General features: G+C 41.4%; 71 protein-coding genes and 11 pseudogenes (1 of these 82 cut by a window edge). 54 read left to right on the plus strand and 28 right to left on the minus strand.

Features of this window, described 5'->3' with window-relative positions:
• From JCM19055_RS27000 to JCM19055_RS03625, 7 genes and pseudogenes are all read left to right on the plus strand, one after another.
• Positions 1-219: pseudogene (locus JCM19055_RS27000) on the plus strand (GNAT family N-acetyltransferase); the annotation flags it as partial.
• Positions 220-305: 86 nt separating this feature from the next.
• A complete protein-coding gene (locus JCM19055_RS03605; RefSeq protein ID WP_370542993.1) occupies positions 306-611 on the plus strand; it encodes an HNH endonuclease in 306 nt (101 codons plus the stop codon).
• Positions 612-633: 22 nt separating this feature from the next.
• Positions 634-1,026 carry a hypothetical protein gene (locus JCM19055_RS03610; RefSeq protein WP_042358571.1) on the plus strand — a complete coding sequence of 131 codons (393 nt, stop codon included), beginning with the start codon at positions 634-636 and terminating at the stop codon, positions 1,024-1,026.
• A gap of 117 nt (positions 1,027-1,143) precedes the next feature.
• Complete coding sequence (locus JCM19055_RS27005) at positions 1,144-1,317, plus strand: hypothetical protein (RefSeq protein WP_193745095.1); 174 nt, start codon at positions 1,144-1,146, stop codon at positions 1,315-1,317.
• A 79-nt stretch (positions 1,318-1,396) separates the two neighbouring features.
• Positions 1,397-1,543 (plus strand): hypothetical protein, encoded by a 147-nt coding sequence (locus tag JCM19055_RS27010; protein ID WP_193745293.1) that lies wholly within the window; start codon positions 1,397-1,399, stop codon positions 1,541-1,543.
• Positions 1,540-1,956: a pentapeptide repeat-containing protein gene (locus JCM19055_RS03620; protein WP_042358573.1), complete on the plus strand. Its 417-nt coding sequence runs from the start codon at positions 1,540-1,542 to the stop codon at positions 1,954-1,956. The genes JCM19055_RS27010 and JCM19055_RS03620 overlap by 4 nt, the downstream gene beginning before the upstream one ends.
• 18 nt (positions 1,957-1,974) lie before the next feature.
• Complete coding sequence (locus JCM19055_RS03625) at positions 1,975-2,985, plus strand: LLM class flavin-dependent oxidoreductase (protein WP_042358575.1); 1,011 nt, start codon at positions 1,975-1,977, stop codon at positions 2,983-2,985.
• 41 nt (positions 2,986-3,026) lie between these two features.
• Here JCM19055_RS03625 and JCM19055_RS27015 read toward each other — a convergent pair whose 3' ends face one another.
• From JCM19055_RS27015 to JCM19055_RS03635, 3 genes are read right to left on the minus strand one after another with little or no spacing between them, the layout of a single operon-like run.
• The gene (locus tag JCM19055_RS27015) at positions 3,027-3,164 is read right to left on the minus strand and encodes a hypothetical protein (RefSeq protein ID WP_193745295.1); all 138 of its coding nucleotides are present in this window, start codon (positions 3,162-3,164) and stop codon (positions 3,027-3,029) included.
• A 50-nt stretch (positions 3,165-3,214) separates the two neighbouring features.
• The gene (locus JCM19055_RS03630; protein ID WP_042358576.1) at positions 3,215-3,763 is read right to left on the minus strand and encodes a hypothetical protein; all 549 of its coding nucleotides are present in this window, start codon (positions 3,761-3,763) and stop codon (positions 3,215-3,217) included.
• Entirely contained in the window at positions 3,760-3,978 is a 219-nt protein-coding gene (locus JCM19055_RS03635; protein WP_042358578.1) for a hypothetical protein, read from the minus strand. Before JCM19055_RS03635 ends, JCM19055_RS03630 begins: the two co-directional genes overlap by 4 nt.
• 451 nt (positions 3,979-4,429) lie before the next feature.
• Between JCM19055_RS03635 and JCM19055_RS22555 the strand changes: the two genes are divergently transcribed.
• From JCM19055_RS22555 to JCM19055_RS22565, 3 genes are read left to right on the plus strand one after another with little or no spacing between them, the layout of a single operon-like run.
• A complete protein-coding gene (locus tag JCM19055_RS22555) occupies positions 4,430-5,176 on the plus strand; it encodes a M14 family zinc carboxypeptidase (protein WP_052365868.1) in 747 nt (248 codons plus the stop codon).
• Positions 5,095-6,360, plus strand: coding sequence for a hypothetical protein (locus JCM19055_RS22560; RefSeq protein ID WP_152549732.1), 1,266 nt, complete (start codon positions 5,095-5,097; stop codon positions 6,358-6,360). Before JCM19055_RS22555 ends, JCM19055_RS22560 begins: the two co-directional genes overlap by 82 nt.
• Positions 6,344-6,775, plus strand: a complete 432-nt coding sequence (locus JCM19055_RS22565) for a hypothetical protein (RefSeq protein ID WP_052365870.1) — start codon at positions 6,344-6,346, stop codon at positions 6,773-6,775. Before JCM19055_RS22560 ends, JCM19055_RS22565 begins: the two co-directional genes overlap by 17 nt.
• Before the next feature lie 52 nt (positions 6,776-6,827).
• Here JCM19055_RS22565 and JCM19055_RS03645 read toward each other — a convergent pair whose 3' ends face one another.
• Genes JCM19055_RS03645 through JCM19055_RS28345 form a run of 3 tightly spaced genes read right to left on the minus strand, consistent with a single transcriptional unit; the run spans position 6,828 to position 8,063 of the window.
• Positions 6,828-7,433, minus strand: a complete 606-nt coding sequence (locus JCM19055_RS03645; RefSeq protein WP_042358580.1) for a hypothetical protein — start codon at positions 7,431-7,433, stop codon at positions 6,828-6,830.
• Positions 7,426-7,827, minus strand: a complete 402-nt coding sequence (locus tag JCM19055_RS28340; protein WP_265181757.1) for a hypothetical protein — start codon at positions 7,825-7,827, stop codon at positions 7,426-7,428. Before JCM19055_RS28340 ends, JCM19055_RS03645 begins: the two co-directional genes overlap by 8 nt.
• Positions 7,809-8,063 (minus strand): hypothetical protein, encoded by a 255-nt coding sequence (locus JCM19055_RS28345; RefSeq protein ID WP_265181758.1) that lies wholly within the window; start codon positions 8,061-8,063, stop codon positions 7,809-7,811. The genes JCM19055_RS28340 and JCM19055_RS28345 overlap by 19 nt, the downstream gene beginning before the upstream one ends.
• A gap of 146 nt (positions 8,064-8,209) precedes the next feature.
• Between JCM19055_RS28345 and JCM19055_RS28350 the strand changes: the two genes are divergently transcribed.
• From JCM19055_RS28350 to JCM19055_RS27020, 9 genes and pseudogenes are all read left to right on the plus strand, one after another.
• Positions 8,210-8,545 (plus strand): hypothetical protein, encoded by a 336-nt coding sequence (locus JCM19055_RS28350; RefSeq protein WP_265181759.1) that lies wholly within the window; start codon positions 8,210-8,212, stop codon positions 8,543-8,545.
• A 276-nt stretch (positions 8,546-8,821) separates the two neighbouring features.
• A pseudogene (locus tag JCM19055_RS28355) lies at positions 8,822-9,313 on the plus strand (ABC transporter substrate-binding protein); the annotation flags it as partial.
• 63 nt (positions 9,314-9,376) lie between these two features.
• Positions 9,377-10,339 (plus strand): annotated as a pseudogene (locus JCM19055_RS03660) (FecCD family ABC transporter permease).
• Positions 10,336-10,890: an ABC transporter ATP-binding protein gene (locus JCM19055_RS03665; RefSeq protein ID WP_370542974.1), complete on the plus strand. Its 555-nt coding sequence runs from the start codon at positions 10,336-10,338 to the stop codon at positions 10,888-10,890. Before JCM19055_RS03660 ends, JCM19055_RS03665 begins: the two are co-directional and overlap by 4 nt.
• 98 nt (positions 10,891-10,988) lie before the next feature.
• Positions 10,989-11,177, plus strand: a complete 189-nt coding sequence (locus tag JCM19055_RS31180) for a hypothetical protein (RefSeq protein ID WP_370542975.1) — start codon at positions 10,989-10,991, stop codon at positions 11,175-11,177.
• 170 nt (positions 11,178-11,347) lie between these two features.
• Complete coding sequence (locus JCM19055_RS03670; protein ID WP_042358582.1) at positions 11,348-12,571, plus strand: MFS transporter; 1,224 nt, start codon at positions 11,348-11,350, stop codon at positions 12,569-12,571.
• Positions 12,572-12,938: 367 nt separating this feature from the next.
• Positions 12,939-13,052, plus strand: a pseudogene (locus JCM19055_RS31185) (TetR/AcrR family transcriptional regulator); the annotation flags it as partial.
• A gap of 3 nt (positions 13,053-13,055) precedes the next feature.
• A complete protein-coding gene (locus tag JCM19055_RS03675; protein ID WP_042358584.1) occupies positions 13,056-13,706 on the plus strand; it encodes a hypothetical protein in 651 nt (216 codons plus the stop codon).
• Positions 13,707-14,002: 296 nt separating this feature from the next.
• The gene (locus tag JCM19055_RS27020) at positions 14,003-14,266 is read left to right on the plus strand and encodes a hypothetical protein (protein ID WP_265181760.1); all 264 of its coding nucleotides are present in this window, start codon (positions 14,003-14,005) and stop codon (positions 14,264-14,266) included.
• Positions 14,267-14,382: 116 nt separating this feature from the next.
• Here JCM19055_RS27020 and JCM19055_RS03680 read toward each other — a convergent pair whose 3' ends face one another.
• The 3 genes from JCM19055_RS03680 to JCM19055_RS03690 are packed head-to-tail and all read right to left on the minus strand — an operon-like array spanning position 14,383 to position 15,966.
• Positions 14,383-15,141, minus strand: coding sequence for a DUF4097 family beta strand repeat-containing protein (locus JCM19055_RS03680; protein WP_042358585.1), 759 nt, complete (start codon positions 15,139-15,141; stop codon positions 14,383-14,385).
• A complete protein-coding gene (locus tag JCM19055_RS03685; protein ID WP_042358586.1) occupies positions 15,138-15,686 on the minus strand; it encodes an HAAS domain-containing protein in 549 nt (182 codons plus the stop codon). Before JCM19055_RS03685 ends, JCM19055_RS03680 begins: the two co-directional genes overlap by 4 nt.
• Complete coding sequence (locus JCM19055_RS03690; RefSeq protein ID WP_265181761.1) at positions 15,673-15,966, minus strand: PadR family transcriptional regulator; 294 nt, start codon at positions 15,964-15,966, stop codon at positions 15,673-15,675. Before JCM19055_RS03690 ends, JCM19055_RS03685 begins: the two co-directional genes overlap by 14 nt.
• 390 nt (positions 15,967-16,356) lie before the next feature.
• Here JCM19055_RS03690 and ssuE point away from each other — a divergent pair, with 390 nt between their 5' ends.
• From ssuE to JCM19055_RS03705, 3 genes and pseudogenes are all read left to right on the plus strand, one after another.
• Positions 16,357-16,899, plus strand: a complete 543-nt coding sequence (gene ssuE, locus JCM19055_RS03695) for an NADPH-dependent FMN reductase (RefSeq protein ID WP_042358588.1) — start codon at positions 16,357-16,359, stop codon at positions 16,897-16,899.
• Positions 16,900-17,081: 182 nt separating this feature from the next.
• A pseudogene (gene gdhA, locus JCM19055_RS03700) lies at positions 17,082-18,426 on the plus strand (NADP-specific glutamate dehydrogenase).
• Positions 18,427-18,521: 95 nt separating this feature from the next.
• The gene (locus JCM19055_RS03705) at positions 18,522-19,574 is read left to right on the plus strand and encodes a nitronate monooxygenase family protein (protein WP_042358590.1); all 1,053 of its coding nucleotides are present in this window, start codon (positions 18,522-18,524) and stop codon (positions 19,572-19,574) included.
• On the opposite strand, the gene JCM19055_RS03710 is transcribed toward JCM19055_RS03705, so the two are convergent.
• Positions 19,558-20,061, minus strand: coding sequence for a cupin domain-containing protein (locus tag JCM19055_RS03710; protein WP_042358591.1), 504 nt, complete (start codon positions 20,059-20,061; stop codon positions 19,558-19,560). The genes JCM19055_RS03705 and JCM19055_RS03710 overlap by 17 nt on opposite strands.
• A gap of 139 nt (positions 20,062-20,200) precedes the next feature.
• On the opposite strand from JCM19055_RS03710, the gene JCM19055_RS22570 reads away from it, so the two are divergent.
• Positions 20,201-20,404, plus strand: coding sequence for a DinB family protein (locus tag JCM19055_RS22570; RefSeq protein WP_052365871.1), 204 nt, complete (start codon positions 20,201-20,203; stop codon positions 20,402-20,404).
• A gap of 104 nt (positions 20,405-20,508) precedes the next feature.
• Positions 20,509-20,706 carry a hypothetical protein gene (locus JCM19055_RS22575; RefSeq protein WP_052365872.1) on the plus strand — a complete coding sequence of 66 codons (198 nt, stop codon included), beginning with the start codon at positions 20,509-20,511 and terminating at the stop codon, positions 20,704-20,706.
• A gap of 29 nt (positions 20,707-20,735) precedes the next feature.
• Here the strand turns inward: JCM19055_RS22575 and JCM19055_RS03720 are convergent, their stop codons facing one another.
• Positions 20,736-21,521: a DNA-3-methyladenine glycosylase gene (locus JCM19055_RS03720; protein WP_305047329.1), complete on the minus strand. Its 786-nt coding sequence runs from the start codon at positions 21,519-21,521 to the stop codon at positions 20,736-20,738.
• 208 nt (positions 21,522-21,729) lie between these two features.
• Here JCM19055_RS03720 and JCM19055_RS31190 point away from each other — a divergent pair, with 208 nt between their 5' ends.
• A complete protein-coding gene (locus JCM19055_RS31190) occupies positions 21,730-21,912 on the plus strand; it encodes an HAD family hydrolase (RefSeq protein WP_370542976.1) in 183 nt (60 codons plus the stop codon).
• A gap of 32 nt (positions 21,913-21,944) precedes the next feature.
• Positions 21,945-22,346 (plus strand): HAD family hydrolase, encoded by a 402-nt coding sequence (locus tag JCM19055_RS03725; protein ID WP_370542977.1) that lies wholly within the window; start codon positions 21,945-21,947, stop codon positions 22,344-22,346.
• A 27-nt stretch (positions 22,347-22,373) separates the two neighbouring features.
• Here the strand turns inward: JCM19055_RS03725 and JCM19055_RS31195 are convergent, their stop codons facing one another.
• From JCM19055_RS31195 to JCM19055_RS26160, 4 genes are all read right to left on the minus strand, one after another.
• Complete coding sequence (locus JCM19055_RS31195; protein WP_370542978.1) at positions 22,374-22,529, minus strand: DUF1450 domain-containing protein; 156 nt, start codon at positions 22,527-22,529, stop codon at positions 22,374-22,376.
• Between the two features lie 145 nt (positions 22,530-22,674).
• Entirely contained in the window at positions 22,675-22,851 is a 177-nt protein-coding gene (locus JCM19055_RS27025; RefSeq protein ID WP_193745297.1) for a hypothetical protein, read from the minus strand.
• Positions 22,841-23,164, minus strand: a complete 324-nt coding sequence (locus JCM19055_RS03735; protein ID WP_265181762.1) for a hypothetical protein — start codon at positions 23,162-23,164, stop codon at positions 22,841-22,843. The genes JCM19055_RS27025 and JCM19055_RS03735 overlap by 11 nt, the downstream gene beginning before the upstream one ends.
• 310 nt (positions 23,165-23,474) lie before the next feature.
• Positions 23,475-23,618: a lmo0937 family membrane protein gene (locus tag JCM19055_RS26160; protein WP_152549733.1), complete on the minus strand. Its 144-nt coding sequence runs from the start codon at positions 23,616-23,618 to the stop codon at positions 23,475-23,477.
• Between the two features lie 96 nt (positions 23,619-23,714).
• Between JCM19055_RS26160 and JCM19055_RS03740 the strand changes: the two genes are divergently transcribed.
• From JCM19055_RS03740 to JCM19055_RS03755, 5 genes are all read left to right on the plus strand, one after another.
• The gene (locus JCM19055_RS03740) at positions 23,715-23,909 is read left to right on the plus strand and encodes a hypothetical protein (protein WP_042358595.1); all 195 of its coding nucleotides are present in this window, start codon (positions 23,715-23,717) and stop codon (positions 23,907-23,909) included.
• Between the two features lie 116 nt (positions 23,910-24,025).
• A complete protein-coding gene (locus tag JCM19055_RS03745; RefSeq protein WP_042358596.1) occupies positions 24,026-24,382 on the plus strand; it encodes a VOC family protein in 357 nt (118 codons plus the stop codon).
• A gap of 311 nt (positions 24,383-24,693) precedes the next feature.
• Positions 24,694-25,164, plus strand: a complete 471-nt coding sequence (locus JCM19055_RS03750; protein ID WP_042358597.1) for a hypothetical protein — start codon at positions 24,694-24,696, stop codon at positions 25,162-25,164.
• Positions 25,165-25,329: 165 nt separating this feature from the next.
• Complete coding sequence (locus JCM19055_RS27030) at positions 25,330-25,497, plus strand: hypothetical protein (protein ID WP_193745298.1); 168 nt, start codon at positions 25,330-25,332, stop codon at positions 25,495-25,497.
• Between the two features lie 127 nt (positions 25,498-25,624).
• Positions 25,625-26,410, plus strand: coding sequence for a tryptophan-rich sensory protein (locus tag JCM19055_RS03755; protein WP_052365873.1), 786 nt, complete (start codon positions 25,625-25,627; stop codon positions 26,408-26,410).
• On the opposite strand, the gene JCM19055_RS03760 is transcribed toward JCM19055_RS03755, so the two are convergent.
• The gene (locus tag JCM19055_RS03760; protein WP_052365874.1) at positions 26,354-27,055 is read right to left on the minus strand and encodes a 1-acyl-sn-glycerol-3-phosphate acyltransferase; all 702 of its coding nucleotides are present in this window, start codon (positions 27,053-27,055) and stop codon (positions 26,354-26,356) included. The two genes, JCM19055_RS03755 and JCM19055_RS03760, sit on opposite strands and share 57 nt — an antisense overlap.
• A gap of 110 nt (positions 27,056-27,165) precedes the next feature.
• On the opposite strand from JCM19055_RS03760, the gene JCM19055_RS03765 reads away from it, so the two are divergent.
• From JCM19055_RS03765 to JCM19055_RS03805, 11 genes and pseudogenes are all read left to right on the plus strand, one after another.
• The gene (locus JCM19055_RS03765; RefSeq protein WP_042358599.1) at positions 27,166-27,618 is read left to right on the plus strand and encodes a DinB family protein; all 453 of its coding nucleotides are present in this window, start codon (positions 27,166-27,168) and stop codon (positions 27,616-27,618) included.
• A 274-nt stretch (positions 27,619-27,892) separates the two neighbouring features.
• Positions 27,893-28,162: a hypothetical protein gene (locus tag JCM19055_RS03770; RefSeq protein ID WP_042358600.1), complete on the plus strand. Its 270-nt coding sequence runs from the start codon at positions 27,893-27,895 to the stop codon at positions 28,160-28,162.
• 188 nt (positions 28,163-28,350) lie between these two features.
• A complete protein-coding gene (locus tag JCM19055_RS03775) occupies positions 28,351-28,992 on the plus strand; it encodes a DsbA family protein (protein ID WP_042358603.1) in 642 nt (213 codons plus the stop codon).
• A 210-nt stretch (positions 28,993-29,202) separates the two neighbouring features.
• The gene (locus JCM19055_RS03780; RefSeq protein WP_052365875.1) at positions 29,203-29,646 is read left to right on the plus strand and encodes an NUDIX domain-containing protein; all 444 of its coding nucleotides are present in this window, start codon (positions 29,203-29,205) and stop codon (positions 29,644-29,646) included.
• Positions 29,647-30,011: 365 nt separating this feature from the next.
• Positions 30,012-31,246: pseudogene (locus JCM19055_RS03785) on the plus strand (dicarboxylate/amino acid:cation symporter).
• A 157-nt stretch (positions 31,247-31,403) separates the two neighbouring features.
• Positions 31,404-31,943 (plus strand): hypothetical protein, encoded by a 540-nt coding sequence (locus tag JCM19055_RS28360; RefSeq protein ID WP_265181763.1) that lies wholly within the window; start codon positions 31,404-31,406, stop codon positions 31,941-31,943.
• Between the two features lie 16 nt (positions 31,944-31,959).
• Entirely contained in the window at positions 31,960-32,157 is a 198-nt protein-coding gene (locus JCM19055_RS28365) for a hypothetical protein (RefSeq protein ID WP_265181764.1), read from the plus strand.
• Positions 32,130-32,432: a hypothetical protein gene (locus tag JCM19055_RS28370; RefSeq protein ID WP_265181765.1), complete on the plus strand. Its 303-nt coding sequence runs from the start codon at positions 32,130-32,132 to the stop codon at positions 32,430-32,432. Before JCM19055_RS28365 ends, JCM19055_RS28370 begins: the two co-directional genes overlap by 28 nt.
• Entirely contained in the window at positions 32,398-32,769 is a 372-nt protein-coding gene (locus JCM19055_RS28375) for a hypothetical protein (RefSeq protein WP_265181766.1), read from the plus strand. Before JCM19055_RS28370 ends, JCM19055_RS28375 begins: the two co-directional genes overlap by 35 nt.
• Positions 32,770-32,895: 126 nt before the next feature.
• Positions 32,896-34,116 carry an aspartate aminotransferase family protein gene (locus JCM19055_RS03795; RefSeq protein WP_370542994.1) on the plus strand — a complete coding sequence of 407 codons (1,221 nt, stop codon included), beginning with the start codon at positions 32,896-32,898 and terminating at the stop codon, positions 34,114-34,116.
• 773 nt (positions 34,117-34,889) lie between these two features.
• Complete coding sequence (locus tag JCM19055_RS03805) at positions 34,890-35,165, plus strand: hypothetical protein (protein WP_042358606.1); 276 nt, start codon at positions 34,890-34,892, stop codon at positions 35,163-35,165.
• Between the two features lie 8 nt (positions 35,166-35,173).
• On the opposite strand, the gene smpB is transcribed toward JCM19055_RS03805, so the two are convergent.
• The 7 genes and pseudogenes from smpB to JCM19055_RS03840 all read right to left on the minus strand — a co-directional run bounded on the left by smpB (position 35,174) and on the right by JCM19055_RS03840 (position 41,191).
• The gene (smpB, locus tag JCM19055_RS03810) at positions 35,174-35,650 is read right to left on the minus strand and encodes an SsrA-binding protein SmpB (RefSeq protein ID WP_042358608.1); all 477 of its coding nucleotides are present in this window, start codon (positions 35,648-35,650) and stop codon (positions 35,174-35,176) included.
• 126 nt (positions 35,651-35,776) lie between these two features.
• Positions 35,777-36,846, minus strand: a pseudogene (locus JCM19055_RS03815) (branched-chain amino acid aminotransferase).
• A 159-nt stretch (positions 36,847-37,005) separates the two neighbouring features.
• Positions 37,006-37,659, minus strand: a complete 654-nt coding sequence (locus tag JCM19055_RS03820; RefSeq protein WP_152549736.1) for a hypothetical protein — start codon at positions 37,657-37,659, stop codon at positions 37,006-37,008.
• Positions 37,568-38,770, minus strand: a complete 1,203-nt coding sequence (locus JCM19055_RS03825; RefSeq protein WP_042358613.1) for a sodium:solute symporter — start codon at positions 38,768-38,770, stop codon at positions 37,568-37,570. The genes JCM19055_RS03820 and JCM19055_RS03825 overlap by 92 nt, the downstream gene beginning before the upstream one ends.
• A gap of 2 nt (positions 38,771-38,772) precedes the next feature.
• Entirely contained in the window at positions 38,773-39,633 is an 861-nt protein-coding gene (locus tag JCM19055_RS03830) for an alpha/beta fold hydrolase (protein ID WP_042358616.1), read from the minus strand.
• 99 nt (positions 39,634-39,732) lie between these two features.
• Positions 39,733-40,610: pseudogene (htpX, locus tag JCM19055_RS03835) on the minus strand (zinc metalloprotease HtpX).
• Positions 40,611-40,621: 11 nt separating this feature from the next.
• On the minus strand, positions 40,622-41,191 hold the full coding sequence (locus JCM19055_RS03840) for a LemA family protein (RefSeq protein WP_042358619.1): 570 nt from the start codon (positions 41,189-41,191) through the stop codon (positions 40,622-40,624).
• Positions 41,192-41,333: 142 nt separating this feature from the next.
• Between JCM19055_RS03840 and JCM19055_RS03845 the strand changes: the two genes are divergently transcribed.
• Positions 41,334-42,251, plus strand: a complete 918-nt coding sequence (locus JCM19055_RS03845) for an acyl-CoA dehydrogenase family protein (protein WP_370542995.1) — start codon at positions 41,334-41,336, stop codon at positions 42,249-42,251.
• Between the two features lie 25 nt (positions 42,252-42,276).
• The gene (locus tag JCM19055_RS31200; RefSeq protein WP_370542979.1) at positions 42,277-42,492 is read left to right on the plus strand and encodes an acyl-CoA dehydrogenase family protein; all 216 of its coding nucleotides are present in this window, start codon (positions 42,277-42,279) and stop codon (positions 42,490-42,492) included.
• A 46-nt stretch (positions 42,493-42,538) separates the two neighbouring features.
• On the opposite strand, the gene JCM19055_RS27035 is transcribed toward JCM19055_RS31200, so the two are convergent.
• Positions 42,539-42,703, minus strand: a complete 165-nt coding sequence (locus JCM19055_RS27035; protein ID WP_193745299.1) for a hypothetical protein — start codon at positions 42,701-42,703, stop codon at positions 42,539-42,541.
• Positions 42,704-42,837: 134 nt separating this feature from the next.
• On the opposite strand from JCM19055_RS27035, the gene JCM19055_RS03850 reads away from it, so the two are divergent.
• Positions 42,838-43,788 carry an SDR family oxidoreductase gene (locus JCM19055_RS03850; RefSeq protein WP_042358744.1) on the plus strand — a complete coding sequence of 317 codons (951 nt, stop codon included), beginning with the start codon at positions 42,838-42,840 and terminating at the stop codon, positions 43,786-43,788.
• Between the two features lie 32 nt (positions 43,789-43,820).
• Here the strand turns inward: JCM19055_RS03850 and JCM19055_RS03855 are convergent, their stop codons facing one another.
• Positions 43,821-44,036, minus strand: a complete 216-nt coding sequence (locus JCM19055_RS03855) for a hypothetical protein (protein ID WP_042358620.1) — start codon at positions 44,034-44,036, stop codon at positions 43,821-43,823.
• A gap of 140 nt (positions 44,037-44,176) precedes the next feature.
• On the opposite strand from JCM19055_RS03855, the gene JCM19055_RS03860 reads away from it, so the two are divergent.
• Positions 44,177-44,668: a DinB family protein gene (locus JCM19055_RS03860; RefSeq protein WP_042358624.1), complete on the plus strand. Its 492-nt coding sequence runs from the start codon at positions 44,177-44,179 to the stop codon at positions 44,666-44,668.
• Between the two features lie 53 nt (positions 44,669-44,721).
• Positions 44,722-46,771, plus strand: a pseudogene (locus JCM19055_RS03865) (catalase).
• 58 nt (positions 46,772-46,829) lie between these two features.
• Here JCM19055_RS03865 and speB read toward each other — a convergent pair.
• A complete protein-coding gene (gene speB, locus JCM19055_RS03870) occupies positions 46,830-47,774 on the minus strand; it encodes an agmatinase (RefSeq protein ID WP_042358628.1) in 945 nt (314 codons plus the stop codon).
• Positions 47,775-47,851: 77 nt separating this feature from the next.
• Between speB and JCM19055_RS28380 the strand changes: the two genes are divergently transcribed.
• From JCM19055_RS28380 to JCM19055_RS03880, 3 genes are all read left to right on the plus strand, one after another.
• A complete protein-coding gene (locus JCM19055_RS28380) occupies positions 47,852-48,208 on the plus strand; it encodes a PAS domain S-box protein (RefSeq protein WP_265181767.1) in 357 nt (118 codons plus the stop codon).
• Positions 48,205-49,281 (plus strand): sigma-54-dependent Fis family transcriptional regulator, encoded by a 1,077-nt coding sequence (locus JCM19055_RS03875; RefSeq protein ID WP_265181768.1) that lies wholly within the window; start codon positions 48,205-48,207, stop codon positions 49,279-49,281. Before JCM19055_RS28380 ends, JCM19055_RS03875 begins: the two co-directional genes overlap by 4 nt.
• Before the next feature lie 109 nt (positions 49,282-49,390).
• On the plus strand, positions 49,391-50,563 hold the full coding sequence (locus JCM19055_RS03880; RefSeq protein WP_370542980.1) for a YjiH family protein: 1,173 nt from the start codon (positions 49,391-49,393) through the stop codon (positions 50,561-50,563).
• Positions 50,564-50,759: 196 nt separating this feature from the next.
• Here the strand turns inward: JCM19055_RS03880 and JCM19055_RS03885 are convergent, their stop codons facing one another.
• Positions 50,760-51,014: a hypothetical protein gene (locus tag JCM19055_RS03885; RefSeq protein WP_265181804.1), complete on the minus strand. Its 255-nt coding sequence runs from the start codon at positions 51,012-51,014 to the stop codon at positions 50,760-50,762.
• A gap of 189 nt (positions 51,015-51,203) precedes the next feature.
• On the opposite strand from JCM19055_RS03885, the pseudogene JCM19055_RS25120 reads away from it, so the two are divergent.
• From JCM19055_RS25120 to wrbA, 3 genes and pseudogenes are all read left to right on the plus strand, one after another.
• Positions 51,204-51,654 (plus strand): annotated as a pseudogene (locus tag JCM19055_RS25120) (MarR family winged helix-turn-helix transcriptional regulator).
• A 167-nt stretch (positions 51,655-51,821) separates the two neighbouring features.
• Positions 51,822-52,760 carry a ring-cleaving dioxygenase gene (locus tag JCM19055_RS03895; protein ID WP_042358635.1) on the plus strand — a complete coding sequence of 313 codons (939 nt, stop codon included), beginning with the start codon at positions 51,822-51,824 and terminating at the stop codon, positions 52,758-52,760.
• A 34-nt stretch (positions 52,761-52,794) separates the two neighbouring features.
• Positions 52,795-53,465: pseudogene (wrbA, locus tag JCM19055_RS03900) on the plus strand (NAD(P)H:quinone oxidoreductase).
• 51 nt (positions 53,466-53,516) lie between these two features.
• Here the strand turns inward: wrbA and JCM19055_RS03905 are convergent.
• Complete coding sequence (locus JCM19055_RS03905) at positions 53,517-54,422, minus strand: hypothetical protein (protein ID WP_052365876.1); 906 nt, start codon at positions 54,420-54,422, stop codon at positions 53,517-53,519.
• Positions 54,423-54,525: 103 nt separating this feature from the next.
• On the opposite strand from JCM19055_RS03905, the gene JCM19055_RS03910 reads away from it, so the two are divergent.
• Positions 54,526-54,631 carry the beginning of an alpha/beta hydrolase fold domain-containing protein gene (locus JCM19055_RS03910; protein WP_042358637.1) on the plus strand. The gene runs 821 nt beyond the window's last position, so the window shows 106 of its 927 coding nt (coding positions 1-106); it begins with the start codon at positions 54,526-54,528; the stop codon falls past the right edge of the window.

Consider the following 54,631-nt stretch of genomic DNA (forward strand, 5'->3'; position numbering starts at 1 on the left):
TACGAGAAGGTTATTCGATTAGAGGGCTGCACTCGTGTAGACAATATGGCGATGCGAAAAACGTTCCATGCCGCAGGGTTTGTGAAAGAAGCCTATTATAGAAGTGGTTGGGTTGATGAAGATAGGACAGTCTATGATGGTCTCAGTTACGCGAAAACGAGGAGCGATTGGCTTCATGGAACTATAACACCGATTCAAATGGACGACGAACCGTTTTAATTGAGCGTGTCATGGAAGTTTTCATTTTGCAATTCATGCTATAATGCATGTAAATTCGACAATGTTTTGGTAGAAGGAGGACAATGATCTTGAAGACTACTGTAGGAACGTGTGAATTGTGTGGCAGACAGGATGTGAAGCGAACGATTCATCATCTTGTACCTAAAGAAGAGGGTGGTGCATTTGAGCCAACATCCCTTTTATGTATTCCTTGCCATAAACAAATTCATGCTCTCTACACGAACCAAGAAATTGCCCTGCGATTAACGACGGTGGAGTCGCTTCAGCAAGACCCGAAGTTGCAATCATTTATTAAGTGGATTCGTAAGCAACATTCTTCCACAATTCCGAAGACGACAAAGTCGAATGCCAAACGGCAAAAAGGGAAATAAAGCGAAGGGAGGATGTTTTGTTATGGACTTAAATGAATACGAACGAACCGTTTCTTTACGAGTCTCTTTTGCGCTCGTCTTTATCGGACTACTTATTACGTCATCTGTACTCATTTATAATGGTTTTACGATTGTGGACACATTCTTGTATTTAATTGGCCTCCCTTTACTTGGGGCGGGCATTGCCATATTTCTTACGATGACATTTGTCAGTCGAGGACTTAAAGAGCAACGCTTTTTAAAGTACGGCTTTATTATTGGGATCATCGCCCCGATCATCGCGATCATTTATCATATGAATCAAGGTGTAACACTTGCGACATACACGATTGTTCTTGCGATTTGTCTCACGTTAATATGGATTGGGATGTTTGTGCTTTGGCATTTGCATTTAAGGAGAGTTGCTGAATCGTAAAAGATTGGCAAACGCACATTCTAGAATCCATTCATTTGTTTATGATAAACTAGTCCTATGTCTACAAAAAAAGCTTTTTCCTCAATTTCTCGGTAACTTTTTTTTACAATACTTAATGTGTCTGTTTGTCTCGTCGTTTTTGTACTTGCGCTCATTGGCATCGTAACAGGTGTTAATGAGATTAGAGATACGGCAATTGTATTGATGCCGCTCATTCTAGTTACGAGTTTTCTATCTAGACGTAGAAAGCGACTCGAAGAAGAGCAAAGTAAAGACAAAGAAAGCAAGTGAATCGGCGTTAATGATTCACTTGCTTTTTTTGCAGATGTGAATTTCTAGTATAATAGAACGAATAAGGGGGAGTGAATGGATGAAGGAAGAAGATTTTGAAGTTGTTCAACCTAAAGATATTGCTCTCGACGATCAAGTTCGTGTGAAATATTCGAGTGAGAACTTAAAGAATACGGAGTTTGCACACATCTCAAATGTAAACGGAAAGTCTCATCATGCACGTTGACTGGATCAGAGTTTCTTCATTCTGATTTCAAGAACAGTAAGTTTTCTTCGTCTACATTGCATGACACTATTTTTCTTGAGACGAATTTGACTGGTGTGAAGTTTACGAATTCTACGATGAAAAAAGCGTCGTTTGAAGGATGTACGCTCGTAAGTACGACGTTTAAACATTCAACATTAAATGATTGTGATTTTAGTCATGAGACGTTAAAAGGCGTTAAGTTTAGTTATTGTTCACTTAAGAACACGTCATTTTATGGAGCGACGTTGCAAAATGTCAATTTCCAACATTGCAATTTAAGTCGTGTCGATTTTCGAGATGCAATGATTGATCGCGCAACGCAATCATACATGAGAGGGACCAATGCGGACCTTTCGGAAGCAAAGATTGCTTCTAGACGTGACGAGGATTAGAAATGAGGAGACCCATTTATGGATAAGAGCATACAACTATCGTTACTAGATTTAGCAACGATGTACAACGGTGAATCAGCAACAGAGACGCTGAATAATTCCACTGAACTCGCACAACATGTGGAATCATTAGGGTTTACACGGTATTGGTTTGCGGAGCATCACAATTCGAAATATCAAATGAGTACATCACCTGACTTACTTAGTGCACATGTAGCGGCGAAGACGAGCCGTATACGAATCGGTTCAGGGGGGATTATGCTTCCAAATCATAGTCCATTAAAAGTGGCAGAGAACTTCGCATTACTTGAAGCTTTGAACCCAGGTCGAATTGATTTAGGAATTGGACGTGCTCCTGGAACAGATGGGTTAACGGCGCTCGCGCTTAGACGCTCACGTGAAGCAGTCGTGCGCGATGATTTCCCGAGTCAACTTGATGAACTGCTGAGTTACTTTAAAGGGGAGTTTAAAGACGATCACCCATTTGCATCTATATCACACGCTCCTGAACCATTAACACCTGCGCCATTTATGCTCGGTTCAAGTGATGGCGGCATGCGCTTTGCTTCCAACAACGGTCTAGGCTTTGTTTTTGCTGCACATATCTCTCCACAACTTGCCGTACCAATGTTGAGGGCGTATCGTGAGAACTTTAAACCATCGGTGTTTATGGAGCAACCGAAGAGCATTTTAGCGATTATGGTCATTGCTGCAGAAACCGATGAAGAAGCTGAATACTTAGCAGGACCAGCTGAGCTGCAGTGGGTTCGATGGGGAACGGGACAGTTTACGAATCCACCACCAACACTTGAGGAAGCAGCAAATCATACGTATACGATGCAAGAACAACTAGTGAAAGAGGAGAATAAGGGCAAGTTCATTATTGGAAGCATTGAACGAGTCAAAGAAGAGATTCGAACTTTGGCAGATGAAGCGCAAGTGGATGAAGTGATGATTTTAAATATGTTAACAGAGAAAACATCTCGTCATCGTTCTTATGAATTACTTGCTAAAGCCTTTTCACTTTAACAAAAAAAGCAAGCCGTTGAGACCATTCTCAGCGGCTTGTTTTATGCTTTGCGCTGAACGAAGTATTCAGCAATCAATCCGATGCCCGCCCCAATGAGGAGACCGGCTGAGACGTAATCGAGAAACAGTCCAATTCCAAGCCCAATGAGAACCCCACCAGCAATAAGAATGGCAATCACCTCAGGTAATGTGTTTTCTGAATTGTATCATTACTATGAGGGGATTAGATTTAATAGGACTTCTTTTTGCGTCTCTTCTGAGCTTCTTTTTCAGTAATGTAGCGAAAAGTAAGACCAAATAATAACAAAAAGAATGGGAGCCACGTGAGGATTAACCAATCGACAAGAAAAGAAATTCCAAAAACAATCGGTGCTGCAATCATAAAGATGAGTCCTGTTTGTTTTTCAAGTTGCTCTGTGTGGTGAAACGTCTTCAGTCGAAGTAAAAGGTTTGCAACGATAAGAAAGGCAAGTTCCATTAATAAGTAGGTGAAGATCGCAAATGCGATTAAGTTTAATGGAATCGTTAGCCAAAGTGTTTCACTAAGCGATGCACCATAATGAATTAGTCCTGCAGTTAGTGCAGTGACGATTGTCCAAAGAATTGTAGACGTTGGGTGACTTCGATAAGTCTTCCACTCTTTCTTTTGTTGGCCATTTAGTGATGGGTACTGACTCGTTGCAATTAGTCCATTAAGTACATACATGCTAATCATAAATAAAAGGATGACGAAACTAGTGATTACCCATGAACCTTCCATAGGATAGACAGACATCATTGGACGTCACCCCTTTGTGAACGTTTTTTATCAATGCCCTTTTTATTGCGATTGTAATGGTACACACCGAGAAGCAGATAAAGCAGTGTGAGCGTTCCGAAAATCACAATTGGGGGAATTGGATTGGCAAGCAAAAGAATCGATCCGACCATCACAATGAAGGAAAGCGGAGCAGCAAAAGATAAGAAAAACAGATGTTTTGGTCGTTTTTGCATGGAGAAACTCCTTTCTTGTTACATATTCTAGCAAATGTATTAAAAAAGCACCAATTCTAGACGAAAGGCACAATACTTACTTATTGAATTGTAGAAACGTGTAAGAAAATCTCGTTAAATTCGATCAAACGTGATATTTTCTTATAAACTGTAAGAATAGGGAAAAATCTGCACAATGAAAGGGATTTTGATGAGGAAGGAGGATCACTTACGACTATCAGCGTAAAAATCAAACATTTGGGAGGTGAATCTGCTACTAATCAAGGACCTGCAAGAAGTAAGCAGAGAGTAGTAGCAGCGATATGAAACGAGTACATAATTCGATGAAACCGTTACTAATAGCCTTAATATTTTTATTATTCACACCAATTGTAAGTGAGGCTAATGCCTACGAACCGATTCCATACGAGGAAATTCTACCGATCTAGAAGAATACAGTGAAAGTGAACGTATGGAGTTTGAGGTCATTGGGCAAAGCGTTCAAGGCAGGGACTTATATGAAGTTGTGATCTCTCATCCTGGTGTTGATGTTGATGAAGTAAAAGAATTTCGAGAAACGATGCAAGTTGAACCAACAGCGTCGTTACAAACGATTAAAGATGAACCTGACTTTCACGTGCCAATCTTGATTATTGGTGGAATTCATGGAAACGAATTCCCTGGTACTGACGCAGTTTTAGAGCTCATTGAGCGTTTCGCTTTTGAAGAAGATGAGGAGACGCTGGCGATCTTGGACGAGCATGTGCTTGTGTTTAATGTCGTCAACAATCCAGATGGAAGGGAGCTCGGAACAAGACAAAATGCGAATGGGTTTGACTTGAACCGTGACCATGTAACGTTATCGCAACCAGAGACGATGGTGAATATTGACATGATTCGTGATTGGAATCCGATGGTGTTGTTAGACCTTCATGGATTTGTCATCTATGATGATGACAATCCGGGGCTTATTGAACCTACGACACACCCTCACAACCCCAACTATGAACATGACCTCTATTTGAAGTGGGCATTGCCGAATGCTGAGGCGATGGAAGCGGAACTCGTGACAAATCGCGATCAGTATGAAACGGATCGTTACCGCAACATGCAAGGCACCTACATTCATATCGCGATATGGAAGACGGTTGGGATGATTATCCACCGATTTTTACACCGATGTATGCGAATCACCACGGAGTATATGGTCATACGTTAGAGACACCAGATAACAGTTTAGACGGTGTACGTTGGATGGTTGATGCAGTGATGGGATCGCTGAAGTTCTCGAGCGAGAATAAACTCGAAATGACAAAAGATCAACTCGAGATCTTCAAGCGTGGTGTGGAATTTGAACATGTTGATCATCCTGACGGTTATTTTCCGAATGCCTACGTTTTACCTGTAGATGAGCAGAACGCATCTGCAACGATCAAAGGGGTAAATGAGCTATTGCGACACGGGCTCATTGTTGAGAAAACGACAGAAACACTTGAGACGAACGGCCAATCGTATGAAGAAGGTTCTTATGTAGTAAGACTTAATCAAGCAAAACGGAGTTTGGCGAACGTTCTGCTTTGGGACGGCGAAGATATTAGCGATCAAGCAAGCGCTATGTACGATGTATCCGCTTGGAATATTCCTGAACTGTGGGGATTTGAAGCAACACCACTTTATGAGGAAGTAGATGCAACACTTGAACCGGTTACTGAGCTTGTGGAAAGCATAGGTCAATTGATTGGAGATGGACCTTATGTTCTGCAAAATAACGCGGTTGAATCTGTTCAATTCGTTAATGAATTGATTAATGAAGGTGTTGAAGTGATTCGTAGTGAAGAAGGTCATTTTCACATTAATGTTACGCGAAACGAGCAGTTGGAATCATTCGTTGCGGACTCTAATTTATATCTAGAAACGACAGATATTCCTCGTGATGGCTCTATGGTTCACTCGCCTAAAGTTGCCATCTTTAACGATCGAAGTAATCATGGAACGAGGGCAGCGCTCATCAAGATGGGGTATCAAGTGACTGAGATTTCAACAAATGATGTACTTAATCATAAACTAGAAGACTTTGATCTTGTGATTGCGAACGGCGGTCAATTTGACGAGTCAGAAGAATACAAGAAACGTGTTCATGAATTTATCGATGCAGGAGGTCATTACTTTGCCATTGGTCAAAGTGCATCTTCTGTAGCGGTCAATCAGTTGGAGTTAAGTGATGCAACGACACATACAGGTCCAAGAAATAGTAACGGTGTCGTGCACGTAGAGTACACTCCGTCGAGTGTTACCCACGGTTACGATGAAGAAGATCTCGGCTTTGTTTATAATCCGATTTGGTTTTCTGACGTAACAGATGAAGAGGTTGTCGCACGATTTGCAGATGAAGACTTTTTTTAAGGCGGGATTTTGGAAAGATGCAAAGGAAGCTTCTGGTCAACCAATCGTTATTGAAGGAAATAAACCGAATGTAACGATTATGGGCTTAGAACCAGGGTTTAGAGATCACCCAGAGTATTTGTATCGGTTGCTTTCAAACGTCATCTTTACGTCGAGCCAAGTTGAACTCGTTACCCCAGAACGGGCGCTGATGACAATTGAAAACTTAGTCGATGCAGAACAAATTTATTACGCATCAACGATTGATCGTTTGACGGCAGCCGCTGAACGATTGATTGAGGAAGATAATTATGATGCAGCACGAAACTATTGGAACATCGTCATTTGGCAGTGGAACTTAAATTCATTTTCTCGGGAAGCCTATACTGAGCTTCGAGCCGATGCAGAACAATTACTCGCTTACTATGAATCATAGACATAGACCTGCTCCGATGTGGAGCAGGTTTTTTTGACGTAAAGACTAATAACTAAAATCTTCCGTGTGTTAACCAAGGGAAGAACCCATTTAAGAAACGCTCCGTTGCAGGCATAAAATACGAACCAAAATGATAATCAGGATCAAGTGTCGTTACGATCCAAGTTCCGTTTGTACTTGTATTATCGATGTAAAGAACTGCACCACCATCTTCGGTTGTAATCAATTTGTCAGCTTCTTGGCTCGGCCAGAAAACACCGTGCTGATGCCATGTCGCATCTTCCAAGCTAATATAAGTAAACAAATCATGTTCTGGTTGTTGTAAGTGCAAGCCACTCTTAGGGTTTTCTTCGAGCCACCACCAGAAGTTCGTTTCTCGTTCTTCCCAATCTTGATTAGGAATCCATTCCCACGGTTGTGGACCAAAAGCTACGACGATGCCTCCATCCTCGGTAAACTGCTGAATTCTAGCTTTAGCTTGCTTTAACAAGGTTCCGTTTAATTGTGAAGGGACGATTAAAACGTCCACATCTGAAAGCGAAGCATGCTCAAAGTCAGGGAAATAGAAATACTCACTAATAAATTCACGATACTTAGATTCTTTAAATGTTCGATAATGTGAAGCAATTCCGCTGTAGATCACTCCGATTTTACGCATTTGTTTCTTCCCCCTGAATCCGATCATACTCATCATGCACCCATTGCAATAGTTGCGTTGGAATCCGGTTTGTTGATTTGTTTTGAGCGTGGTAGTTGAACAAATCTTTACCTGCATGAACGAAAATGGTTCCGTTTGTGCTTGAGCGATCAATGTAAGTTGTTGGCATTCCACCAGGTAAACGTAAAAGCACTTCGACTTCCTCTTTGTGGGGGTGTGTTCCTCTTGCGAAGAACCCAGCAACGCCTTTATTGAACGTCATCTCTTCTGCGAGTACCCCTTCAAAGATTTCATGTTCACTTTCTTTTGAAATGATGTAATCACGAAAGCTATTTACTGTTTTAGGAACGAATGGAAATGTACCTGGTAACAAATTCAAAAAAAAGATGACCACAAAAAAATCACAATTTTACCATGTTGAAGAAATTCATTGATTCGATCTTGTTGCTGCATCAAAAATTCTTGATCACAAAACTCTTGAATGACAAGGCATTTGTATGGTTCCAAATCGATCGTTGAAAAATCATATTGATCAATCAGATGAAAATTCTCACGTGTAAACGGGTGAGTACGATTACGTAAGCCAAACGCGTGCCCAGGGTCGAGCATAAGCAATGATTGGTCTGTCATAAAGTGTGTACCTCCAATTTTCGTGGTTGACGAATTGTCAAAGTCGATATAAACTACATCTCAGTTAGTGATAACGATTCTCATTATCATTTAAAATGTTATCTTTGTAAAGTAATTCATTATAAATAACTTAGGGAGTGCTACATGTGAAGAAAGAAATAATTGGCTTAAGTTTCGTAAGTATAGCGATTCTTGCCGGCTGTGGTTCTAATACAGAATCGCAAGAAGTTGAGACGACAGCTGAGCAAAAATTAATTGAAGATGAACTCGGGCGAGAAGTTGAAATACCTAATGAGATCGATCAAGTCGTAATGGGAAGCATCCTTCCTTACTTCTCAACATGGTTTGTAGCAACAAACTCAACGGATGAAATTGTCGGTATGCACCCCAACTCTTATAACGCAGCGATAAACTCAATACTTAAAGAGATTTCCCCAGCAGTGCAGATGCAAATACATCGTTTGTTAAAAATGGAGAAGTAAATGTTGAAACGCTCATGCAGCTAAATCCTGACGTCTATTTCGAAAGAGCCAACGAGGAAATGTCAGTTCAAAAAGTCGAAGAGACAGGCATCCCGACCGTTGCCTTGATACAGCGACGAGAACGGATAACCCACTCGATAATTTTGAGCGATGGGTTTCAATTACCGGTGAAATTACGGGCACGAGTGATCGGCCAGATCAAATCATTGAAGAAGGTCGACAGGCACAAGCAGAAGTGATGAGGGACTTGAAGGTGTCTCAGATGAGGAGAAGCCTAGTGTAATGCTATTGCAATATCATAGTGAAAATGAAATATCTGTTGGGGGAGTGAATCACCACGGCAACCGTTGGATCAATGCGACGGGTGGTCAAGATGTTGCTGAAGGCGACATAAATGGCATCAAGGAAGTAAATATGGAGCAGGTATATAACTGGGATCCTGACATTATTTACATAACGAACTTCACAGAAACACAGCCAGAAGATTTGTATGAAAATGTGTTTAGAGGACAGGACTGGAGCGATGTAACAGCCGTCCGAGAACAACAAGTGTACAAAATTCCATTAGGAATTTATCGCTGGATGCCACCAAGTGGTGATGCACCTTTAATGCTGAAGTGGATGGCACAGAAGAATCACCCTGAGCGGTTCGAGTACAGCATAGAAGAAGAGATTAAAACGTATTACGATGAATTTTATGATTATGACATTAGTGATGAGCAAATCTATGATGTTCTAAATCCATCATCAGAGGCAGCAAAATATTAACGTAAGGATGTTCACTAGCGATGAAAGCGACGTTGAAAGGACTATTTTTTTGTACTATTTCCCTTGTTCCTTGGGGTATTGTCACTTAGTATTGGCAGGTTCGAAGTAGATTTTACGGTTCAAGTACAGATTCTTCTCTCGCAGTTTATAGATATTGAGCAGACATGGACCGACATGGAAGAAGCAGCGGTCATCCAATTACGCTTACCTCGAGTCATCCTGGCGATCCTGATTGGTGGAGGTCTATCCATTGCAGGAGCGGCATTTCAAGGGATGTTTGCAAACCCGTTAGTCAGCCCTGACATTCTCGGGGTTTCTGCTGGTGCAGGTTTTGGGGCGGCACTTGGATCTTGTTATTCGGTCACGGATTCTCCACTCAAATTATTGCGTTAATAACAGGGATGTTAGCGATCGGAATTACTTTCCTTGTAGGTGGATTTAAAAAGGAAATGCCGATTTTTATGATGGTCCTTGCGAGGAGTTGTGACGAGTGCGTTATTCCAAGCGTTTATATCATTGATTAAATTTGTCGCAGATCCTGAAGAGAAGCTCCCGTCCATTACGTATTGGTTAATGGGAAACCTCGGTACTGCATCATACTACGACATTTTGATTGGGGCGCCTTTTATTATCGTTGGTATGGTGATCTTACTCGTTTTAAGATGGAGAATTAATATACTCTCTCTATCCGAAGAAGAAGCAAAGTCACTTGGAATCTCTGTAGCGAAGACGAGGTGGCTCGTCATTTTCGCAGCAACGATTATTACCGCTTCAGCAGTGTCTATTGCTGGTATTATCGGCTGGGTTGGGTTAATCATTCCACATATTGCAAGGATGCTTGTCGGAAACAATAATCGCTTCGTACTGCCCGTTTCCATATCAATTGGCGGCTCCTATTTATTAATCATTGATAACTTAGCACGAACGTTAACCCCTGCTGAAATTCCGTTATCAATTCTAACTGCAATCGTTGGGGCACCATTCTTTGCTTATCTTTTAATGCGTACAGGAGGAGGTTGGAAATGAAAATAGAAGTCAACGGCGGGAACTTTTATTACGGAAAAAGGAAGAAAAAGACAGAGCCGTCATTCTTATATCGAAATTCTATTAACCTCAAACTCTGTGAAGGAGAGATTCTGTCCGTATTAGGCCCGAATGGTGCTGGAAAAACGACATTCCTTAAATGCTTAATGGGGCTGAAAGATTGGAAGCAAGGTGAGACGCGCATTGAAGGCAAATCGATTAAAGCTTATTCTTCAAGAGAGCTCTGGAAACTCGTCGGATACGTTCCGCAAGCTTCTAAAATGGCATTCGCTTATTCGGTATTAGAAATGGTTACAATGGGTCGAGCGATGTACATTCGCTCCTATTCACAGCCTTCCGCAAAAGACGAAGCCGCGGCAATGGAAGCATTGGAATCGATTGGAATTGCACATCTTGCATATCAATCGTGCAATTCAATTAGTGGAGGAGAGTTGCAACTTGCTTTAATTGCACGCACGCTCGTTGCAGACCCTAAACTATTAATACTAGATGAACCAGAATCACACTTAGACATCCAAAAACAAAAAAAATAATCTTACAAACGATTAAAAAGCTAGTAAAAGAACAAAACATCACTTGTATTATTAATACACATTACCCTAATCATGCATTCTACTTCGGGGATCAAGTTATGATGGTATCAAAACAACAACCTGTGATTGTCGGTAAAACTGAGGAAATTATGACTGAAGAGAATATGGAAAAGTACTTTAATATTCGCGTGAAGAAAGTTGAGACAGAAGTAGAAGATCGAACGTTTAAATCAATGATTCCTCACTATCTAAGTGAAGCAACGCAAGACTCGCAGTTCAATCTTTAGAATTTGTCTTATTATGAGATGGCTGGTTGATGTTCGGAATGTACCGAGCTTTGACCAGCCTTTTTTTATCTAGGCTGACGTAAATATTCAATGAAACAATGAATCTTAGGTGGTTTAAAACGACTTTCCGTCTTTGTGCTATCATTTGCAGTGAAGGGAAGTGCACCATCATGAATAATCAGGCATACGTGTATAAACGAACACTCATCGTCGTCGTCATTGCACAACTTTTCGGTGGAGCAGGGCTTGCAGCAGGACTTACAGTTGGTGCATTACTTGCACAAAGTATGGTGCAAGGGGAAGCACTTGCAGGTTTACCGGTGGCTCTAATTACGTTAGGGTCAGCACTTGCGGCATTTTTAATTGGACGCATGTCACAACGTCTTGGGCGCCGAGTAGGGTTATCGCTCGGTTTTTTAGCGGGGTTTGTTGGGGCAATCGGGATATTAGTTGCAGCCGTTTTACATAGCATTTGGCTTTTATGGATGATGCTCTTTCTTTACGGGGCAGGTACAGCTTCAAATCTACAAGCACGCTATGCGGGAACGGATTTAGCAACGGATAAACAACGGGCTACTGCGGTGAGCATCGCACTCGTCTCAACAACGTTTGGTGCTGTGCTCGGACCAAACCTTGTTGATGTGATGGGAGACTTTGCTGCTAGCTTAGGAATCCCACCGCTTGCTGGACCATTTATCCTTGCAGCACTAGCGTATGGACTTGCAGGTTTAACGTTGTTTATCTTTTTACGACCTGATCCATTTCTACTCGCTCAATCGTTGCTAGATTCAAAGGAACAACAGAATGAGGTGAATGAAGCAAAACCAATGCAAAAAGGTGTTGTTGTCGGGGCAATGGTAATGATCTTAACGCAGATTATTATGGTTGCGATTATGACGATGACGCCTGTCCATATGGAACATCATGGGCATAGTTTAAGAGAAATCGGACTTGTCATTAGTATCCATGTCGGTGCAATGTATTTGCCATCATTATTTACTGGAATTCTTATAGATCGTCTAGGACGCACGGTGATGGTCGTCAGCTCTGCAATCACGTTACTCGGAGCAGGCTTGCTTGCGGCATTTACGCCTCCAGATTCGTTGTTTGGATTAATTGTGGCACTTGGGTTGTTAGGGCTTGGCTGGAATTTAGGATTGATTAGTGGAACCGCACTACTTGTAGATGGAACACATCCGAGCGTTCGTGCGAAAGTACAAGGCTCTGTCGATGTTTTTGTTGCACTTGCTGGTGCATCAGGAGGAGCAATGAGTGGAATGGTTGCATCGGGGATGAGTTTTTCTTGGTTATCGCTTTTAGGAGGGTTCTTGGCATTGAGCCTCGTACCTATTGTGTTTTGGGCGAAACATTCTCGAGAGGTAGAAGAAGGATAAAGAAACGGAGAGTGATGACTCTCCGTTTTTTCATTGTTAATTAGGCGTCTACGGCAAATCGTCACGTCAATACCCTGATCTTGTAAGCGTCGAACAATATCTTCAATCGTATCTTCCGAACAGTGTTGAGGCTCGTCTATGCAGTTCACATCATTTTCTTGACTGTAGCTTACGTGGTCATTCATCGAACAACACCCCTTATAAATGATGACTGACTGGTCATAAATATAGTTTAGCACAACTTTAGAACGTTGAATGTGTGTTTTAGGTGAAGATTAATCTTTTGAGTGGATGGTCAGTCAATGGTAAGATAATCATGAGGTGTAGTTGATGAATCAGAAAAAGACCGAAATAATAAAAAAAAGCAATTCATCTTTTTGCGACAGAAGGTTTTCATCCGACGTCGATTCAAGACATCTGTACCGTTAGTGGAATCTCGAAAGGAGCATTTTACCTCCATTTTGATTCCAAAGATCAATTACTTGTGGAGATTTATGAATATTATTATGACAGCCTTCACGAACAAGTTCAGCAAGTAAAAGAACAAGCTGAAACTCCTTACGAATCATTTTTGTTACAGCTTGAAGCACATTATGAAACGATTTTTAAGCATCGGGATTTCATTATTATGCAGTTACAAGAACAAGAGTTATCAACAAATCCAGCAATACGAAGTTTTGTTACGGAGATGAAAGAAGTCCGTTACGAATGGATTAAGAAAAACTTCACCCTCCTATATGGAGATGAAATTGAGCCTTATGTGTATGACTTGAGCATTCTCTTAGAAGGTATGAACAAGGCGTATTTACAAACGATTCTTCATTTAGAATTAGAGATTAACCCGAAAGATTTGGCGGTGTGGATTCTCGATCGCTTAAATGATCATAAAGAATCCCTTCTTATAAAACGCGTCCCTCCTTTTATTACACCTGATATTTTGCAAGAAAAGCATGAAGAGAAGCATGACCAAGAACTTGAAGATGTGATTGAAAGTGTCGCCGAAGTTATAAGTGGACTGAAGGCTTCCGAAGAGAAGGTGGCGGAGTGGTTAGAAGCACTTGATGTGCTAAAGGCTGAAGCAAAAAAAAGACGAGCCTCGAGCAATTATTATTCAAGGAATGCTAAAAACACTTGAAGATGCACCAGACTTAGAGTTTTATTGCAAACGACTAGAGCAATTAACCATTCGTTAATTGCCTCTTTTCGTTCGTGACCAGATTGTGATATGATAAATTTATTCAGATTATTTCGACATGAATTGTTTTGTATGCAAAAAGCGCGATTTGCGCAAGTCATATGGTTTCAACAGAACCTTTCGTTTATGCAATGCATCTTATGAGCGTCTGTCATCTTCTTTTTGAGAAAGGAACTTCCGCATGCTGAACCTTGTGGCGCTAATCATTAGCCTATTTGTCTTTTTTTTGCGCTTTTATGATTCATTCTAAGAGGCGGATTACTTTACTGAATAAAGCCTTAATCGGATGGCCAATAAGCCGGCTTGAACGTCATAAAGAAGAAATGTCTAAAGTTGCCAGCTTCTATGTATTTCTTGCAGGCATTTTCGTTTTATTAATACCGATATTTATTCTACTGTTTGGAATCACAATCGGACTGTTATTATTTATTATTACTTGGATCCTACTGTATGCCCAGTTTCGAAGGAAGCTGCAAACGATCGGGCGCCATTACGAGTAAGTGGAACTCATAGTTATGGGTTCTTTTTTTTCAATCAAATACGATTATCAAAAAATCGCCATTATAGGCGATTTTTGTTTCCAGAAGGAAGTTCAGCTTTTGCTACTTAATTTACGTTAGTTGTTATCAACAGAAACAGAGATATTTCCCACCTCAGAGCGCAGATTCAATTGAGGTGCATGACTCTCACTTGCCACATCTTCTAGATCATTGATTTGGGTCAGACCAATAGTAGTTGAAATTGATGGTTGTATTGCACTAGACAGTTCAATAAAGGTTACGTTTACGTTGCCGACTTCAGTCTGTATAGACAAATCTTCATTTAAATCGGGCAAATAAAATTCAAAATTTCCAACTTCTGACTTCGCATCAATCGTATTTGTAATCATTGAAGCATGAACATTCCCAACTTCAGTTGCAATGTACCAGTATTCAGCTTGAACATTATCTAGCTGGATGTCTGCGACACTACTTGTTATCGATATCGATTCGAATAGAACATCGGGAAGAAAGACATCAATGTCGTAATCTGCATTGAAAAATCCAAAAAGTTGGACGCTAGGTTTATGTTTGTGCGTAATATGAAGTGTGTTGTCCTCTAATTGTGTAGAGAGGTCATACTCTGTCTGTTGGATCTTCATAATATTTCCTTCGTAGCCGACAAGAATGTCGTCTTGTTCGTGTGAATGAATGGAGATGGATGCAACGTCTGCATCAATTTTTACATGATCAACGAGAGAAGAATCATACGTTTCATAATGTTCTTCCCAAGTAGAATGAAACGGGCTCGTTCCGAAAAGAAAAAGTGCTATATTTCCAACAATTCCGATTGTAAGTAGACCGACCCCTGAAAACAGAACAATGCGTAAATTCATTCTTGACCACCTCTTACAATGTTTAAGTTAAAGTTCAAATAACGAATGATAAGACCGTAACAAAGCTGAAGCAATTTCCAACTACCAACAGCGAGAATCATTCCAAGACCTACATAACCGATGAGCAAAAAGCCTTGAATCCAAAATGCCGAAGAAAAACCTTCTTGAATCAGTAAAAGTAATGGAGATAAAATCAGTGCGATTGATACGATAGAGAGTGTAATCGGAATGACCATGATTGCTACAAACGGTCCTAAAACAAAGATCAAGTTAAACATACTTAGTGAGATAGCAGCGAACGATGCTCGTAAAATGGTTTTCATTGAAGGATGATTATGAGCAACTTCAAGGTTGTACTGCGCAACAATTTCTTTCGCTACTTTTTCAGGCTTGCCAAGGGATTCAGCAATTTCATCCTCCGTTCGACCGTTAGTTAAACCGATCGTGAAGTGCTCTTCATAATCAGCAATAAACTCTAAACGTTCCTCCTTCGGAAGGTTAGCAAGCTTTGATTCTAAAGACGCCATATAGTCAGTTTTTCTCAATTTGATCGACCTCCTCTTGGATAAATTGATTTACACCGTGTTTCAAATCATTCCAATCATGCAGCAATTTTTCTTTCATTTCTTCACCTTTTTCGGTTATGGCATAATACTTGCGAGGAGGCCCTTCTTTTGATTCCGCAAGGTAAGTTGAAAATAACTCATCTTTCGTCATCCGTCTTAACAGCGGGTATAACCCACCTTCTGAAATGGTGAATTTTTTTGAAATCTCTTCGACGAGTTCATAGCCATACCGATCTTTATTTGAAATAAGAAGTAACACACACAATTCTAGAATTCCTTTTTTTCCATTGTGCGTTCATCCTCGATCACCACCATCGCTTTAATCGGTACTGTTCATTGAACAGTAGTCGATGTATTGAGTATAGAATATAGGTAAAATATCCTGAAGTCAACACAGAGTAACGAATTTTCAAGAGTTTAATGCACGCATTCGTTCAATTATTCATATAATTCATACTTGACAAATAGGTATTATAAGATTAGCATACAAGGTAATAACTTGACGGCTCATGTATGTTAGAGGGCATGAGCGTATGCGACGTATTAGAAAGATAGAAAAATCGCAAAAGGTCTGTAATGAAGCGATCTGAACGTTCATTCGGATGCACGTGCGATTCACAAACTTTATACGAGTGGGAGTGGATGTTGTATGAATCATGTTGTCGTTATTTCAGGAAGTCCAAGTGAACCATCAAAAACGAGTCATGTTTTACATGAAGTTGCTGGTCGGTTAAAAGCAGATTGCTCTGTAGATTTTATCAACGTCCGAGACTTACCTGCGGAGGATTTATTGCATGCAAAATTCGGTTCACCAAGTATTAAAGAAGCATCAGCTTTGGTGGAAAGAGCAGAAGTTATCATTATCGGAAGTCCAATCTATAAAGCGTCAATTACCGGAGGTTTAAAAGCATTTCTCGATCTACTGCCAGAAGGGGCTTTACGAGGGAAAACGGTTTTACCTCTCGCTACGGGTGGGAGCATTGCCCATTATCTTTCCTTAGATTTTTCATTATTACCTGTTTTGCATACGCTTGGCAGCACACACTTGTTAAAGCCCGTCTATGTGTTAAGTAGTGATATTCACATTGAAAATGATCACCTATTCATCCAAGACGTTGATACGGCAGCGAGAGTCGATCAAGCGGTTGAACAAATTTTGCAAGGGTTTCAAAGCTACGAAAAAGTGAATTAGCTCGTTAAAGAAGACACTTCACTATGGAGTGTCTTCTTTTATTTTTATAGTAATTCTATATGGTTTCTTTTTGGAAGCGGAAAAACATATAAGTATAGGTTAAAAGCAGTAGATTGAGCGTTTAATCTGTGAAGGAAGTCGGGAATTGATAAGAATAACCATTATTTTGAAGGGGTGAATGTATGGAAGATGCTAAAAAGTATATCGAAGATGTATTAGAAACGGTTAAAGAACGTGATCCACATGAAGAAGAGTTTTACCAAGCGGTAAAAGAGATCTTTGATTCACTAGCGCCATACTTAGCTGAGCATCCAAAGTATCAACAATTTGGCATTTTAGAAAGGCTCGTTGAGCCTGATCGTTTCATATCATTCCGCGTTCCATGGGTCGATGATCAAGGGAGTGTGCAAGTAAACCGAGGGTATCGGGTTCAATTCAATGCATCCATTGGTCCATACAAAGGCGGGCTTCGTTTTCATCCAACTGTCAATTCGAGTATCGTAAAGTTTCTTGCATTTGAACAGATTTTCAAAAATGCATTAACGGGACAACCAATCGGTGGAGGCAAGGGTGGCGCCGATTTTGACCCGAAAAATAAGTCAAACGCTGAAATCATGCGCTTTACACAAAGCTTTATGACTGAGCTATCTAACATATCGGACCGAACGTCGATGTACCGCTGGAGATATTGGTGTAGGTGGCCGTGAAATCAATTACATGGTTGGGCAATATCGAAAATTAAGAGGTTCATCTGAAGCGGGAGTGTTCACTGGGAAAGGTGTAGATATCGGCGGAAGTTTAACGAGAGCTGAATCAACGGGTTATGGTGTCATTTATTTTGTTGAGAACATGTTGAAAGAGTTTAATGAAAGTTTAACTGGGAAAAAGATTATTGTTTCAGGATCAGGTAAAGTATCCATTTATGCGATGGAAAAAGCGATTGAACTTGGCGCTCGAGTGGTTGCGTGCAGCGATTCTTCAGGCTATATTTACGATGAAAAGGGCATTGACCTTGAAACGGTTAAGCGCTTAAAAGAAGTTGAAGGCAAACGAATTTCTGCGTATGCAGAGGAGCATGATCATTCATCGTTTTACGGTGGGGAGAAAATATGGCAAGTAGCTTGTGACATTGCACTTCCTTGCGCCACTCAAAATGAGCTTGATGAAAATGATGCAAGTACGCTCATTCATAACGGTGTTAGCATTGTCGCTGAAGGTGCAAATATGCCATGTACACTTAAAGCTGTGGAGCAATTTCGAGAAAACCATGTTGGTTTTGCGCCGAGTAAAGCCGCAAACGCTGGTGGGGTGGCGGTGTCTGCCTTAGAGATGGCTCAAAATAGCGCGAGAGTTTCATGGACATTTGAAGAAGTTGATCGTCAGCTAAAAGAAATTATGCAAAATATTTTCGATCAAAGCTTATCGGCGGGAAGGCAATACAAATGTGAGGACAATTTGATTGACGGTGCGAACATTGCTGGTTTTAAACGGGTCGCAGATGCGATGATTGCACAGGGAGTATTGTAAAGACTTGTATTACAATAAATGTACAAGGAGTTACCTAGTGGTAGCTCCTTTTGCATTGTATAATAGAGAAAAGACAGTATTGGAAGGGTGAGTTTATGGGAGAAGCAAACGTATTTAATGTGAAATATCCGATTATTCAAGCAGGTATGGCTGGTGGGGCAACGTCTCCACAACTTGTTGCAGCTGTGTCTAATTATGGAGGGTTAGGAACCATTGGGGGTGGATACATGTCACCCGAGAACTTACGAAAGGCAATTCAAAAAGTGAAAACGTTAACCGATCAGCCATTTGCGGTAAATCTTTTTATTCCTGAGCAATCGTTTACGTCTGAAGAAGTTGCAGTACATAGTAAGAGAGGTATGGAGCTCACACAACCGTTTCGAAATCGCTTCGGTTTAACGACTAAAACGATCGAGAAAGTTCAAGAATCGTTTGAGCAACAATTCGAAGTGGTACTTGAAGAACAAGTACCAGTATTTAGCTTTACGTTTGGGGTTCCAACTGACAATCAAGTGGCTGCGTTGAAGGCTACGGGTATTGTAACGTGTGGGACGGCCACTACGGTAGAGGAAGCCAAACAGATCGAGCAAGTTGGCATTGATGCGGTTGTTGCTCAAGGTAGTGAAGCAGGTGGTCATCGTGGTAGTTTCATACAAAGTGAGTATTTGCCGTTAATTGGAACGATGGCCCTTGTCCCGCAAATTGTTGACCACGTCACGATTCCAGTCATTGCTGCAGGTGGAATTATGGATGAACGCGGGGTTGCTGCATCCTTTGCATTAGGAGCAACAGGTGTGCAGTTGGGAACGGCGTTTTTAACGACGATTGAGAGTGCTGCGCATCCACTCCATAAAGAGCAATTGTTGCAACATAATGAAGCGGATACAGATGTAACGTATGCTTTTTCTGGCAAAGCTGCGAGAGGAATTCGAAACGCCTTTATCGAAGCTCATACTAGCACACGTTTAGAAGAAATCCCGCCTTATCCAATTCAAAATGCAGTGACGCAAGATTTGCGAAAGGCATCTTCAGAAGAGGGAGATTGGAATACGATGTCTTTATGGGCAGGTCAAGGTTTGCGATTAGCTGAACAATTGTCAGTAGAGCAATTGATGCAGCGACTAACTAAAGCTATTCCTCATCAATAGGAAGTGTTTCATAAGCAAGTAAACGAATGATCGCTTCATGGTCAGGGTATTCGCCGATTAACTCATCTTGTGTGAACAATTTAAAGTCTTCATAATCGAAGCCTGGTGCAACAACACAACTAACAAGTGAATAGTCTGATGAAACGGTGGAGCCAAAAATAGTTCCCGCGCGTACGACGGTGCTCAGCTGTTGACCGTGTTCGATTTGCGGACCGACGTTGACTTGCTCATAAGACCCGTCCGGATGTAGCATGTGGACTGTAAGTGGCGCACCGTAATGATAATACCAAACTTCATCACTTTTAAGACGGTGAAAATGAGAAGGGCTTTTTGTAGTTAATAAAAAATAAATGCTCGTATATAATGGTCTACGGTCTCCAGTTTGACTTTTGATCTGCTCATTGGCTTTGAAACTTTCAGTGAAGTATCCACCTTCTTGATGGGGCTGTAGTCCGAGCTGGTCGATCCAATAGTTAGGATGGATCATAGGATGCCTCCTTTGTATGTGTTGAATATCTTAGGCTAAATAACAATGCTTTCAATTGATTTTTTCTTAACATTCACATAAAAATATGCAAGGTTTGAATAAGATAAACCAAACGAAGTCGTAACGGGGGTGAATCGTAATGGATTGTAACCATTTGCAAGACGTGCGTGCAAAGGTTGTCCGTGAAATTACTGGTCTTACAGAGCAACAACTTAATGCGAAACAACGTCATGATGTTTGGAGTATCGGTCAAATCTGTCATCATTTAATTTTGTCCGAAGGAGCGTTTGCTGATGCAATTGAACAAGGACTAAAAAAACGATCAAGAGTCAATGGTACGTGAGAAGCCGATCGAACGTGCCCTGGATCGTTCTGTGAAAACGGATGCTCCCAAAAACATTCTACCAAACGAAGGTCCGTTTCAAGTTAGTCAGATTTTAGAAGGGTTTGAGCATTCAAGGCGCCATTTTTTTACGAGTGATAGAGCGTGTCTCGACAGAAGAAGATTATACACATAAATCAGTCAGGCATCCTAAATTCGGACGGCTGTCGATTAAACAATGGATCGAATTATTACCTTACCACGAAACACGGCATATTGAACAAATTCAAGAGTTGAAAGCTCATCTTTCGATTAATGTGTAAAAGAGCCGTAGTTCGGCTCTTTGTTCATTTTAATTTTGTAACGTTCTCCATAAATAAAACACAGCATACGCTTCAAATCCTTGCCAATGCTTCGCATAACCCATGATTGTTTCCTTTGATGGTTTATCTTTTGAATGTAGCACATGTTTCATCGCATTTTGAAAGCCTACATCGTCAATTGGAAAGGCACGTGCATATCGTAAGCAACGCATTAGCACATAATTTGCAGTCCACGGACCAATGCCACGAATGCTCGTAAGTTGTTTTTCAGCAGATTCTAGTTCAGAGGACAGCAGTGTTTTGGAAAGTGAACCTTCCGCAATGCGTTTTGCAACATGGATTAGGTATTCACTTTTTCTACGGCTCAGCTGTAAAGGTAGTAAGTCATCAACAGAAAGTTCGGCGATTGTAGCTGGGTTTGGGAAAAGAGAGAGTGAATGATTGTTGAAAGGTACGGTATGACCATAGGTCTCAACAAGTCGTTTCTTTAATGTGTAGGCAAAGGTTAAGTTCACTTGTTGACCGATAATCCCCCAAGTGAGTGCCTCAAACAAATCAGGAATTCCGATGAGGCGCAGCCCTCTATAATCATCAATAACATTGGAAAGCAAAGGATCGTCTGTTGCCATCTCATAGAACGAGTATAGTGGATAGTGAAGATCAAGCCATTCAGTCACAAAATCGTGTACGACTTGGGAGTTTCCTTCATATGTATCAATCCGTAACTTGTCTTCATGATTAGAGAGTTGGAAGATGTGGATGTGATCGTCTACTTCAATTGCTCGTGTAATCTTGTTGCCTTCAATGGCATACATCGGTTCAAGAGGAGAGCGCATTAAATAGCCGAGATTCTGTTCAAATGAAAATGAATAGATAAGAACACCTCCAGTATGTAACGTAATGATAGCAAACCGCTCACATATTCGCTTAAATTACCTTCTAGTGTAACAAACATAGAGAGAGAACGACTGTGTTATTGAAAAACAGGTTACGTAAAGTCACTGACGTGAGTGAGGAGGAGTCATGGATAGTATTATATTTGATTTAGATGGAACACTTTGGGATTCTAGCGATGTTGTCGTGAATACGTGGCAATCGAAGCTGTCGTATGATTCACGAATTAAGCAGACGATTACTAAAGAAGACCTTCAAGGTGTAATGGGCTTGCAAATGGAGGAGATTGGGGAACGGTTATTCCTAGTTTAACAAGCGTAGAGCGAGAGACGTTTCTCAAGCAAGTGAGTAACGCAGAAAACGAGGCGTTGCGTCAACAGGGTGGAGAGCTATATGAACATGTGGAGTCTACACTCGAACAATTGGCGTCCCGTTATTCATTGTACATCGTCAGTAATTGTCAAGACGGTTATATTGAAGCATTCTATCATTATCATAACTTAGGAAAGTACTTTCGTGACTATGAGAACCCAGGGAGAACAGGCTTATCTAAAGCTGAGAACATTCAGTTGGTGATCAGTCGTAATCAATTAAACGCTTCTGTCTATGTTGGTGATACGTTGGGTGATCAAGAAGCAGCCAAAAAAGCAGGCATTCCGTTTATCTATGCGGGTTATGGATTTGGTGACGTAAAAACGTATGACAAGATGATTCACCAACCGAAGGATCTTCTTCAAATTTTATAGAAAAACACCCTTCACTTATGAAGGGTGTTACATAGAATAAAGTTCGAGTTCAACTTCAATTCGAAATTGCAATTTCTCCAGACACTCTTCAGGGCTATCACCAAAAATTCGATTGCCATTCACGAGTGCAAACGGTCGAAGTGCACAAAGTCCACAAGTAGACAGACATTCTGACTCAATCACGTCAACTTCGGGATACTTCTCTTCCAGATTGATTCGATCTCAAGCTTTGTAATGGCGTTGCTTTGGCATAATTCAACGATGATAATTCCCACTGAACAATCATCCTTTCTTGCATCGCGATCTTAGCGTGTTACGAGGATGCAAGTCAACGAGTAGACTTGCGCTTCGGATAGATGAACACAACACGAATTAAAATCACTGTGAGATAAACAATACTAATCCCGATCCAGATCGTTTCAAGTAAAGCAGAACCGATTAATATCGTAATTCCAAGTCCAATTACAGGTAGAATAGCCGCAAACGCAGCTATTTTATACAACATAAAAAAAGTTCATTTTGCGGTGTGCAAATTTCGCAACAAGCAGTGCAAGCAATGTAATCGCGACAAGCGGGATGAGTATAGATAAGACGAAAAACGGATAATAAACAAAGAAAAAGTAAACGAGAAAGATCGGCAAAGCGACCTCTACAGCCATATTTTCGCCTGATAATGCCATTTGGACACCTAAGGGTAAGCTAACTAACAACAAGATGAAACAAAGGAAAACAATGGGTAAGCCAAAACCTTCGCGATTTAACGTAAAGACGGCCTCTTTTTGAGGGAGGCGAATACTATTTCTTAAAAAGTCGAGCATCGTTTTCATAGAAACTGCCTTTCTAAACATGTAGTTAACAAGACTAGTATACTAAATCTTACTTTTAGATACGAGGCTATTCATCGTATTGTCATCGTTCGTTACAGCATCTGGCGAAAAGGCTTGTCTATACTGATTTATAATTTGAGGATAATGATGTAGAAGGAACACTCATAAAATTAATATGTAAAACGGTAAGAAAACGCACAAACGTTGATTTAAAAGCTACAACATGACAAAAATAGACAGATCATGATTTATTTCCCGGGAAATTGACAGAAAAAAAATGTAGCTAGGGGAAGATCCCCTGCTACAATCGTCGACCACTTACAAGTTGAACGATGAGAACGACGAGGGCGACAACGAGTAAAAGGTGAATAAGTCCTCCTCCAACTCCGCCGATTAGTCCCAACGCCCACAAAATAACGATAACTAATAGCAATGTCCAAAGCATGTTTGTTCCTCCTTATTCGTTTGGCATTACTGTCTCACTCAAGTTTATGATTGTTCGTCCGAGGGAATGCATACATTATCTGTTGGAGGTGGGCTTGTGGGAATTAAGAAGCGTATGTATCACGGGATCATGTCTGCAGTTGTTCTTGGAATAATTTCCCTTGTTATAAGCTTTTCTAAAGGTCAAATGGATTGGGCGAGTTTATGTTTTCTCTCTGTAGCGGGCATTATTTTCGGTGCTGGTATCTTGCCAATTTTAATACGTGGTCGAAGAAATCGATCAAAAGTCTAATGCGCATTCTCATAAGCTGAGGCAATTCGAGTATGAAAGTGATCGAACGTATATCTACTCTTATGAACATGATATAGTAGCGTAATACCTGCAAGACGTTCATTGGAGGGACGAAGGTGCAACCAAAAATTACGAGCATAACGATAACTGTTCAACAATTAGAACGTGCGTATCGTTTTTATAAAGACGTGTTCGAGTTATCTTTTGAACAAATTTTAATTGAAAGTGATCATGTTGCCTTTTTCTTTGAACAAGGCATATCCGTCGTACTAATGGAAGGCTCGATCGAAGAGCCTGCATTGATGTTCACTCAAGAGGCAACAACAATGGCAGAAGTCGATCAGCTCATTGAAAGAGCTCGAAAAGCCGGCGCTGACATCGTTGAAGAACCACAGAACGATCAAAGTACGTATGCGGGCATGTTTCAAGATTTTGATGGGTATCTTTGGGAAGTCATTACTTGGAACATGTAAATGATGAATGGTTTTAACAAGAGACAAGGCGAATGACCTCATTTGCCTTGTCTCTTGTTTGTTGTAAACGTTATAAGTGAATGCAAGGCAAAAGCTAGCTTTTAATTTCACTGGTAAAATTCCTTATTTTGTAATTTTTCCTCAATTTAGGTTTGGGGAAAAGGCTGTTTTGGGTATAGTACATCACACAAAGATGGGGGGAGGCGTTCGTACTGAGGTGGAAGTATGTAATTTTTCTAGTTGTCTATGTTTTACTCGTAGCGTGTAGCTCAGAAGCAAGAGCTTTTAGAGATTTTCAAGAGCGCCTTCCGGTGGAATTTACAATGAAGGAAGTAGAACTAGAAGAAGTAGCGAGTTATTCGTGGGAAGACGTTGAAGTTCGAGTGAATTACTTGTCATCAATTATAGAAGAAAATGAGTCTACCTATACGTTCCAAACAGAAGAAATCGATGAGACGATAACAGAAGTAACGTTAATACTAGATCATCTTGATGATCCAGCTAATTACTATAATAGAAGTATTCAATTATTCATTGATACAGAGGATGACGAACGTGTTGAGATTGTTGACCTTAAATCGACGAGTGAAGGAGAAACAAATGTTCGTTGGCTCGAACACGATATGTATATGACGTACGATGAGGAATGGACAGTCATTCACGCTAGGGGAGAGTGGCAAGGAGCCTATTTGATTGATGATCCAGAGCTTTCTTTTACAGAGCTCGATCACTGGAAAGTGCTGATTAACCCAGAAACGATGGCAGTAAGATTAGGAGAATAGAAAAGTGATGCGGTATTTCGTTGTCGAAGTGCCGATTTTTTTTATGCTTACGTGTCGGATCTAGAGAGATAAGTTTTTATATCACGATACATACTATTAATATTCTAAAAACTATGACATAATTAACCCACAGTTAAAGGCTGTAAGAATTTAGGAGGTGCCCTAATGTTCACAATCGTAAGAGTTCGAAATGGGGTTACAGAAACCCTAAAGGACTCTAGCAGCCACTTGGAGAAAATCTTTGTCGATTCGATTACTGCAAGTCATTTAGCGTTTGCATTAAATCGTCATTTATTACCAAATGCAGCAAAGTGGGAAATTAGATCAATCTAACATAGAAGTGACATGAAGTGAGCGGTGCTCGCTCTTTTTTTTATGAGTTTTTGTGATTCCGACGTTTATGTCGAGAACTGTTAGTGGAATAGAAAGGAAAAGGTTCTAGATATAAAGGAGAATCTAGTTGAAAGTAGCGTTTAAGCTTGCGATTGTGCATATCATTACATTTATTATTATGATCATCTTAAATTATAGCTCTGCAACGAATGTTGGAGATATAGCTAATCAAGATCAGCCACTGATTCAACCAGCAGGTTTTGCATTTTCAATTTGGGGAGTTATTTACGTACTATTACTCATCTGGATTTTACGAACGTTTTTAAGTGGAAGGTCTACGAGAGGGGTCTATGAAAGAGTAGGCATTCTACCATCAATTAACTTTTTATTAAATGGTGCGTGGATTATCGCTTTTACTCAACAATGGCTCGCCGTATCGACGATTATTATTTTCTTGTTGTTAATTACACTTGTCGTGATGTATTTACGAATTACGAATTCACGAGACGCTAAGTTCTTTGATCGCCTGCCTTTCTCTATGTATTTAGGTTGGATTACTGTGGCAAGTATCGCGAATGTATTTGTTACATTCGTTCAAAATGATGTACCAACATTCCTCGGTTTAAATGAAATGGCTTGGTCAGTTATTATGTTGTTGATTGGAGCTGCATTAGCAGTTGGTATTACGCTCTATTTCAAAGATGTGATTTATCCACTCGTAATTGTATGGTCATATGTAGCAATCTTTGCTGAAACACCATCTACTTTCATACAAGTTATTACGGTCGTAAGTGTAATTGTTATTCTTGCAATTTTTTTTACTTGTCGTACGACAAAAAGCACGTCAACGCTCTCATTAAGGAGTGTTGACGCTACTCGTAATCATCGTGTGAATGTGCGTGTTGAGTGTTGACGCGCTTGCATGTTCTTCAGGATTTACTAATGGATGAACGTTGACAACGACATGGGCTGGTTTAATCTTACCGTCATTTTCTTCCATAACGCGATAAGAGCCACTAATGCTCACAGGTAAGATTTGCACACCTGCCTTTTTAGCCATTCTTGCGCCAGCGTTGCTAAACGATTGCACTGAATGGTCTTTACTTCGATGACCTTCTGGGAAAATACAAAGTGGCGTACCTTGTTTCACTTGCTCGCCGCCTTTAGAGAGTTGGCGCACAGATTGCCTAGGGTCGGATTGATCAATAAAGATGCATCGTTTTAACGTCATCCAAGTACCAAAGAGTGGAACCTTTTGTAGTGAGGTTTTTGCTATAAAAGCAAGGTTTGGATTGACGTGAGATAAAAGAATCGGGATGTCGAAGTTTCCTTGATGGTTAGAAACGAGCACGTAACGATTGTCATCAGGAATATTTTCTTTTCCGTTTACGACAACTTCAGTTTTTGCAATGCGCAACGTACGATCAGATAAAATTTTGGCAAATTGATTCGTTTTATTATACGCGTGCTCGTCTTGCTTGCGTCTAAGTAGTACCATCGACGGAAGAATACGTAGCAAGTAGAGTGCAGCATGTGTATAGGCTAAAAATGTTCTCATGATATGTCTCACCTCTTAAAATCAGTACGAGAGTACTATACCGCGTCAGTTATTCGTTATCAACTACTTTGAATGACAGGAAATCAACAATTTATAAGGAGTGAACGATTTTGCAAAAACCATTCGAATCATTTACACAAACCATTGTAGAAATTGAACGATTACAAGAAGTTCCTGAACAAGATCTCGTAGAGCCGATTCAAGAAGGAAAATGGTCAATTCGAGAAATCGTCGCTCATTTAAACGCTTGGGATGAACAATGTTTGCACAACTGGTTACCGGATATGAAAGATGGCGCTGTATTGGCAGCATTTCCAGAAGTAGAGCAGTTTAATAAAGAACAGTTACAAGTGCGTGAAGAGTTAGGGGTGAAAGAGATTATTACGGCATTCACAACAGACCGTCGAAAACTTGTGCATCAATTATCGACGGTAGACCCTGAGGTTCAGTTTACAATTGGAGAGGGTAAGCGACAATTTTCTGCGGAAAGCTTTGCAAAAATGTTTGCCAAACACGACCAACATCACCTTGAGCAAATTCATGCGAAATTAAATGAACAATGAGCAATGTTTTCTGCTTATTTTCATATGAAAAGCCTTACAAACGTACATGCAAAAATTGACGATTATTTTTTACTTTAAAGGTGTTGACAGTCCTTCAGAATAGGAGTACTCTAGTCTCCGGCTACCATAAATAACATTGTTGGCAAATTGTCACATTCATCATTTTTGGAGCCTAATTTTCCGTGCTGTAGGTAAATGAAATGGATTTTCTTATCTTACGTGCATAAGCTGTATAGATTCACAGCACGAGACTGCAATGTTGGAGGATTAGGGGATGAAGTACTACGAGTTCTTTGCGCCATTTTATGCGTTAGTAAAGGCACCGACGAAGCAGAAGGCAATGAGTATCTATAAGAAAAGAGTTTGGGAGAATGGGCCAGATGACTGGAGAGAATGTTCTAGAGATTACGCCCTTATGCGCTTTGCAATGGACCATCATCCAGCAACGACCGACATTCCAGTCACTCTTAATGAATTTACAGATACTGATGCCGATGTTTTAATCGTCACATGCCAACCTGGTGGATTACAAAACGCAAACTAATAGGAATGAACATACGCTGTGAGCGATCGCAGCGTTTTATTTTTGTCTTAATTTGGGAAGCTTAGACAACGTTATGTTTAATGATGAGAAGTATTACGAATTTTATCCGTTAAAAACTTGTCACGTCTTAGTTCCAATTCAATAGAAGAAAGCGTGTAGGATAGAAGAGAAGAAAGGGGAATTATCTTATGAAATATTTAGTTTCAGTAACGATTGCGGTGGCAGTACTTGTTATTGCAGGCTTCTACTTTTTCTACCCTGGAAGTCAAGACACAATGGAACAAATTGATGTAGCAACCCAACCTACCCTCGGTGAAGAAGAGGCTGAAGTGACGATTATTGAATTTGGCGATTATAAGTGCCCGGCTTGTAAAGTTTGGGACGAGACGGTTTTTCAACAATTAAAAGATGATTACATAGAGAATGGACAAGCGAACTTCGCATTTATCAATGCTCCTTTTCACGGTGCAGAATCAATGCTTGCAGCTCTTGCGAGTGAATCAGTTTGGCACAATCATCCTGAGGCGTTTTGGGAATACCATGAGGCACTTTACCATGCACAACCTGAAGCAGCAGGGCATGACGCCCAGTGGGTGACCGTTGATGAGCTACTACGTGTTGCTGCTGAAGACGTCGACCAAGAAATCGACCTTGAGGTTCTGACGAATGATCTGTTAGAGCAAACGTATAGCGAGCAGGTTGAGGAAGATATTGAACTCGTTCAAGAACATGACATTCAATTAACGCCAACCATTGTAATCAACGGTCATGTAATCGAAGACCCCTTTGATTACGAAGAAATCGTTGAGACGATTCAGTCAGAATTGTAATAAATAAAGTGCCGAGCAATGATCGTTGTAAGACGTCATTGCCTTTTCTATGTACAAACAACACTAAATCCATTGAATGAATTTATAGATATACATAATGATGAATAAAGAGAATTTGAATTTTTAAGCGTGAAGATAGGCAGTTGCATGATTTCATTCGTTGTTTCCCATGCTATACTAATATGTAGTGTAAAAGGGGTTTGATACATCATGTCACAACAAAAAGTGACGGCGTATATTACTCGAGAATACGCTGGCGAAACACAGTTACTAACGTTAACTTCTGAGGATACGAATTGGGCAGGTGTAGAAGTACCTGGTGGCACTGTTGATCCTGGAGAAACGTTAGAACAAGCATTGTACAGAGAGATTGCTGAAGAATCTGGAATTTGTAAAAATCAATTAACGTTGGTTAAATATTTAGGTCACAATACCTATCAATCACGCACGACGCAAGAAATCATGATAAGACACAATTACCATTTGATTTTTACGGGCGATAGTAAGCATGTGTTTACTCATAGTGTAGAAAGCAACGACATTGATCACGGCTGGCTCTATCACTACGAATGGAAGACGATTTATAACAAACATGTAATAAAACTCGCAGACAAATTGCAACCTGGTTTAGTTGAACTGTACAAATTGCTTTAAAAGACGAGCAGCATGTTCGTCTTTTTTTTGAATCAAAAAAATAGCTGTATGAGCCTGTTACTATTTGAGCATATTAAGCAAAGGAACATCGAAATGTGCGGAAAATGCACATTTCCGTTCATATCCAATATGAGAGCAAAGGCTTGATAGTATTGAATTTTTTAGTGATAAAGCAGATGAATAAACATTCATCTAAAAAAAATATAGACAAATAGCAAACATACATAATATGATGTATCTACTGTTTGAGAAAGAAGTCGACGAAACTTTCCAATCACATCTCAAAAGAAAATTAACGATATTATTTAACGATTTTGAAATATTAGATTATATTGTTTGCAATGTGGTTTAGGGGAGGAATTTTAATGAGTTTAACAAAAAAGATTATTATTGCATTAATTGCCGGCTTAATTGTCGGTCTTTCTTTAAATGCATTTCTACCTACAGAAACGTTTAATCAAATTGATTATTACCTGCTTAGCCCAGTTGGAGACATTTTCTTAAGAGCAATTTCCATGCTCGTTGTCCCGCTCGTATTCTTCTCGTTAGTGCTTGGAGCTGCAAGCATGAGCGATGTGAAACGACTTGGACGTATCGGTGGTTTCACCATGGGTTTTTATTTATTAACGACACCGATAGCGCTTACAATTGGTATTGCTGTTGCGTACCTTTTACAACCAGGTACAGAGGCTTAATGACTCAAGACATGGATGGTTACGAGCCGAATGAAGCACCACCGATCATGGAGACGCTCGTAAATATTATCCCGAACAACCCTGTTGAATCGTTAGCAACAGGTGAGATGCTACAAATTATCGTCTTTGCTTTACTTATCGGTTTTGGTATTGCAATGCTTGGAGAAAAGACAAAAGGTCTATTAAGCCTCGTAGAACAAGCAAATGAAGTCATGATTTGGCTCGTTAAGCTTGTCATGAAGCTCGCGCCATTTGGTGCATTTGCATTAATCGCTTCTGCAATTGGAGAACTTGGTTGGGGCGCATTACAATCAATGTTCATGTATATGCTTGCAATCATCCTTGCATTAGCCATTCAAATGATGCTCATTTATGGTGGACTCGTCTCCGTATGGGGTCGAATGAATCCTATTGCATTCTTTAAAGGCTTTATGCCAGCGATGGCAGTTGCTTTTAGTACGTCAAGTAGTTCTGCAACACTACCCGTCACGATGCGTTCAGCAGAAGAGAATCTAGGCGTTCCTAAGTCGATTAGCTCCTTTACACTACCGTTAGGTGCAACGATCAATATGGACGGTACGGCGATTATGCAAGCCGTTGCTACGATTTTCTTAGCCCAAGTTTATGCAGTTGACTTAGGAGTAACAGAGTTACTAACAATTATTCTTACAGCAACACTCGCAAGTTTGGGTACGGCAAGTGTTCCAGGTGCCGGTATCATCATGCTTGCAATGGTACTACAATCAGTAGGAATTCCACTCGACGGTATTGCGTTAATTTTAGCCGTTGACCGTATTCTAGACATGTCTCGTACCGCTGTTAACATCACAGGTGATGCAGCTGCGTCCGTTATTGTTACACGAATGGAAAAGAAACGTGGAGAAACATTTACAGAGGAATCATAAAAAAGATGAGTGCTTAGGCACTCGTCTTTTTTTTGTGTGTTTATCAATTGATTAATTTGAGCGTCGCAATTCTCTAATTTTTATATAGTCATTATTTTACAATTGCATACTTATTATTATTAATGTATATTAATGAATATAGAAATGAGGGAATGTCATGAAGACAGCAATTCAATCGACAAATACAAAAATGACTAATCATAAATTAAAGTTTTTAATACCGACGATCATCGGCGCATTTTTATTTCTTATTCCACTTCCTATTGATGGACAATGGCTCGTACTTATTGCCGTCCTGGCGAATAGTGTTCAAAGCTTGCTTGAGCCCATTATTGTTGAACTACTCGTAGCAGTACTGTTTTTCTCTGGTTTTGGGTCACTACTCGCAACGATGACCAAACCAAGTTGGTTAATGAAATCAAATCTTCATCCACTTGTCGTCGTTCATCCGATCTGGTTATCCATTCGTGTTGTTGGTGCCGTGTTTGCTGTTCTCGTTTATTTTCAAATTGGACCTACAGTTGTCTTACATGAAACAACCGGAGGAGAAGTTTTAACTGGACTCTTACCGACTCTCGCTGTTTGGACGTTTGTGATGGGGATGCTACTTCCTCTTCTCGTTAACTACGGTCTTATGGAATGGCTTGGAACGATGGCTCGTAAAGTGATGCGTCCGTTTTTTTCAACTTCCAGGTAGGTCTGCAGTTGATGCGATGGCATCATGGATGGGTAACAACATGGTAAGTATTTTAATTACAATTGATCAATATGAAAATGGCTACTATACAAAGAAAGAATCAGCCGTCATCGTAACGAACTTTACAATTACGAGCATCGGCTTTGCATTAATTATTGCTTCAATGTTAGAGCTTGAAGCATGTTCTTGCCGTTTTATGGAACTGTACTTGTAGGTGTGTTTGTCGCAGCGATTATTTGCCCGAGAATTCCACCACTTTCTAAAATGAAAAATGAGTATTACGGTCCTGTTGGGAAACAAATAAAAGAAGAAGTACCAAACAATCAATCAACGTTATCATTTGCGTTTGAACGAGCAGTCCAAAAAGCGGCTCAATCAGACAAGCCTGTGCAAATCGTTAAAAAAAGGATTGTTCAATGCAACGGATATTTGGCTAGGGATGCTTCCGATTGTGATGGCGATTGGTACACTGGCACTAATCATTGCTGAGTTCACAAGCTTTTTCCAAATCATTTCGTATCCGTTAATTCCAATCCTTGAATGGATGCAAATTCCTGAAGCGCACTTAGCAGCTCCTGCACTACTTGTAGGCTTTGCAGACATGTTCTTGCCAGCGATCCTAGCGAGTGGAATTGAAAGTGAACTTACTCGTTTCGTAGTTGGTGCTGTTTCTCTTACCCAGCTCATTTATTTATCTGAGATTGGAGTTATGCTAATCCGCTCGAAGATTCCTGTGAACTTCTGGCAACTGCTCGCACTTTTCTTAATCCGTACAGCGATTACACTACCGATCGTTGTTCTGATTGCTCATTTCATTATTTTTTAAGTATAATAAAGCAAACGATGTTGAGGCTCCCGAGCGGGCCTCTTTTCTATAGAAGGAGACGTTTTCGTGTCACATAATAATTGGAATCACCTTATTGAGAAATTACCAGAGCGTTTAGCGCCTAGTATGGCAAAAGATCACCCGAATTTACCGGTCGTCAAAGAAGAAGGCGTCTACTATTACGGTCTTGATGGCAAGGAATACCTTGATTTCACGTCAGGCATTGCCGTAACAAACGTCGGTCATCGACATCCAAAGATTGTACAGGCAATCAAAGATGCTGCGGACGAGTTAACTCACGGGCCGATTGGCGTGATCCAATACGAATCAATTTTGAAGTATGCTGATGAATTGGCAAACGTCATGCCTGGGGATTTAGACTGCTTCTTTTTTGGCAATAGCGGGACAGAAGCGATCGAAGGGGCGTTGAAGCTTGCTCGTCACGTTACGAAAAAGCCGTACGTGATTTCTTTTGTCGGAGGCTTTCACGGTAGAACTCTCGGGTCGTTAGCGGTAAGTACATCAAAAGCAAAATACCGCAAACATCAACCGGTTAGTGGAACGTACCAAATTCCATATTACGATCCGAGCGATGATGAGCAGGTGGCGATTCAAAAACTCGATGACCAGTTTGATAAGCTCTTCGCGCATCAAGTGGAAGCAGAAGAAGTCGCAGCGGTCATTATGGAACCAGTGCTCGGTGAAGGTGGCTATGTGATCCCACCAAAAGGATGGGTACAACGCATCCGAGAAATATGCGATGAAAAAGGACTTCTTTTAATTTTTGATGAAGTACAAACCGGCTTTGGTCGTACGGGAGAATGGTTCGCATCAGACGTATTCGACGTTGTCCCTGACATTATGGCGATTGCTAAAGCCATGGCTTCAGGACAACCGATCAGTGCAACCGTTGCTAATCATAAATTAATGCAACAATGGCCACTCGGAAGTCATGCCACAACTTACGGTGGCAATCCGATCGGCTGTCGCGTCGGACTCGCAACGCTAGAAGTACTAAAAGAAGAAGAATTGCTAACAAATGCAAAGAACGTCGGTGCACATGCACACGAACAATTAGAAAAGCTCAAAGAGAAGCATCCAATGATCGGTAGCATTCGCTCACTCGGTCTCATGATCGGCATTGAAATTATAGATCCAGAAACAGGGAACCCTGACGGAGAGCGCTCTATGCGCATACTCGATCTTGCACTTGAAGAAGGCGTTCTCTTTTACTTTTGTGGCAACAAAGGCGAAGTGATCCGCATGATTCCACCGCTCACCGTCACTAAAGAGCAAATTGACGATGGACTGCGGATGTTGGATATCGCACTAGGACGCCTTGGTTGAACTAGTGCTCTGATGTAGTTAGCAGCGTGCGAGGTGTAGCAAGAGCGGTGCGCGGTGTAGCAAGAGCTAGGCGTGGTGTAGCAAGAGCGGTGCGGGGTGTAGCAAGAGCTGGGCGAGGTGTAGCAAGAGCGGTGCGCGATGTAGCAAGAGCCAGGCGCGATGTAGCAAGAGCCGTGCAAAGTGTAGCAAGATGCTTCGCTCATACTGTAGCAAGAAAAGAGCCTGCTCTAGCTAGCAAACGATATCTATACAAAACCCCCAGGACAAAAACAATGTCCTGGGGGTTTTCACATATTAAACTTCGGCTTCAATTTTAGCTGCCCGGTGTTGGCGCAGTGCGAGGAATCCTGCAATGATAATTGGGGTAAACATGAAGAACGAGCTAATGAAAAAAACAAAGTCGAATTCAGGGTCGAAGCTAATTAGCAAGGATAAAGCGAATAGGATAATCCCTGTTGCTAGTAATTGTTTGGCTGCTCGACCTTTTTTTCTTATGTAAGTTAATAGTCCCTAAAATTCCAAGTGTTAAGAGTAGAAGTGGGATTCCTACAATTACAGCTACGATGAGGAGTAACATCCAAGTTCCTTCTTCTGGTAGAAAAAAATGATACAAATCCTGTGACAAACAAGATACTAATTATATAACTAACTAACTGTACGAGACTGACGATGGAAAGAACAAGTTGTGCAACATACATCTGTGACACCTCCTTTATTAAGATTTACGACTAAATTGGAGTGTCTATTCATACGTTGTGAGTGAGGTGTTGTACATGTCTACGTTCGGAATGTTAATTATGTTTCAATTCGTTGCAATTGTACTTTTACTCGGGGTGCTCAGCTTTATTGCTCTTCATCTTTCTGAGCGTACGCCTGTGAATAGTAAGCGAGTCATTTTATGGATTGTAATTGTGACGATGGTCGGTGTGATGGTCGTGGACTTACTGAATCAAGGGCATTTTCAAGTAACAGCGTATGTGGTTCCGGCAATTGTTATTGTAATTGCAGCTTCAATGCTTACGAGAACAAAAAAAATAAAGAGGCGGTGAAGGCCCCTTTATTCCATTCCTTTCATGCGTTGACCGATTGCTTTGTCCATTTGACGCTTAGCATCTTTCTTTTTGAGGGAATCGCGTTTGTCGTAGTGCTTTTTCCCTTTTCCGAGGCCGAGGAGTACTTTTGCAAAGCCATTCTTTATATACACCTTTAATGGGACGAGTGCGTAGCCTTGTTGTTGCGACTTGCCGGTGAGTTTCTTGATTTCTTGTTTGTGTAAAAGAAGCTTTCTCGTACGTACAGGATCGTGGTTATGGCGGTTTCCTTGTTCATAAGGGTTGATGTGTGCTTGATAAAGAAGTATTTCGCCATCTTCAATGCGAGCGAAGCTTTCTTTAATGTTCATCTGGCCTGCTCGAATTGATTTAATTTCTGTTCCTTTTAGCACGATCCCTGCTTCATACGTTTCTTCAATGAAAAATTCATGATTGGCTTTTCGGTTCTGTGCCAAAATTCGATTGTCATTTTTCTTTGCCATAGTCGTGCATCCTTTGTTCGATTGTCGTTATCTTATCGTAGCAAAAAAGGCCAAGCCCTGCAATTGAGACGTCATTACTCAAACGAAGAAAAAAAGCCACCAATGATTTGATTGGCGGCTTCTCGCTTATAAAACAGTCGTCCAGCCAAATGGATCTTCTAGACGTCCAGTTTGAATTCCAGTAATTGCGTTATGAAGCGGTTTGAAATGTCGCCCGTTTTATTGTTGTTAATCGTGTACTCCGTACCTTTGTAATCAAGGATACCGATTGGTGAGATGACAGCTGCTGTTCCTGTACCGAATGCTTCTTCAAGTGTGCCGTTTTGATGGGCTTGGATTAAATCATCCATCGCAATTCGGCGCTCATGAACAGGAATGTCCCAACTACGTAGAAGTTCAATGACGCTCTTTCGAGTCACCCCTTCAAGAATGGTACCGTTTATTTCTGGGGTATGAATTTCACCGTCGATTTTAAAGAACACATTCATGCTTCCTACTTCTTCAACGTACTTCTTCTCAAGACCATCTAACCACAGGACCTGGGAGCGTTGGTGTTCAACGGCGCGCTCTTGCGCTTTGTAAGCGGCACTGTAGTTGCCTGCCGTCTTCGCATAGCCTGTTCCTCCTGGAGCTGCACGCGTATAGAAATCTTCGACAAAGATGCTAACAGGATCGATCCCTTCTGAGTAGTAAGAACCGACTGGAGACAAGATGACGAGAAACGTATACGTTTTTGAAGGTGCTACAGAAAGACTCGCTTCAGTATTAATGACAAATGGACGAATATAAAGTGATTTGCCAGCGGCAGTTGGAATCCAATCTTTCTCAAGACGGACAAGTTCTTTAATATAAGACAATGTTTCTTTTTCATCGAGGGTCGGAATGCTTAAACGTTCATTCGAACGGTTCAGGCGTTTCATGTTCTCCTCAGGACGGAACAATCGTACATTTTCATCATGGTCTTTATACGCCTTTAATCCTTCAAATACAGTCTGACCGTAATGAAATACCATGGCTGCAGGATCAAGAGTTAATGGCTCATAAGGTACGATGCGAGGGTGGTACCACCCTTTGTCACTATGATAATCAATCAGTAACATATGATCAGTGAAATACTTCCCAAAACCTAACGCTTCTGGATCAGGCTTTGGCTTATGAGTGGTCGTCTTGATGACTTCTAGTGTTTGTGATGTCATAACTAAAGCCTCCGCTACTTTGATAAGTGTTATTTTATAAAACTATATCATGAATTTTAACCATTGTGCGGGAATTGCTAGAATTCATAGACAAAAGAATAAAAACATCATAACAAAAAAAACTCGCCCAAACAACTTGGGCGAGAAACTCGTTAAGATTTAGCAAAAAAACTCTTCTTTTACATGAGCAATCACTTTCGTTACGAGATAAATAGCAAAAATCGAGATCGCAATGCTTATTGCAATGAAAACAAGATCTGTCACGATGCTAAATGGTCCTGATAACGGTGGAAAAGCAGTGGGTTCAGTCGAATAACGATTGATTAGCATGATCGCAAATAGACCGACCCATACGCCACCAAGAACAATAATGTCTTTATTTGAATCGACGGTTTCTTTGTTGGCAAACATCGCTTTACACTCTTTGGACATGAGTGACTGCCCATCGGTACGGTCGATGAGACTAATACCGATGTAAAGCGTAAAGGCGAGTAGTAGACCCCATAATATCACAGGAATATCAAGAAAACCGCTACCTGCAAATGCTTCCCACACACCACCGACTTGAATAATCATACCAATTGTGGCAGTTGACGTAATGAGACAGCCCCAAAAGGCAGCTTTCTCCGTCATCTTCTTCCAGTACAAAGCGAGGAAGACGAGCGGGACAATCGTTGAAATCAAGATAATTTGGATTCCAACAGCGGCAATGACAATACCGTTAGAAGAAATAAATGGACCGAAACCGATCGCAACGATGCCGATGACCGCTGTAAACACACGTGTGTACTTTAACTGCTGACGGTCGGTCATGGCTGGTTTGATCTTTTTTTAAGATGTTATGAACGATAATACCGCTACCTGCGTTCAAATACGTTGAAATGGTCGACATGGCAGCGGCTGCAACAGCTGTCACGACGAGTGCAGCACCAATGAGCGGCAATGTGTCTTGGACGAGTCGAATGACAACTTCATCGGTGTTCACAAGTCCAGGTAACAATACGGCACCGTAAGCTCCGATTAATACGAGAATCCAAGCGTTAAACCAATCTAACGCGAAGAAGCTGTACACACCGCGGCGACTGTCTTTGACTGATTTTGCAGCAAGCGACCGTTGTACGAAGCCAAGGTCGACTGGAATCCAAAAAGACGTCGCTATAATGTAGGCGATTAACGCAAACAGCGTCATTTCAGGTGGTAACGTAAATAAATCCGTAAATCCAGGGAATAACGTCAGCTCTTCAGCAGTTGAGGAGAGTGTAAACCCATCACCACCTACGTAATCGCTCATAAAATTCGTAAAGAACCCGTGCTGGAACGTAAGCATTAAGAACAATGACGTAACTCCAAGTACGATAATGAGCATTTGCAATGCGTCAGTTAATACGACGGCTTTTAGTCCACCGGTCATCGTATAAAGAATCGTTACGATGGCGATTGGACCGATGCTATACGCCCAAGAAATGCCGGTAATGACCTCAATGATCAGCGAGACCCCAAAGAGGGACATACCGATAATGAAAATCCCCCAGCTGACTTGCCAGACACTCATTAATACTTCGACTCGGCGACTGTTCCCAAAACGAGCGGTTGCAAGGTCACTAATGGTCGTTAAGTTCATTGCACGTAACCGTGCACCGAAACGGCTCAGTAAAATAATTCCGATAGTCGTTGCAGAGAGTGCCGCCCAGAATACGTATGTAAATCCGCTAGAGTAGGCAAAGCCAGGTTGCCCCATGACTGTAGCTGTATTGGCGACTGTTGCAGCAAACGTTAGGGTGAGGACGAACCAAGGCAAGTTCCGTCCGCCTAAAATATAATCATCAAGCGAGTGCATCGTCTTCGAAAGTTTAAATCCAACGTATAAGAGACCACCGAAGTATACGGCGGCGACGAGCAAAATGACGAGGATTTCAGCGCTCATACTCAGTCCTCCTTCGTTACGAAGTGGCGAATATCAGATAGAAACTGTTCTTGTTCTTCGATAAACGGGTTATGACCACTTTTTTCATAGACGTAAAGCGTTGAATTCGGGATGAGTTGGTTCATGACTTCTGATTGAGACGTTGGTGTAATCCAATCATGACGACCAGATGCGATAAATACAGGTGCTTTAATTGCCGTGATCTCGTCACGGTAATCGTAATGAGGCATGATATGTTTAAACGTATAATTACTAATGCCTAGCGATTCAATCGGGCGGTGTCCTGTTTCGTACATGATCTTTTCATCTTGATGATAGAAATAGAGACCGTAGTTTTCTGCCCACCACTCAATTTGAGCTTCTTCACTTTCAAGGTTACCTTCGAACAGTTGTGGAATTAGCTCCAACTGTCTCGGTGTTGCCACTTGCTTTGCAAATGCTAAAGCATCTTCATAAAAGTGATGACTTGGAGCGGTATTAATAAGGAATAATTTCTCAATCGCTTGTGGATGACGGACAGCGAGAATTTGAGCGATCATACCACCGAAAGAATGACCGAGTACGAAGACTTTGTCCAATCCTAAATACTTACGAAGAGCTTCAATGTCATCAGCCATCGTTTCCATCGTGCACGTTTCTAAGTCAACGCGTTCAGATTGGCCATTGTTTCGCAAATCAACGTAAATGATTTGCATTGTATCTTGAAGTGGACTTAACCACGGTTTGAAATCGGAATGATCACTTCCAGGTCCCCCGTGGATTGCGATGCAGACGGGTCTTTTTTTCATCGTTGGACCTTCGGGTACGTAACTTGATCCTTCAACATCAAAGAATAATCGTGTTCCGTTAACTTGTGCGAACATCTAGATCTGAGCTCCTTTTTCTACAAACTTAATCTATTATTCCACAAAAGCGATCGTTTTACTATGAAAAAAAGAAAGAAGCGAATTTTTCGCTTCTTCCTACATTTGCATTAACCGTTCAATTCGTTCTTTCGGGTCTGGGTGAGTTGAAAACAACCCCGTTACTTTTTTTTCTTTAAGGGGTCTGCGAAATAAAGTGATGCTGAGCTACTTGACGCTTCTCGTACCGGTGTGTCAACACCAGTAATCTTTTGCAGTGCTGAGGCGAGTGCTTCAGGGTTTCTCGTGAGTTCTGCTGCACTAGCATCGGCAAGATATTCACGGTTTCTTGAAATTGCCATTTGAATGAGCACAGCAATGAGCGGTGATAAAATCACTAACGCTAGAGCTAATATCAAAACGAACGGATGCTGCTTATTATTGCCACCACGTGAGAAGAACATCATACGCATACCAAGATCAGATAATATGGCAACAGCTGAAACGAGCGCCACTGCAATCGTTGATAATCGAATGTCGTAATTTTTAATGTGGGCAACTTCGTGTGCAATAACACCTTCAAGTTCATCGTGGTTTAAGTGGTCCATTAAACCTGTCGTTACCGCAACCGCACCGTTCTTTGGTGAAGTTCCGGTTGCGAAAGCATTTGGACTATTATCTTTAATAATGAATAGTCGTGGCTTTTCGATGCGCGCAACCATCGCCATATTATCAACCATCTCCCAAAGTTGAATGTTTTGGGAGCGCTCTGTAATTTCTTGGGCATGGTTCATCCGCATAACGACGTTCGTACTGCTGAAGATCATCATTGCACTATAGCCGCCACCAATAACAAGTGCCATTAATAAGCCTGTAAAGATCTCACCGTACAAGCTGTACGTAAGAGCCGCCCCTACAAATAGAACGAATAAAATAAAGCCAGTAACAATGACGACGGTTTTTCTTTTATTATGTTGAATTTGTTTTAATCGATTCATGGCGACCCGCCTTAAAATTCTACTTTTACATTTTCACGCTCTTCTTCCGGCGTTTCAAGCATTTCATATTGCAGGAAGTTGTGTACATTTGCAACGAAGTTCGTCGGAATCGATTGCACGGCGATGTTATAGTCGCGAACGGTTGAATTGTACGTTTGTCTTGCATAGGCGAGCTTACGCTCCATTGAAGTCAGTTCTTGTTGTAAGTGCATAAAGTTTTCATTTGCTTTTAAATCGGGGTAATCCTCACGTAAAGCAAATAAACGACCGAGCATTTGTTCCGCTTCATTGTTTGCATGCATTTGCTCATTACGTGACACATTTGAATCTTGCATTTGATTCCGTTTCTCGATGACTTGTGTTAACGTTTCTTGTTCGTGTTTGGCGTATCCTTTTACGGTGTTAACAAGATTTGGAATCATGTCATAGCGTTGTTTAAGCATGTTGTCAATTTGTGCCCAGCTTTCCTCCGCCCACATTCGATATTTCACAAGACGGTTGTACGAGCTGAACCAGAATATACCGATCGCTGCGGCAGCTCCAATTACGATTAAAAGCAAAACGATGAGTACGACTGTCATTCATAACGCTCCTTTCTTCTACTTAATTGATACGATTTAGTATCTAGGTAAGTTTCACTATTTTATCATGAACTTCTAATTCACTGTAGGTGCATTATTCAGATGGATTTAGTATTATTTACAGAAAGGAGTTGAGAAAGTGATGTCGGACATGTTCGCTTTAAGCAACCAAGAAGAGCGGAAAGAGTTTTTAGCAAAAACGGTAGAAACGTTCGCAGAACGTGCGCATCAACACGACGCTGAAGGTAGCTTTCCCCACGAGAACTTTACTACCCTGAAAGAAATTCGCTACCCAGGATTAAGTGTACCAAAAGAATATGGGGGTAAGGGGATTTCGCTTACCGAATTGCTAGAGCTTCAGGAAATCATCGCGAAGGCTGACGGCTCGACGGCATTATCGATCGGTTGGCACATGGGAATTATTATGACTCTCGGTGAAAAAGGAACGTGGGACGATGAAGTGTACCGAGAAGTGGTCAGCGATGTCATAGAAAATGGAGCGCTTCTTAACAATGCTGCGAGCGAACCGGCCACAGGTAGCCCAACAAGAGGAGGGAAACCTGAGACAACCGCAGTCAAAGTGGACGGTGGATACGAAATTACAGGACGGAAAACGTTTACGACACTGGCGCCGACACTCGATTATTTCGTCGTGAGTGCTGCGATTGAAGGTCGTGATGAGGTAGGGAACTTCCTCATTCGCCGTGATCTCGATGGAGTTCTTGTGAAGAATACATGGGATACGCTCGGGATGCGAGCAACTGGCAGTGATGATTTAATCTTAAACCGTGTGATTGTCCGTGACAAAGATTACGTCGAAACGTTAACCCCAGGCTTTAAAGACGCTGCAGGGTGGCTTCTGCATATTCCAGTTACGTATTTAGGAATCGCTACGGCAGCTTTATCATATAGCGCAAGTGCCGCGAACAATTACTCCCCGAATAGCATTGACGGTACAATTGCCGACTTGCCAAACGTGCAACAAAAGATCGGTGAAGCTGAACTGTTGCGTGTTAGAAATCGGCATTTTCTCTATGCAGTATCAAAAAAAATGGGATGAAAGCTCCGATGAAGAGCGGAACGATATGAAGCTTGAACTGGGTGCCGTGAAACATAGTGTCGTAAATGACGCGCAAACGATTGTCGATCTTTCAATGCGTGTTGTTGGTGCGAGAAGTCTTGCAACAGGTAATCCGTTAGGGCGGTATTATCGGGACGTACGTGCAGGTTTACACAACCCACCGATGGACGATATGACGATTACCCAATTAGCGAAAGCGACATTTGAGCGAAACCCTTAAGTAAAAGACAAGTGGCCTGTTTGGCGACTTGTCTTTTTTGGGTCTCCTAGACATCCGAATAGTAAGGTTCGTATCGTGCTTCTGTGTAGTAAGGTGGACGAAAAGAGCTCGAAGGTACCAGGAACTCATGGTCTGTATAGTTCATCACGAGTGACTTAGGGCTCGTTTCAAAAAGGCGAGTAACTTCTGGGAAAAACTCAATGGAATTCATCGAAACACCTCCATATCGTACGTTACGCTTTAACACGTAACTTGAGCTTGACTTCTTTCACATCCGCATGTGCCAGCATAAGCTGAGGAAGAAGGAGTTGGTCGTTTGTGAGTGGTAAATTATCTCAGGAGCAAATGGAAGAAATCCGTGAGTATCAGCGCTGGTACGAAGAGAATTTAGTCATTGATCCATATCCTCAGTATCCGAACCTTGGTACAATAAAGCGCTATGAAGAAATTCCTTTAGCTCAACCTGAGCAACGTCAATTACGCCAACCTGGTATTGAAGATGTGATGGTGCCAAGACCCATTGTGGAGAACCCAAATGATAAAGGTAGTGGAAAACTACGAGGTAGAGTTGCGCTCATTACCGGTGGAGATAGTGGAATCGGAGCTGCAACAGCGATTAGCTATGCAAAAGAAGGTGCCGATGTTGCAATCTCTTATTTGGATGAACATGACGATGCCAATCGTACGAAGCACCGAATAGAACAATTAGGGCAACAATGCCTGTTGTTGCCGGGTGATCTTAGTGATAAAGAACAGTGTAAAAGAATTGTACAAGAAACAATCCAAACCTTTGGTGGATTAAACATACTCGTCAATAACGTTGGCATTCAATTTCATCAAAATGAAATCATGGATATTAGTGACGAACAATTTGATGAAACGTTCAAGATCAATATATACTCCCATTTTTATACGACTCGGGAGGCGGTACCTCATTTACAAGCGGGAGATGCAATTATTAATACAGCATCGGTCGTTACGTATGTTGGTGAAGCAAGACTGATGGATTATACCGCAACGAAAGGCGCGATTGTCGGTTTTACACGGGCGTTAGCACGAAATGTTGCCCCAAAGAAGATTCGTGTTAATGCAGTTGCCCCAGGCAAGATTTGGACGCCACTCATTCCTGCAAGTTTTTCTTCAGATGAAAATGCATTGCACGGTTTAAACCTTTTTGATCGAATGGCCCAGCCTTTTGAGTTAGCGCCAACGTATGTGTATTTGGCTTCTGATGACTCAAGACATGTAACAGGTCAAGTGCTACACGTTGATGGTGGAGAATCGATGAGCTCATAACAAACCACGGACATTTTGCCCGTGGGTTTTTGTTATCCATTCGTAGTTGTAGGTGCTGTTGGGAATGTTGGAACTGTCGGCGGTGTTGGGGTAGTAGGGACTGTAGGGGTTTGACCTCCACCAACAACTCCGGGACCGTTAATTAAATTGTTGTTGATTTCTACTCGATATCCGTGTCGCTTTTTTCCGTGGCGTTGACGTGTGTTGCTACGACTGTTTCGCCATAGATGATAACTTTCACGAGGCATCATTGCACTCCCTTTCTAACTAGGTAATAGTCTATTGTATGTCATGGTCGTTGAGTCGGTTCATGGAAATGTAGCAGGAAAATTGTAATCGATGTGGAATAGGTATTCTTTAAAGCGATATGGAAGGGGTACAGTGGCGCATGGGAGCACAGCAGGTTTTTCTCAGACAATTGTCGGCATGTCATGATGAGAACCATTGGTTTGCGTGTTTGCAACAAGCATTAGCTGGGGTGAACGAGGCACAAGCAAATTGGAAAGAGCGTGTTGATCTTCATAGCATCCATGAGATTGTGAATCACTTAATTACCTACAATGGTCGATGTCTGGACCGTTTTCAAGGTGAACCTGTACCACCGATTGAAGAACGGAATGAAGATACATTTGTTTCTGGGACAGAGATGGATTGGGAAGTCACTGTTGCGACAATCACAACAATTATGGACGATTGGATGCAAGTCATTCAAGAAACAGAAGAATGGGAATGGGAGCAACAAATTAGTGAATATACAGATGAAACGTGGGCGATGATGGTCGCGAATATGGTTATTCATACGGGTTATCATATCGGACAAATTGTGATGTTACGAAAACAACAAAACGTTTGGGATGTTGAAGCTGAAATGTATGAGTAAGCGTGCATATGAGAATTCCCTTCTAATATAGATATAGGAGGGAGGTGTGTACGTTGGCGAAAGATCAAGACCGTTATTGGAATGACAAAGACGATCAGTTAGATAAATTTACACAAGATAATAAAGGAAAGGAAATGTCTTCAAATGAAGGAACGAAGATTTCTAACGACGAAAATACATTAAAAGCAGGTCTGCGTGGACCGACTTTACATGAAGACTTTTTGTTTCAAGAGAAACTCGCTCATTTTGATCGGGAACGGATCCCAGAACGAGTCGTGCATGCAAGAGGTTACGGAGCGCACGGAGAATTCCAAGTGTATAAATCGTTGGCTCATTTAACGAAAGCGTCGTTTTTACAAGATCCAAACAAAATTACACCGGTGTTTGTTCGGTTTTCGCAAGTCGCAGGATCACGAGGGGCAAATGAAACGAATCGAGACGTACGAGGATTTGCGACGAAGTTCTATACAGATGAAGGGAACTTTGACCTTGTTGGCAACAATATACCTGTTTTCTTTATTCAAGATAGCATTAAGTTCCCAGATTTGATCCATGCTGTAAAGCCTGAGCCACACACTGAATTTCCTCAAGGTCAAACCGCTCATGATACGTTTTGGGATTTTATCGGTAGCAATACTGAATCAGCTCATATGATGATGTGGATTATGTCTGATAGAACAATCCCACGAAGCTTTCGGATGATGGAAGGATTTGGGGTCCACACGTTTCGACTTGTTAACCGGGAAGGGACTTCGCATTTTGTGAAGTTTCATTGGAAACCAGTGCTTGGCGCCCATTCGTTCATCTGGGATGAAGCGCAAAAACTCGGAGGCGCAGACCCGGACTTTCATCGACGGGATTTGTATAACAATATTGAAATGGGCAACTTCGTTGAATATGAGCTCGGTTTGCAAATTATATCCGAAGATGATGAGTTCATGTTTGATTTCGATATTTTAGATGCGACGAAACTATGGCCAGAAGAAGAAGTACCTGTTCAAATCGTCGGTAAAATGACGTTGAATCGCAATGTTAATAACGTATTTGCTGAAACGGAACAAAGTGCACTGCATCCAGGCAGATCGTGCCGGGCATCGATTTCTCAAATGACCCGCTCCTTCATGGGAGAGTCTTTTCCTATGCTGATACTCAGTTGTATCGCGTCGGTACAAATTATCAAGAACTCCCGATCAACCGCCCTGTCTGTCCGATCCATAACAATCAACGAGACGGTCAAGGCCGTATTACGATTAATAAAGGTCAAGTCGCCTACCATAAAAATTATTTGGCGGGTAATACGCCGAAAGAAGTGCCACCACGAGAAGGTGGATTTAGTACGTACCCATCAACCGTAGAAGGTATTAAAGTTCGGAAGACGGCTCCTAGTTTTGAAGATCACTATTCTCAAGCACGGCTTTTCTGGAACAGTATGAGCCTGTTGAGAAAGATCATATCATTCAAGCTTTTTCATTTGAGCTTGGAAAAGTCGAAACGGTTGAAGTTCGCCAACGTGTTGTGAATATGCTCGGTAAAATTGACCACGAGCTTGCGGCGCTCGTTGCGAAAGAAGTAGGGGTGAAGCGACCGAATGTTTCTCAAGTTTCGGTGCAACAATCATCTGCTGCTTTAAGCTTAATGAACCAACCACGCTATCCGAACACATTGAGAGTGGGTGTGCTCATTGCTGATGGATTTGATGGAGATGAAACGAAATACGTTTTAAGTGAGTTAGAGGAAGCTGGACTAGAACTCGTTTTTGTCGGGGAGCGACTTGGAGATGTCGAAGGATCAGATGGCGTTAAGTACTCCATTGATGAGACATTCCTAACAGGGTCACCTCTTCTATATGATGGGTTGTACGTCATTGGTGGAAGTGATCCGAGTCGTTATTTCATGAGGAAAACGAGAAACTTTGTGCGCGACACATACAATCATTTCAAACCAATCGGTGCAACGGAAGAAGGCGCGGTGATCATTGAACAAATGAACATTAGCGGTAAGCCCGGTGTGATTGTCGAGCGAGAAGCAAGTACATTTGTTAATGAGTTCGTAACAGCGATGGCTGAGATGCGCTTTTACAGTCGTGTATATCGGAATGTTTAAGAAAAGCAATGGGAGACCGCTCCCATTGCTTTTCTTTGGATTATGAAAGATAATGCGTTTACAAACGTCCAGCTTTTTCTAAGGCAACAAGAGAGATCATTTCGAACGCTACAGCTGAAGCAAGCGCTGCGGTAACGTCTCCGTTGTCGTATGCAGGGAGCACTTCTACAAGGTCAAAGCCTAAGATGTTCAAGCCTTTCAAACCACGAACGTATTGAAGTGCCTCATGACTTGTAGGGCCGCCAACTTCGGGTGTTCCTGTCCCTGGCGCATACGCAGGATCAACAAAATCGATATCAAAAGAAACGAAAACAGGTGCACCAGCAGCACGCTTGTGGATGCGCTTTAATACGTTTTCAACACCAAGTTCATGAACTTCATCCATTAAAATCGTTTCAAATCCGAGGTCACGTGGATCGGTCACGTCTTCTGGACCATAGAGCGGACCGCGCAAACCGACTTGAATCGAGTGATCCACGTCGATCAAGCCTTCTTCAACCGCTCGACGGAATGGGGTACCGTGCATGTATTTTTCGCCAAAGTAGTTGTCCCACGTATCGCTATGTGAATCAAAGTGAACGAGTGCGACAGGACCGTATTTTTCTTTAAATGCACGTAGCGTACCGAGGGATGTTGAATGATCGCCACCGAGAATAATCGGACGAATTTCTTTATCGAGCAAAGGTTTTAGCCCTTCTTGAATCCGTTCGTATGTACGGTGAATGTTACCTGGGATAATATCAATGTCACCATAATCTACACCAGAACAATGATCGAAGATGTTAATATCTTGGGATGCGTTATATGGTCGCAACAAAACGCTAAAATCGCGAATATGTGCAGGACCGTAACGGGCTCCTGTTCGATTCGATACAGCAGTGTCGAATGGAACACCGAGTACAGCGAAATCAATATCTTCGGTCGTTTTAATATTAGGTAAACGCATGAATGTTCTTACTCCACTAAAGCGTGGGGATGTTGAAGAATCTTTTGGTTTATACATCTGTAACACTCCTTATGACAATCTAATACTCTTTAGATGCAATATTTATACCAACTTCGTAGTGAGGTGAAGTGCGAATGGCGAACAACTTAGATTTAGAACTAGATGCGGTGCTCAATCATTCAACCGATAATATCGTGATTACAGATGGAACAGGGCATGTGCTACGAGCAAGCCCTAGTTGTGCGGAAATCTACGGAGTCACTCACAACGAATTAATAGGAAGAAATGTCGAACAGTTGGAGCTTGAAGGAGTCTTCAAACCTTCAATTACGAAACTTGTGATGCAAACGGGGAAGCAGCAACAAGTAATGCAAGCAACTGTAACCGGTCGTACGGTCATGGCAACAGCTTTTCCCGTTCGCGATGAGAAAAAAAAGAGATCGTTCGAGTCATTAGCGTTTCGCATGACCTCACTGAGATTCAGGAAATGAAAAAGGAATACGAGTCCTTGCAAGTGCAAAGCGAACGTTATCAAAATGAACTGGATGTGTTGCGAACGAGAGAGCAGACATTTCATTCGATCGTTCATGAGAGTAAGGCGATTAGTCGCATTAAGACATTGATTAGTCGTACAGCCCCGTCAGACGCTTCTGTCATCTTTTACGGGGAATCTGGAGTTGGAAAAAGTATGTTTGCCCGTGAGCTTCATAAAGAGAGCAAACGACTTGATGGGCCTTTTATCGAGATTAACTGTAGCGCGATTCCTGATACGCTGTTCGAGGCAGAGTTGTTCGGGTATGAAAAAGGGGCATTTACCGGTGCGGATCGTCAAGGTAGGATCGGTCTCGTAGAGCTATCAGACGAGGGAACGCTTTTTCTTGATGAAATTGGGGATATTCCTCTTCAAATGCAAGGAAAGTTACTGCAAGTGTTACAAGAAAAGAAAGTCACTCCAATTGGTGGACGAGTCGAGAAACATGTGGATTTCCGCCTTGTAGCCGCAACGAACCGCAACTTAGAACAACTCGTCGAGAAAGGGTTGTTCCGTGAAGATTTGTATTACCGCATTAATGTAATTCCAATCACCGTCCCATCATTACGCGAACGTAGTGAAGACGTTCCAGGGTTAATCTTTAAAAAGGTTGAAGAAATAAATGAGCGTTATGATTTGAAGAGAAAGCTCCATCCTCAAGTGTTAGAACGTCTTTACCATTATCACTGGCCTGGGAACGTGCGAGAACTCGAGAACTTTTTATCACGCTTATTGTTAACGAGCTCAGAAGAACTCGTAACGGTGGAAGATTTGAAAGGAATCTTTGAATCAAAAGAACGTCGCTCGCTACCGGCTTCAGAAGCTGAACCGTTATTAAGTGAAGGGTTTCAATTAAAAGAAGAGTTGAAAAAGGTAGAACAACATTGGTTACAACTTGCATTTGATGAGTGCAATACGACGTACGAAATGAGTAAGCTTCTTGGATTGAGCCAACCTTCTGTCGTTCGAAAGTTAAAAGAGTACAAAATTGATTCAAAAACAAATCGCGATCCAAAAATAAATCAAAATTAACTTAATTTGATTTATTTTTGGATCGAATTGTAGCGTTCATCGTTTTATTATTTGGCACGTTTCTTGCGTTTTAGTATGACATAGAAAAATTACACATCTTGGAGGACATATGAATACGCAAGTAAAAGAAGCGAGCCATTGGCGTTTTATCATTTTTGCTATTTTAGGAATCGGTATGTTCTTAATTCCAATCCCAGTTGGTGATGAAGTTACGATCGGTGTTGGAATTATGGCCTCGTACGTACAAGGGTTAATGGGTGGAAGCATCCCGATGATTGTAACAATTTTACTCGTTATCTCTGCAGTCGGTTCAATCATCGTCTCAAAAGTCCAACCGACAGGCATGATGAATAATGGGTTTATTCGAGATTTGTTTTATGTGAGTAATGTATGGTTAGTATGGAGAATTCTCGGTGCAATCTTTGCGATTATCGTTATTTTTCAAATTGGACCAAGCTGGATTTGGGATAGTGCCACAGGAGGAGAAGTTCTTGGATCTCTCGTTCCAGTATTGTTTACGTGGTTTTTGTTTGCTGGTTTGTTCTTACCGATTCTAACGGAATACGGTTTAATGGAATTTTTCGGTACGTTGTTACGTAGAATTGTGCGTCCGTTATTTACCGCTCCTGGTCGGTCATCGGTCGATATGATCGTTTCATGGCTTGGTAGTGGTACGGTAGGAGTTCTCGTTACGATGCAACAATATGAACGGGGATTTTATACTGGACGTGAAGCTGCGGTCATTGCGACAAACTTTAACATTGCTTCAATTGCGTTTAGTATTCTAATTGTGCAGTTTTTGGATATTAGTCACATGTTCATACAGTTTTATATTACGGTTTGTGTCGCAGGATTTATAGCAGCAGTGATCACACCTAGAATTCCTCCTCTTTCATGGAAGAAAGACAAGTATTATGAGCGTGCAGAACAGATCACAACAGAAGATCCTGTCCCTGAAAACACTTCAGTCTTTAAATGGGGGTATCATAAAGCTGTAACGAAGGCGTCAAATACACCTAGTGCAGGTGTGATGCTTAAGCAAGGAACGAAAAATGTATTAGACATTTGGTTCGGACTACTACCACTTGTTATGAGTTTAGGGACACTTGCGTTAATCATTGCGGAATACACGCAAATTTTCCATATCATTTCGTATCCGTTCGTACCATTATTGCAATTGCTACAAATTCCAGAAGCCTCTGACGCAGCTGTTGCAGTAGTAGTTGGGTTTGCTGATATGTTCTTACCAGCTATGTTGGGTCAGGCATTGATAGTGAATTGACGAGATTCGTTATCGCTTGTTTATCGATGACACAGTTGGTTTACATGTCTGAGGTGGGTGTACTTATTTTACGCTCTAACTTACCGCTTAACTTGTTAGATTTGGTGTTGGTATTTATTATTCGTACATTAATTACACTACCGATTATCGCCTTCATGGCACATTTCTTATTCTTCTAAAAAACAAACCTTCGGCCTTAATCGGACGAAGGTTTGTTTTTGCGCGATTGTTCCTCTACAACGGCAGCTAAATCAGTATTCCTGAATAGTTGTAGAACGGATAATACGCTAGCTGTGTCAATGTCTTCGGCTTCTTCTTTTGGAACAGTGACATCGTCAATCGTTTTCCGGTGTTCTGGATGCATCGGTTGCGATGGATACGCGCTTTCATATAACTCGATTGGATCTAAGTCATGATTCACACACCACTGAGCAAACACCATAATCATCATGTTCTCGTCTTGCTGGAACTGCTCGACAACTTTCTTCTCAATCTCTTTATTATTCAAGTTGATCCCTCTTTTCATGTTTAGCGTAGGAGTTCAGTCCTCCCTTGTCAATGACTTTAAATGATACAGAGGAGACCTAGTGAAGTGAGAGAGTAACGGTGTTATAATGAGGAATACGAAGGTGGTTAGAAAATGACAACAACTGAATGGAATCAAGAACAAGCTTTAGCACTAAAACTATTCGTTGTAATGACACGCTCACTTGAATCAGTGAAAAGAAATGTTGAACATGATATTCGCTCACACGGGTTAAATCCAACAGAGTTCGCAGTGATTGAACTTCTTTACAATAAAGGAGATCAGCCTGTCCAGAAAATCGGAGAAAAAGTATTGATTGCAAGTAGTTCCATTACGTATGTCGTAGACAAATTGGAAAAAAAGAGGTTACACGCAACGAAAACCTTGTCCAAATGATCGACGAATTACGTTCGTTTCTATAACGGAAAAAGGCCGTTCGTTTATGGATGAGATTTTCCCTAGTCATGTAGAAGCGATTGAGTCCATTATGGAAGGTCTTGATTCAGAAGAGAAGGAACAAGCCATTGATCTTCTAAAGAAATTAGGAAAATCAACAAAGTTGTGATAGAAAGTCTTGACATATCGCAAGACTTTTTGTTACGATTATCTCAAATTAGAGATAAATCAATTCCATATTTTTTTACCTATTTATCTCGAATTAGAGATAATATAATTGGTTGTAATCAATATCCTTTCTAACTCTGGACATCCTAAACAAAGGGAGGCTTAAGTATGAAAACAAAAGGAATACATCATATAACGGCGATCGTTGGTGATCCTCAGGAAAATGTTGATTTTTATGCAGGTTTTCTAGGTATGCGACTCGTGAAGAAAACCATTAATTTCGATGATCCAGGGACGTATCATTTGTATTTTGGAGATGACAATGGCAGTCCAGGCACGATTATGACGTTCTTCCCTTGGCCAGGTGCTCATAAAGGCGCGAGTGGTGGAGGGCAAGTCGGTCGAACGGACTTTGCGATTCCACCGAGAACGATGGATTTTTGGAAGAAGCGATTTGAGAAATTTAACGTCTCGTATGAAGAAACAACTCGCTTCGGGCAAACATACCTTCAATTTGAAGATCCACATGGACTTCAGCTCTCGCTTGTGGAACAAGAATCAGGTCGAAACAGTCAGTGGCCGTTTAACGGCATAAGCGAAATTGAAGCCATTAAAGGATTTAGTGGTGCGACACTTCTTTCAATTAACTTTAAAGAAACCGCAACATTATTAGAAGAGACGATGGGGTTTGAGCGAGTCGGAGAACAAGACGGATATATCCGCTTTTCATCGAACGCAGCCATTGGTGGAACGATTGATTTGTATGCTGACAATGTGGGGACAGGTCGTCTAGGTGCTGGAACGGTACATCATATTGCTTATCGCGCGAAAGATGATGATGAGCAAGTGGAGTGGCAAAAGCATGTGGCAAATGCTGGATATCAAGTGACTCCAGTTCAAGATCGTCAGTATTTTAACGCGATTTATTTCCGCGAGCGTGGCCAACTGTTGTTTGAAATTGCTACAGACCCTCCAGGGTTTGCACATGACGAGTCATACAAGACGATGGGTGAGCAGTTAAAGCTTCCGGAGTGGTATGAATCAGACCGGGACAAAATCGAAGCAAACCTTCATCCGGCTGAAGTTCGGACGATTAACCATCTTTAATTTTACGTAGGAGGTGGAGAGGGAGAGAGAAATTATGGGATTTTTAGCTAGATTATTCGGGAAAGACCATACTGAAGAACCAACAAAGGAGAAGGATATCATGGTTAAAGTAGCAATTATTTATTACAGTTCAACAGGAACAAACTACAAAATGGCAAACTGGGCAAAAGAAGCTGCAGAAAAAGAAGGCGCAGAAGTCAAGCTAGTTAAAGTTCCAGAACTTGCACCGATGGCAGCGATTGAGTCTAATCCAGCATGGAAAGCGCACTATGAAGCAACACAAGATGTACCAGAAGCAACAATGGACGATCTTGACTGGGCAGATGCCATCATTTGGAGCGTACCAACTCGCTTTGGTAACGTACCAGGTCAAGTAAAACAATACATCGACCAAGCAGGCGGTCTTTGGGCTCAAGGAAAGCTTGTTAACAAAGTCGTAAGTGCGATGAGTTCAGCGCAAAACCCACACGGTGGTCAAGAAGCAACGGTTCTTGCTCTTTACAAAACTATGTTCCACTGGGGAACAATTATTGCCGCACCAGGTATACAGACCCAGTTACATTTGAATCAGGCGGTAACCCGTACGGAACGAGCGCAACCGTTGACGGTGAAGGGAACATTCAAGAAAACAAACTTGATGAAGCCATTGCAAACCAAGCAAAGCGTACAGTAACAATTGCAAAAGCAATTACAGCAAGCAACTAAATGAAGTATGGAAACGGTCCCGACGACGGGGCCGTTTTTTTAATGACTACGTTAAGGAAGAACGTCAAGACCAAATGGGAAGCTTCCAACAGGAATCGTTGCAATTATTAAATTCGTATTCCCGTCAATAACGGAGACGGTATTATCCGCTTGATTTGTGACATAAATTATATTTAGAGTAAGATTGATGGCTATAGCAATAGGCTCCTCCCCGACTTGAATGCTTGCAACGACATCATTTGTGTTCCCGTCAATGACCGAGACCGAATTCTCGAAAAAGTTTGTAACATAAATTCGATTTGTCGTTTCATTCACGTTGACGCCGTATGGACCAAGTCCGACATTGATTCTTTCGAGTTCTTGGTTCGTAGTTCCATCAATTATCGAAACTGTGTTGTCAAAGTTATTTGCAACATAGATCAAGTTTGTTTGTGAGTTTACTCCTACTCCAAAAGGGGAAAATCCAACTGTGATTGTAGCAACGTTTGTGTTCGAATTCCCATCAATTACAGAAACGGTGTTATCTAAAGAGTTCGTCACATAAATTGTATTGGTGACAACATTGATATCGAGTTCAAGTGGAATGATACCGACAGGAACTGTCGCAATAACCGTGTTTGTGTCACCATCAATGATAGAGACATCAAAGCTCCCGTAATTTACTACATAAATCCGATTTGTAATTGGATTAACACTTACGTTATAAGGCAAGTCCCCTACATCAATCGTTACGATGTCTTCGAAAGTAATCGCATCAATGACGGAAACTGTATTGTCGAGAAAGTTTGTTACGTAGACGAGGTTTGTAACTGGATTTACGCTGATCCCGATTGGGTTTGAACCTACAGGAATTATAGCAATTTCTCTATTCGTATTTCCGTCAATTACTGAAATCGTATTGTCGTCTTGATTGGCCACGAAGATATAATTAAGACCTGCCGGTGATAGACTAACCAATTAGAAGCAATCCAATTTTGTGGAAGGCTCGTACGACGAGTGTACAATGTTTTGAGTAGCGGTTTTGTTATAATAAAATCAAACAGCGTAGAGGAGGCAGCGGATGGAAAGTGCAGGGAGTCGAATGTTCAAATTTATGTTAAAAGTGACGAGGCGAAAGCAGTTTTGGCAACAAACAGGCGAGTCGTTGCGAAAAGGGATTGAAACGA

The sequence above is a fragment of the Geomicrobium sp. JCM 19055 genome, assembly GCF_000698185.1.
In the GTDB taxonomy this organism is placed as follows: Bacteria; Bacillota; Bacilli; order Bacillales; family Marinococcaceae; genus Geomicrobium_A; species Geomicrobium_A sediminis.

Bases quoted from the DNA above. Each gene is read 5' to 3' on its own strand.
- JCM19055_RS03610 (WP_042358571.1), top strand. From the start codon at position 634: ATGGACTTAAATGAATACGAACGAACCGTTTCTTTACGAGTCTCTTTT.
- JCM19055_RS27010 (WP_193745293.1), top strand. From the start codon at position 1,397: ATGAAGGAAGAAGATTTTGAAGTTGTTCAACCTAAAGATATTGCTCTC.
- JCM19055_RS03625 (WP_042358575.1), top strand. From the start codon at position 1,975: ATGGATAAGAGCATACAACTATCGTTACTAGATTTAGCAACGATGTAC.
- JCM19055_RS03630 (WP_042358576.1), bottom strand. From the start codon at position 3,763: ATGATGTCTGTCTATCCTATGGAAGGTTCATGGGTAATCACTAGTTTC.
- JCM19055_RS03635 (WP_042358578.1), bottom strand. From the start codon at position 3,978: ATGCAAAAACGACCAAAACATCTGTTTTTCTTATCTTTTGCTGCTCCG.
- JCM19055_RS22555 (WP_052365868.1), top strand. From the start codon at position 4,430: ATGGAGTTTGAGGTCATTGGGCAAAGCGTTCAAGGCAGGGACTTATAT.
- JCM19055_RS22560 (WP_152549732.1), top strand. From the start codon at position 5,095: ATGGAAGACGGTTGGGATGATTATCCACCGATTTTTACACCGATGTAT.
- JCM19055_RS22565 (WP_052365870.1), top strand. From the start codon at position 6,344: ATGAAGACTTTTTTTAAGGCGGGATTTTGGAAAGATGCAAAGGAAGCT.
- JCM19055_RS03645 (WP_042358580.1), bottom strand. From the start codon at position 7,433: ATGCGTAAAATCGGAGTGATCTACAGCGGAATTGCTTCACATTATCGA.
- JCM19055_RS28345 (WP_265181758.1), bottom strand. From the start codon at position 8,063: ATGACAGACCAATCATTGCTTATGCTCGACCCTGGGCACGCGTTTGGC.
- JCM19055_RS03665 (WP_370542974.1), top strand. From the start codon at position 10,336: ATGAAAATAGAAGTCAACGGCGGGAACTTTTATTACGGAAAAAGGAAG.
- JCM19055_RS31180 (WP_370542975.1), top strand. From the start codon at position 10,989: ATGATGGTATCAAAACAACAACCTGTGATTGTCGGTAAAACTGAGGAA.
- JCM19055_RS03670 (WP_042358582.1), top strand. From the start codon at position 11,348: ATGAATAATCAGGCATACGTGTATAAACGAACACTCATCGTCGTCGTC.
- JCM19055_RS27020 (WP_265181760.1), top strand. From the start codon at position 14,003: ATGATTCATTCTAAGAGGCGGATTACTTTACTGAATAAAGCCTTAATC.
- JCM19055_RS03680 (WP_042358585.1), bottom strand. From the start codon at position 15,141: ATGAATTTACGCATTGTTCTGTTTTCAGGGGTCGGTCTACTTACAATC.
- ssuE (WP_042358588.1), top strand. From the start codon at position 16,357: ATGAATCATGTTGTCGTTATTTCAGGAAGTCCAAGTGAACCATCAAAA.
- JCM19055_RS03705 (WP_042358590.1), top strand. From the start codon at position 18,522: ATGGGAGAAGCAAACGTATTTAATGTGAAATATCCGATTATTCAAGCA.
- JCM19055_RS03710 (WP_042358591.1), bottom strand. From the start codon at position 20,061: ATGATCCATCCTAACTATTGGATCGACCAGCTCGGACTACAGCCCCAT.
- JCM19055_RS22570 (WP_052365871.1), top strand. From the start codon at position 20,201: ATGGATTGTAACCATTTGCAAGACGTGCGTGCAAAGGTTGTCCGTGAA.
- JCM19055_RS03720 (WP_305047329.1), bottom strand. From the start codon at position 21,521: ATGTATGCCATTGAAGGCAACAAGATTACACGAGCAATTGAAGTAGAC.
- JCM19055_RS31190 (WP_370542976.1), top strand. From the start codon at position 21,730: ATGGATAGTATTATATTTGATTTAGATGGAACACTTTGGGATTCTAGC.
- JCM19055_RS27025 (WP_193745297.1), bottom strand. From the start codon at position 22,851: ATGTTGTATAAAATAGCTGCGTTTGCGGCTATTCTACCTGTAATTGGA.
- JCM19055_RS03735 (WP_265181762.1), bottom strand. From the start codon at position 23,164: ATGCTCGACTTTTTAAGAAATAGTATTCGCCTCCCTCAAAAAGAGGCC.
- JCM19055_RS26160 (WP_152549733.1), bottom strand. From the start codon at position 23,618: ATGCTTTGGACATTGCTATTAGTTATCGTTATTTTGTGGGCGTTGGGA.
- JCM19055_RS27030 (WP_193745298.1), top strand. From the start codon at position 25,330: ATGTTCACAATCGTAAGAGTTCGAAATGGGGTTACAGAAACCCTAAAG.
- JCM19055_RS03760 (WP_052365874.1), bottom strand. From the start codon at position 27,055: ATGAGAACATTTTTAGCCTATACACATGCTGCACTCTACTTGCTACGT.
- JCM19055_RS03770 (WP_042358600.1), top strand. From the start codon at position 27,893: ATGAAGTACTACGAGTTCTTTGCGCCATTTTATGCGTTAGTAAAGGCA.
- JCM19055_RS03775 (WP_042358603.1), top strand. From the start codon at position 28,351: ATGAAATATTTAGTTTCAGTAACGATTGCGGTGGCAGTACTTGTTATT.
- JCM19055_RS03780 (WP_052365875.1), top strand. From the start codon at position 29,203: ATGTCACAACAAAAAGTGACGGCGTATATTACTCGAGAATACGCTGGC.
- JCM19055_RS28360 (WP_265181763.1), top strand. From the start codon at position 31,404: ATGAAGACAGCAATTCAATCGACAAATACAAAAATGACTAATCATAAA.
- JCM19055_RS28365 (WP_265181764.1), top strand. From the start codon at position 31,960: ATGGCATCATGGATGGGTAACAACATGGTAAGTATTTTAATTACAATT.
- JCM19055_RS28375 (WP_265181766.1), top strand. From the start codon at position 32,398: ATGGCGATTGGTACACTGGCACTAATCATTGCTGAGTTCACAAGCTTT.
- JCM19055_RS03795 (WP_370542994.1), top strand. From the start codon at position 32,896: ATGGCAAAAGATCACCCGAATTTACCGGTCGTCAAAGAAGAAGGCGTC.
- JCM19055_RS03805 (WP_042358606.1), top strand. From the start codon at position 34,890: ATGTCTACGTTCGGAATGTTAATTATGTTTCAATTCGTTGCAATTGTA.
- smpB (WP_042358608.1), bottom strand. From the start codon at position 35,650: ATGGCAAAGAAAAATGACAATCGAATTTTGGCACAGAACCGAAAAGCC.
- JCM19055_RS03820 (WP_152549736.1), bottom strand. From the start codon at position 37,659: ATGACCGACCGTCAGCAGTTAAAGTACACACGTGTGTTTACAGCGGTC.
- JCM19055_RS03825 (WP_042358613.1), bottom strand. From the start codon at position 38,770: ATGAGCGCTGAAATCCTCGTCATTTTGCTCGTCGCCGCCGTATACTTC.
- JCM19055_RS03830 (WP_042358616.1), bottom strand. From the start codon at position 39,633: ATGTTCGCACAAGTTAACGGAACACGATTATTCTTTGATGTTGAAGGA.
- JCM19055_RS03840 (WP_042358619.1), bottom strand. From the start codon at position 41,191: ATGACAGTCGTACTCATCGTTTTGCTTTTAATCGTAATTGGAGCTGCC.
- JCM19055_RS03845 (WP_370542995.1), top strand. From the start codon at position 41,334: ATGTCGGACATGTTCGCTTTAAGCAACCAAGAAGAGCGGAAAGAGTTT.
- JCM19055_RS31200 (WP_370542979.1), top strand. From the start codon at position 42,277: ATGAAGCTTGAACTGGGTGCCGTGAAACATAGTGTCGTAAATGACGCG.
- JCM19055_RS27035 (WP_193745299.1), bottom strand. From the start codon at position 42,703: ATGAATTCCATTGAGTTTTTCCCAGAAGTTACTCGCCTTTTTGAAACG.
- JCM19055_RS03850 (WP_042358744.1), top strand. From the start codon at position 42,838: ATGGAAGAAATCCGTGAGTATCAGCGCTGGTACGAAGAGAATTTAGTC.
- JCM19055_RS03855 (WP_042358620.1), bottom strand. From the start codon at position 44,036: ATGCCTCGTGAAAGTTATCATCTATGGCGAAACAGTCGTAGCAACACA.
- JCM19055_RS03860 (WP_042358624.1), top strand. From the start codon at position 44,177: ATGGGAGCACAGCAGGTTTTTCTCAGACAATTGTCGGCATGTCATGAT.
- speB (WP_042358628.1), bottom strand. From the start codon at position 47,774: ATGTATAAACCAAAAGATTCTTCAACATCCCCACGCTTTAGTGGAGTA.
- JCM19055_RS28380 (WP_265181767.1), top strand. From the start codon at position 47,852: ATGGCGAACAACTTAGATTTAGAACTAGATGCGGTGCTCAATCATTCA.
- JCM19055_RS03875 (WP_265181768.1), top strand. From the start codon at position 48,205: ATGAAAAAGGAATACGAGTCCTTGCAAGTGCAAAGCGAACGTTATCAA.
- JCM19055_RS03880 (WP_370542980.1), top strand. From the start codon at position 49,391: ATGAATACGCAAGTAAAAGAAGCGAGCCATTGGCGTTTTATCATTTTT.
- JCM19055_RS03885 (WP_265181804.1), bottom strand. From the start codon at position 51,014: ATGATGATTATGGTGTTTGCTCAGTGGTGTGTGAATCATGACTTAGAT.
- JCM19055_RS03895 (WP_042358635.1), top strand. From the start codon at position 51,822: ATGAAAACAAAAGGAATACATCATATAACGGCGATCGTTGGTGATCCT.